General features: G+C 41.8%; 51 protein-coding genes (2 of these 51 cut by a window edge). 34 read left to right on the top strand and 17 right to left on the bottom strand.

Translation table 11 applies throughout. From position 1 onward, the window contains the following. From EGN73_RS07870 to porN, 8 genes are all read left to right on the top strand, one after another. A protein-coding gene (locus tag EGN73_RS07870) for a BamA/TamA family outer membrane protein (RefSeq protein ID WP_246611505.1) crosses the window boundary here: on the top strand, nucleotides 1-96 show its 3' portion. 1,611 nt of this gene lie to the left of the window's left edge; 96 of the gene's 1,707 nt are visible here — the last part of the coding sequence; the start codon falls outside the window, past its left edge; it ends in the stop codon at nucleotides 94-96. A gap of 3 nt (nucleotides 97-99) precedes the next feature. Continuing rightward, nucleotides 100-1,215: a DUF4271 domain-containing protein gene (locus EGN73_RS07875; RefSeq protein WP_219288067.1), complete on the top strand. Its 1,116-nt coding sequence runs from the start codon at nucleotides 100-102 to the stop codon at nucleotides 1,213-1,215. A 37-nt stretch (nucleotides 1,216-1,252) separates the two neighbouring features. Then, nucleotides 1,253-2,032: a uroporphyrinogen-III synthase gene (locus EGN73_RS07880; RefSeq protein WP_219288069.1), complete on the top strand. Its 780-nt coding sequence runs from the start codon at nucleotides 1,253-1,255 to the stop codon at nucleotides 2,030-2,032. A gap of 66 nt (nucleotides 2,033-2,098) precedes the next feature. After that, a complete protein-coding gene (locus EGN73_RS07885) occupies nucleotides 2,099-3,076 on the top strand; it encodes a PorP/SprF family type IX secretion system membrane protein (protein WP_219288071.1) in 978 nt (325 codons plus the stop codon). Nucleotides 3,077-3,193: 117 nt separating this feature from the next. After that, on the top strand, nucleotides 3,194-4,288 hold the full coding sequence (porK, locus tag EGN73_RS07890) for a T9SS ring complex lipoprotein PorK/GldK (RefSeq protein ID WP_219288073.1): 1,095 nt from the start codon (nucleotides 3,194-3,196) through the stop codon (nucleotides 4,286-4,288). Between the two features lie 51 nt (nucleotides 4,289-4,339). Then, nucleotides 4,340-5,137: a type IX secretion system motor protein PorL/GldL gene (gene porL / locus EGN73_RS07895; protein ID WP_219288075.1), complete on the top strand. Its 798-nt coding sequence runs from the start codon at nucleotides 4,340-4,342 to the stop codon at nucleotides 5,135-5,137. A 39-nt stretch (nucleotides 5,138-5,176) separates the two neighbouring features. Further along, a complete protein-coding gene (porM, locus tag EGN73_RS07900) occupies nucleotides 5,177-6,778 on the top strand; it encodes a type IX secretion system motor protein PorM/GldM (protein WP_219288077.1) in 1,602 nt (533 codons plus the stop codon). A gap of 44 nt (nucleotides 6,779-6,822) precedes the next feature. Further along, a complete protein-coding gene (gene porN / locus EGN73_RS07905; protein ID WP_219288079.1) occupies nucleotides 6,823-7,635 on the top strand; it encodes a type IX secretion system ring subunit PorN/GldN in 813 nt (270 codons plus the stop codon). A gap of 19 nt (nucleotides 7,636-7,654) precedes the next feature. Here porN and uvrC read toward each other — a convergent pair whose 3' ends face one another. The 3 genes from uvrC to porW form a co-directional block, all read right to left on the bottom strand. Next, nucleotides 7,655-9,460: an excinuclease ABC subunit UvrC gene (gene uvrC / locus EGN73_RS07910; protein WP_219288081.1), complete on the bottom strand. Its 1,806-nt coding sequence runs from the start codon at nucleotides 9,458-9,460 to the stop codon at nucleotides 7,655-7,657. A 63-nt stretch (nucleotides 9,461-9,523) separates the two neighbouring features. Further along, nucleotides 9,524-11,800, bottom strand: a complete 2,277-nt coding sequence (locus EGN73_RS07915; protein ID WP_219288083.1) for a penicillin-binding protein 1A — start codon at nucleotides 11,798-11,800, stop codon at nucleotides 9,524-9,526. Between the two features lie 23 nt (nucleotides 11,801-11,823). Continuing rightward, nucleotides 11,824-14,454: a type IX secretion system periplasmic lipoprotein PorW/SprE gene (gene porW / locus EGN73_RS07920; protein WP_219288085.1), complete on the bottom strand. Its 2,631-nt coding sequence runs from the start codon at nucleotides 14,452-14,454 to the stop codon at nucleotides 11,824-11,826. 93 nt (nucleotides 14,455-14,547) lie between these two features. On the opposite strand from porW, the gene EGN73_RS07925 reads away from it, so the two are divergent. From EGN73_RS07925 to atpG, 10 genes are all read left to right on the top strand, one after another. Continuing rightward, nucleotides 14,548-15,420, top strand: coding sequence for a M23 family metallopeptidase (locus tag EGN73_RS07925; protein WP_219288087.1), 873 nt, complete (start codon nucleotides 14,548-14,550; stop codon nucleotides 15,418-15,420). A gap of 2 nt (nucleotides 15,421-15,422) precedes the next feature. Further along, the gene (locus EGN73_RS07930; RefSeq protein WP_219288089.1) at nucleotides 15,423-15,854 is read left to right on the top strand and encodes a bactofilin family protein; all 432 of its coding nucleotides are present in this window, start codon (nucleotides 15,423-15,425) and stop codon (nucleotides 15,852-15,854) included. Nucleotides 15,855-15,856: 2 nt separating this feature from the next. Further along, on the top strand, nucleotides 15,857-16,072 hold the full coding sequence (locus EGN73_RS07935; protein ID WP_281422239.1) for an AtpZ/AtpI family protein: 216 nt from the start codon (nucleotides 15,857-15,859) through the stop codon (nucleotides 16,070-16,072). A gap of 28 nt (nucleotides 16,073-16,100) precedes the next feature. After that, on the top strand, nucleotides 16,101-16,487 hold the full coding sequence (locus EGN73_RS07940; protein ID WP_219288091.1) for a hypothetical protein: 387 nt from the start codon (nucleotides 16,101-16,103) through the stop codon (nucleotides 16,485-16,487). A gap of 18 nt (nucleotides 16,488-16,505) precedes the next feature. Then, nucleotides 16,506-17,531, top strand: a complete 1,026-nt coding sequence (gene atpB, locus EGN73_RS07945; RefSeq protein WP_219288093.1) for a F0F1 ATP synthase subunit A — start codon at nucleotides 16,506-16,508, stop codon at nucleotides 17,529-17,531. Between the two features lie 39 nt (nucleotides 17,532-17,570). Next, entirely contained in the window at nucleotides 17,571-17,825 is a 255-nt protein-coding gene (gene atpE, locus EGN73_RS07950; RefSeq protein ID WP_009032918.1) for an ATP synthase F0 subunit C, read from the top strand. A gap of 84 nt (nucleotides 17,826-17,909) precedes the next feature. Next, the gene (locus tag EGN73_RS07955) at nucleotides 17,910-18,404 is read left to right on the top strand and encodes a F0F1 ATP synthase subunit B (RefSeq protein WP_219288095.1); all 495 of its coding nucleotides are present in this window, start codon (nucleotides 17,910-17,912) and stop codon (nucleotides 18,402-18,404) included. Nucleotides 18,405-18,406: 2 nt separating this feature from the next. Then, nucleotides 18,407-18,967: an ATP synthase F1 subunit delta gene (gene atpH / locus EGN73_RS07960; RefSeq protein WP_219288097.1), complete on the top strand. Its 561-nt coding sequence runs from the start codon at nucleotides 18,407-18,409 to the stop codon at nucleotides 18,965-18,967. Nucleotides 18,968-18,998: 31 nt separating this feature from the next. After that, nucleotides 18,999-20,579 (top strand): F0F1 ATP synthase subunit alpha, encoded by a 1,581-nt coding sequence (gene atpA / locus EGN73_RS07965; RefSeq protein WP_219288099.1) that lies wholly within the window; start codon nucleotides 18,999-19,001, stop codon nucleotides 20,577-20,579. Between the two features lie 73 nt (nucleotides 20,580-20,652). Then, entirely contained in the window at nucleotides 20,653-21,528 is an 876-nt protein-coding gene (gene atpG / locus EGN73_RS07970; RefSeq protein WP_219288101.1) for an ATP synthase F1 subunit gamma, read from the top strand. 93 nt (nucleotides 21,529-21,621) lie between these two features. Here atpG and EGN73_RS07975 read toward each other — a convergent pair whose 3' ends face one another. Then, complete coding sequence (locus EGN73_RS07975) at nucleotides 21,622-22,260, bottom strand: GDSL-type esterase/lipase family protein (protein ID WP_219288103.1); 639 nt, start codon at nucleotides 22,258-22,260, stop codon at nucleotides 21,622-21,624. 94 nt (nucleotides 22,261-22,354) lie between these two features. Between EGN73_RS07975 and EGN73_RS07980 the strand changes: the two genes are divergently transcribed. Next, a complete protein-coding gene (locus EGN73_RS07980; protein WP_219288105.1) occupies nucleotides 22,355-23,197 on the top strand; it encodes a UbiA family prenyltransferase in 843 nt (280 codons plus the stop codon). Here the strand turns inward: EGN73_RS07980 and EGN73_RS07985 are convergent. The 3 genes from EGN73_RS07985 to EGN73_RS07995 all read right to left on the bottom strand — a co-directional run bounded on the left by EGN73_RS07985 (nucleotide 23,194) and on the right by EGN73_RS07995 (nucleotide 27,418). Continuing rightward, a complete protein-coding gene (locus EGN73_RS07985; protein ID WP_219288107.1) occupies nucleotides 23,194-24,552 on the bottom strand; it encodes an acyl-CoA dehydrogenase family protein in 1,359 nt (452 codons plus the stop codon). The genes EGN73_RS07980 and EGN73_RS07985 overlap by 4 nt on opposite strands. Nucleotides 24,553-24,890: 338 nt before the next feature. Continuing rightward, on the bottom strand, nucleotides 24,891-26,237 hold the full coding sequence (locus EGN73_RS07990) for a neutral/alkaline non-lysosomal ceramidase N-terminal domain-containing protein (protein WP_219288109.1): 1,347 nt from the start codon (nucleotides 26,235-26,237) through the stop codon (nucleotides 24,891-24,893). Nucleotides 26,238-26,254: 17 nt separating this feature from the next. Beyond that, nucleotides 26,255-27,418: an AIR synthase related protein gene (locus tag EGN73_RS07995; RefSeq protein ID WP_219288111.1), complete on the bottom strand. Its 1,164-nt coding sequence runs from the start codon at nucleotides 27,416-27,418 to the stop codon at nucleotides 26,255-26,257. A gap of 170 nt (nucleotides 27,419-27,588) precedes the next feature. On the opposite strand from EGN73_RS07995, the gene EGN73_RS08000 reads away from it, so the two are divergent. Next, complete coding sequence (locus EGN73_RS08000) at nucleotides 27,589-28,005, top strand: outer membrane insertion C- signal (RefSeq protein WP_219288113.1); 417 nt, start codon at nucleotides 27,589-27,591, stop codon at nucleotides 28,003-28,005. Between the two features lie 213 nt (nucleotides 28,006-28,218). Beyond that, nucleotides 28,219-29,685, top strand: coding sequence for a glycine--tRNA ligase (locus EGN73_RS08005; RefSeq protein ID WP_219288115.1), 1,467 nt, complete (start codon nucleotides 28,219-28,221; stop codon nucleotides 29,683-29,685). 133 nt (nucleotides 29,686-29,818) lie between these two features. Here the strand turns inward: EGN73_RS08005 and EGN73_RS08010 are convergent, their stop codons facing one another. After that, nucleotides 29,819-31,090 carry a hypothetical protein gene (locus EGN73_RS08010; RefSeq protein WP_219288117.1) on the bottom strand — a complete coding sequence of 424 codons (1,272 nt, stop codon included), beginning with the start codon at nucleotides 31,088-31,090 and terminating at the stop codon, nucleotides 29,819-29,821. A gap of 376 nt (nucleotides 31,091-31,466) precedes the next feature. Here EGN73_RS08010 and crtD point away from each other — a divergent pair, with 376 nt between their 5' ends. Beyond that, complete coding sequence (gene crtD, locus EGN73_RS08015; protein WP_219288119.1) at nucleotides 31,467-32,930, top strand: 1-hydroxycarotenoid 3,4-desaturase CrtD; 1,464 nt, start codon at nucleotides 31,467-31,469, stop codon at nucleotides 32,928-32,930. Here crtD and EGN73_RS08020 read toward each other — a convergent pair. Continuing rightward, a complete protein-coding gene (locus EGN73_RS08020) occupies nucleotides 32,913-33,545 on the bottom strand; it encodes a class I SAM-dependent methyltransferase (protein WP_219288121.1) in 633 nt (210 codons plus the stop codon). The genes crtD and EGN73_RS08020 overlap by 18 nt on opposite strands. Next, the gene (locus EGN73_RS08025) at nucleotides 33,523-34,431 is read right to left on the bottom strand and encodes a patatin-like phospholipase family protein (protein ID WP_219288123.1); all 909 of its coding nucleotides are present in this window, start codon (nucleotides 34,429-34,431) and stop codon (nucleotides 33,523-33,525) included. The genes EGN73_RS08020 and EGN73_RS08025 overlap by 23 nt, the downstream gene beginning before the upstream one ends. Before the next feature lie 63 nt (nucleotides 34,432-34,494). Here EGN73_RS08025 and EGN73_RS08030 point away from each other — a divergent pair, with 63 nt between their 5' ends. From EGN73_RS08030 to EGN73_RS08050, 5 genes are all read left to right on the top strand, one after another. Further along, nucleotides 34,495-34,917, top strand: coding sequence for a VOC family protein (locus EGN73_RS08030; RefSeq protein WP_219288125.1), 423 nt, complete (start codon nucleotides 34,495-34,497; stop codon nucleotides 34,915-34,917). Between the two features lie 361 nt (nucleotides 34,918-35,278). Further along, complete coding sequence (locus tag EGN73_RS08035) at nucleotides 35,279-36,070, top strand: alpha/beta fold hydrolase (protein WP_219288127.1); 792 nt, start codon at nucleotides 35,279-35,281, stop codon at nucleotides 36,068-36,070. Between the two features lie 21 nt (nucleotides 36,071-36,091). Further along, nucleotides 36,092-37,180 carry an efflux RND transporter periplasmic adaptor subunit gene (locus tag EGN73_RS08040; RefSeq protein ID WP_219288129.1) on the top strand — a complete coding sequence of 363 codons (1,089 nt, stop codon included), beginning with the start codon at nucleotides 36,092-36,094 and terminating at the stop codon, nucleotides 37,178-37,180. 2 nt (nucleotides 37,181-37,182) lie between these two features. Beyond that, the gene (locus tag EGN73_RS08045; protein ID WP_219288131.1) at nucleotides 37,183-40,248 is read left to right on the top strand and encodes an efflux RND transporter permease subunit; all 3,066 of its coding nucleotides are present in this window, start codon (nucleotides 37,183-37,185) and stop codon (nucleotides 40,246-40,248) included. Beyond that, entirely contained in the window at nucleotides 40,245-41,591 is a 1,347-nt protein-coding gene (locus EGN73_RS08050; RefSeq protein ID WP_219288133.1) for a TolC family protein, read from the top strand. Before EGN73_RS08045 ends, EGN73_RS08050 begins: the two co-directional genes overlap by 4 nt. Before the next feature lie 81 nt (nucleotides 41,592-41,672). On the opposite strand, the gene EGN73_RS08055 is transcribed toward EGN73_RS08050, so the two are convergent. Then, entirely contained in the window at nucleotides 41,673-41,861 is a 189-nt protein-coding gene (locus tag EGN73_RS08055; RefSeq protein WP_219288135.1) for a hypothetical protein, read from the bottom strand. Nucleotides 41,862-42,233: 372 nt separating this feature from the next. Here EGN73_RS08055 and EGN73_RS08060 point away from each other — a divergent pair, with 372 nt between their 5' ends. After that, a complete protein-coding gene (locus EGN73_RS08060) occupies nucleotides 42,234-43,634 on the top strand; it encodes an MltF family protein (RefSeq protein WP_219288137.1) in 1,401 nt (466 codons plus the stop codon). A 701-nt stretch (nucleotides 43,635-44,335) separates the two neighbouring features. Here the strand turns inward: EGN73_RS08060 and EGN73_RS08065 are convergent. Next, on the bottom strand, nucleotides 44,336-45,043 hold the full coding sequence (locus EGN73_RS08065; protein ID WP_219288139.1) for an SAM-dependent methyltransferase: 708 nt from the start codon (nucleotides 45,041-45,043) through the stop codon (nucleotides 44,336-44,338). A gap of 632 nt (nucleotides 45,044-45,675) precedes the next feature. Here EGN73_RS08065 and bshC point away from each other — a divergent pair. Together bshC and EGN73_RS08075 are read left to right on the top strand one after the other, a co-directional pair. After that, nucleotides 45,676-47,247 (top strand): bacillithiol biosynthesis cysteine-adding enzyme BshC, encoded by a 1,572-nt coding sequence (gene bshC, locus EGN73_RS08070; RefSeq protein ID WP_219288141.1) that lies wholly within the window; start codon nucleotides 45,676-45,678, stop codon nucleotides 47,245-47,247. Next, nucleotides 47,240-47,806: a 5-formyltetrahydrofolate cyclo-ligase gene (locus tag EGN73_RS08075; protein WP_219288143.1), complete on the top strand. Its 567-nt coding sequence runs from the start codon at nucleotides 47,240-47,242 to the stop codon at nucleotides 47,804-47,806. Before bshC ends, EGN73_RS08075 begins: the two co-directional genes overlap by 8 nt. 129 nt (nucleotides 47,807-47,935) lie before the next feature. Here EGN73_RS08075 and EGN73_RS08080 read toward each other — a convergent pair whose 3' ends face one another. Next, nucleotides 47,936-48,193, bottom strand: a complete 258-nt coding sequence (locus EGN73_RS08080) for a hypothetical protein (protein ID WP_219288145.1) — start codon at nucleotides 48,191-48,193, stop codon at nucleotides 47,936-47,938. 49 nt (nucleotides 48,194-48,242) lie between these two features. Further along, nucleotides 48,243-48,518 carry a hypothetical protein gene (locus EGN73_RS08085; RefSeq protein WP_219288147.1) on the bottom strand — a complete coding sequence of 92 codons (276 nt, stop codon included), beginning with the start codon at nucleotides 48,516-48,518 and terminating at the stop codon, nucleotides 48,243-48,245. A 40-nt stretch (nucleotides 48,519-48,558) separates the two neighbouring features. Between EGN73_RS08085 and EGN73_RS08090 the strand changes: the two genes are divergently transcribed. Then, nucleotides 48,559-49,035: a hypothetical protein gene (locus EGN73_RS08090; protein ID WP_219288149.1), complete on the top strand. Its 477-nt coding sequence runs from the start codon at nucleotides 48,559-48,561 to the stop codon at nucleotides 49,033-49,035. Between the two features lie 134 nt (nucleotides 49,036-49,169). Here EGN73_RS08090 and EGN73_RS08095 read toward each other — a convergent pair whose 3' ends face one another. Then, a complete protein-coding gene (locus EGN73_RS08095; protein WP_219288151.1) occupies nucleotides 49,170-49,322 on the bottom strand; it encodes a hypothetical protein in 153 nt (50 codons plus the stop codon). A 518-nt stretch (nucleotides 49,323-49,840) separates the two neighbouring features. Between EGN73_RS08095 and EGN73_RS08100 the strand changes: the two genes are divergently transcribed. From EGN73_RS08100 to EGN73_RS08110, 3 genes are read left to right on the top strand one after another with little or no spacing between them, the layout of a single operon-like run. Then, complete coding sequence (locus tag EGN73_RS08100; protein ID WP_246611506.1) at nucleotides 49,841-53,038, top strand: SusC/RagA family TonB-linked outer membrane protein; 3,198 nt, start codon at nucleotides 49,841-49,843, stop codon at nucleotides 53,036-53,038. 17 nt (nucleotides 53,039-53,055) lie between these two features. Next, nucleotides 53,056-54,717: a SusD/RagB family nutrient-binding outer membrane lipoprotein gene (locus EGN73_RS08105; RefSeq protein WP_246611507.1), complete on the top strand. Its 1,662-nt coding sequence runs from the start codon at nucleotides 53,056-53,058 to the stop codon at nucleotides 54,715-54,717. A gap of 16 nt (nucleotides 54,718-54,733) precedes the next feature. Next, nucleotides 54,734-55,726, top strand: a complete 993-nt coding sequence (locus EGN73_RS08110; RefSeq protein WP_219288155.1) for a hypothetical protein — start codon at nucleotides 54,734-54,736, stop codon at nucleotides 55,724-55,726. Between the two features lie 727 nt (nucleotides 55,727-56,453). Here EGN73_RS08110 and tnpA read toward each other — a convergent pair. Together tnpA and EGN73_RS08120 are read right to left on the bottom strand one after the other, a co-directional pair. Then, the gene (tnpA, locus tag EGN73_RS08115; protein ID WP_219288158.1) at nucleotides 56,454-56,891 is read right to left on the bottom strand and encodes an IS200/IS605 family transposase; all 438 of its coding nucleotides are present in this window, start codon (nucleotides 56,889-56,891) and stop codon (nucleotides 56,454-56,456) included. Between the two features lie 467 nt (nucleotides 56,892-57,358). After that, nucleotides 57,359-57,671, bottom strand: partial view of a DUF4249 family protein gene (locus EGN73_RS08120; RefSeq protein ID WP_219288160.1) — the 3' portion only. Its footprint extends 191 nt past the window's final position; only the last 313 of its 504 coding nucleotides appear in the window; its start codon lies off the right edge, out of view; the stop codon is at nucleotides 57,359-57,361.

A 57,671-nucleotide genomic window follows, 5' to 3' on the forward strand; every position in this document is an offset into this window, starting at 1 on the left:
ATTTTCAATTTTATTTACGCATTAGGCGGATCCAATGCTCAGGATTTTGCGCTCAACCTTTCCAAAATACATTTCGGCTACACCGGTAGATTTTAAATTATGATAAAAAAGTACTCCTTATTAGCAATACTGGTATTTTTCAATTTTTACACTCAGGCTTTTTCCCAAGTCATTGAAAACTATGATTCCAGACTTTTTGAAAATCAGGAGAAAGGTTTGCTGAAACTTAACTATACTTCCCAAGTAACCTTGGATCTAGGTAATTTTCCTCAGAGTAGTATGCGCTTTGCTGTGCCGGGCGGAACTTCTGTCTTCATGAATGACAAGTTGTGGTTTTATGCTGAAGGGGATACAGTGGTAATAGAGCGCGTACAGGATTTGAAGGATTTTTTTGGAATTAAAAGCAATACAGATGTAGAATTTATAGCACTCTCGGCGGTCAACCGCCTTTCGGATCTTTCAGTAAAAAAGGGGTATTTCGATCAGTTGGCTACTGAGGATATACCAAATGACACAGATGTATTGGACCTTGGAAAAAGGAAATCCAGTTCTTTTGGAGATTTTTACCTAAGTGGTTTGGTGATCATTTTGTTTTTGGTGGCTATATTCAAATTGATATTTCCTGTAGTGTTGAAGTTTTTTATTTCACCAAAGACGCTGGTGACCGGGGAGGATTTTTCGGAGGCGGGGATATTCCAGAAGTTTTTTTCCATCGATGTGATATTTTATCTTTTGATGTTGAGCCTTTTGTTGATGTTGAATATTTCATTGGCGGCCTATGTGATGGAAGTTCCTATCTATACAAAAGTTACTGCTGGAGGGCTTAATAGTCTATTTTTTTACTGGATACTCGGTGCGGCTGCCATTGTTTTACTTTTTATATTGAAATTTATTTTTCTAAAAAGTATGGTAGCAGTTTTTGATTTAGGCAAATATGAGTTCAGTCATTTCTTCTATTTATTGAGGCTGCTTTCCTTGTCTTTGTTCATGGTGACTTTGATTGTGACCTATTTTTTTATTAATGACCAATCGCTTATTTTAGAGGTAGTTAGGAGTATGTCATGGGTGTTTTTTTGGGTGTATTTGGTAGGTATAGCATATTTATTTATAATTCTTGTAAATAGGGTTCCCTTTAAAAATTACCATTTATTTGCTTACATTTGCACCGCAGAACTGATTCCATTTCTCGTTATAGCCAAATTGATAATGGGTTGATCAGTGATTAAAAAATTTTAAGGAGAAGATTAAGAACATGAGTAAAGTTACCAAAGACAGACTTAATCCGGTAAAAAGCATTTTGGTTTCCCAGCCAAAGCCTAGCGATCCAAATTCACCCTATTTCCAGTTAGCTGAAAAATACAATCTAAAAATTGACTTCAGGCAATTTATAGAAGTGCAGGCAGTATCGGTTAAGGATTTCAGAAAGCAGAAGATTGATATCCTTAAGCATACTGCAGTTATTTTTACAAGCAGAAATGCTATAGACCACTTCTTTACTATATGCAAAGAATTGAAAATAGAAATGCCTGCTGACATGAAGTATTTCTGTATTTCGGATCAGACAGCCCACTATTTGCAAAAATATATTGTAATCAGAAAAAGGAAGCTTTTTGTGGGTCAAAAAACAGCATCTGATTTATTTGATTATTTCAAGAAGCACAAAGGAGAGAAATACCTTTTTCCGTGTTCAGACATCAGAAAAGATGAAATACCCAATTATCTGACCAAATCCAATATTGAATTTACCGAGGCTATCATTTATCATACTGTTGCTGCGGATCTTTCAGACCTTAGGGATATCAAGTATGATGTTTTGGCTTTTTTTAGTCCATCCGGTATCAAATCCCTGAAGCAGAACTTCCCTGATTTCAAGCAAAATGAAACCAGAATAGCAGCTTTTGGACCAACTACCGCTCAGGAAGTTAGAGATCAGGAATTGATTTTGGACATTGAAGCCCCTATGCCAAACGCTCCCAGTATGACCGGCGCATTGGAACTTTACATAAAAAAGGCAAATAATTTAGGAGATTGATAATCTTTTATGGTCTTTTTCAGTTTTAATGTGTAGAATAGGGTTGTCATTAAGAACTTCATTTGCATGATAGAGCTGAGATTTTCTAAGGTTGTCTTCGTAACATTAGTTTTTTGCGGGATATTTTCGGTTTCAAGGGTATCTGCTCAGCAAGATCCCCAGTTTACCCAATACATGTATAATGGGTTGTTTTACAATCCTGCTTTTGCCGGAAAAGAATCCGGATACAGGTTTGCTGCTTTGCACAGGACCCAATGGATGAACTACCAGGGTACAGGCGGTTCGGCTCCGGTGACCCAATTGATTACAGCAAGTGGCAGATTAGAGGATTATAACCTTGGCTATGGTATTTCCTTTATCAATGACAATATCGGAGCCACCAACAATCAGGAAATAAATTTATCCCTCGCCTATCACAGAAATCTTAGGAGAGGGATTTTAAGTATAGGGGCTTCCGGAGGGGTTTTTTCCAGTACTTTAAAATATGATGAGCTTGTCACTATAATCCCAGATCCTAACCTACCTGCTGATGGTAGGGAAACCCAGATCAATTTTAATGTAGGTTTTGGAGCCATTTACGATCGGGGCAATTATTATGTGGGTTTAAGTAGTAGACACCTTAACCAGCCCAGTTTTGATTTCGGTGTGGATGAGCCTGGGTTTGACAATCAACTCAAAAACCACAGTTATTTGACTTTTGGTTACAGGATCAAGACTTTTGCGATGTGGGAATTTGAGCCAAGTTTTTTATTAAAAACAGTTTCATTTAATAATTTTTCATATGACCTGAGCGTTATAGCGACACATAATCAAAAAATAAGTGGAGGTTTGGCCTTTCGCGGTGAAGAATCGGTATCATTATTGTTAGGCTACAGCATCTTGAGAGACAATTCACTTAGAATAGGTTACGCGTTCGACCTGGTGGTCGGAGGACTGGAAGCCAAATCACCTACGAGTCACGAGTTTATGTTGACTTACAATTTGGTACCGGTCAGTAGGGAATTTGAGAGAGTGATCCAAAGGACGCCAAGATTTAGGTTTTAAAAATATTATAGGAAAAATGACAATTAGCTTGTGTAATTCTTATATTTTCCTTTAAATTTCGCTTTCGTAGACAAACAATTATGTGCAGTTATCTACATAACTTAATAAGTGTATTTTATGTATAATAAAATGAATTCTCGGATTTTCCCCCTTATTACGGCCGTTTTATTGGCTGGTATCTTGCAGGGATGCGGCCTGTTTGGAAAGAGGGGAAGTGCAAGTGAAAAAGACAACAGAAGAGGGGAGGTAACAGGCGTTCCCAAAAGGGCCAACTGGCAACAGAATCTTCCTGTTGATATGGTTGCTATCAAAGCGGGTACTTTTTGGATGGGCCAGGCAGATGAAGATATTGCACATACTCAGTCGTCTTTCAACAAGCAGATTACTATATCTGAATTTTATATGGACAAATACGAGGTGTCCAATAATAAATACAGACAGTTTTTGGAAGCAGTAAGGTTAGGAGAATACGATTATGGTACCCCTACCACTTTGAAAGAGCCACCTTCATTTAACCTTGATGAAGTTTTGCCTGATACTACAGTTTGGTCTACGAGTTTTTCTTATCACTATGGTGATCCGTTAATGGAATTTTACTTTGATCATCCCGCATTTGATAACTATCCTGTAGTCGGAATCAGTTGGGATCAAGCCCAAATGTATTGCGAATGGAGAACCTACCACATGAGGGCCAATGATAGGTCCGACTTTGACATGCCAGCATTTAGACTTCCTTCAGAAGCGGAATGGGAGTATGCTGCCAAAGGTGGTAAAGATGTAGCAAAATATCCTTGGGGAGGCCCATACATCAAAAACAAAAGAGGTTGTCTTATGGCCAATTTCAAGCCAGGTAGAGGTAACTATATAGATGACGGATTTGCCTACACTGCACCGGTCGATGTGTTTGCTCCGAATGGATTTGGACTTTACAACATGTCAGGTAATGTTGCCGAATGGGTTTTGGATGCTTACAATCCTGTAGCGAGTGCTATCACTTGGGATCTGGATCCTGTATATGATGATCCAAACGAAAAGAGAAAAATCATACGTGGAGGTTCTTGGAAAGATATCGCCCATTATCTGGAGACCAGTACCAGGACATACGAATACCAAGATGTAAAAGCTGCACACATTGGCTTTAGGACAGCAATGACGTTTATAGGTAGATCAGGATCTATGGATGTCAACAACAACAGAAGAAGAAGAAGATAAACTAAACACACAATTCAATAATTATCACTTAATCGCTCACGTCTAATTAAAATGGCAAAGAACAATTCATTCAAATACAAATTTTATGGCGATATCATGCCTAAAATTTATGGTATCGGTGCTTCTATCGTAATCTTGGGTGCGATGTTTAAAATTCTTGACTGGCAGGGAGCCAGCTTGATGATTGGAGTCGGCCTTACCACAGAAGCTCTGATTTTTTTCCTTTCTGCATTTGAACCAAAACAAGAAGAAATCGACTGGACGAAAGTATATCCAGAATTGGCTGGTGAGGAACCTACTTTAAAGAAGCCGGCTAAAGCAAATGTCAATGATGGAATTTCCCAAAAATTTGACGAAATGCTGACCAATGCTAAAATTGGCCCTGAACTGTTTGACAGTTTGGGAAAAGGAATTCAAAACCTTGCTTCCTCTGCTGAAAAGATGGGTAAAATCTCTGATGCAGCCCTAGCTACCAATGAATATGCAGATAATGTAAAGTCTGCTTCTAAAACTTTGGTAGACATCAACCAATCTTATGGAAAAACTGCAGCTGCTCTTACTGAACTGTCGTCTGCATCAGAAGATGCGAAAGCATATCATGGCCAAGTGTTGGAAGTAACTAAAAATCTTTCAGCCCTAAATAATGTGTATGAAATGGAGCTTCAGGATGCCCAAAGCCATTTGAAAACATTGAACAAATTCTATTCTAATGTCACTTCTGCTATGGAAGGTCTAGCTGAGGCCGGAAAAGAGACAGAAGCATTCAAGAATGAATTGGCCAAATTGAACCAAAACGTAAGTTCTTTGAATAAAATCTATGGCGGTATGCTAACAGCCATGAAAGGTTAAGCCAAATCAATAAAATGTTTAATCTTTTAGAATTGTAAAATGGCAGGAGCTAAAGAGACACCTAGACAGCGGATGATTGGTATGATGTACCTGGTATTGACAGCGCTGCTGGCCTTACAGGTAAGTAACCAAATCCTTCAGAAGTTTGTATTGTTGAATGATGGACTGGAAAGAACGTCAAGAAACTTTATAGAAAAAAATGAATTTACCGTTTCCTCTATCGCTAACACAGTAGAACAACAAGGAAACAATGAAAGGGATGTGCCTAAAGTGGCGGCAGCCCAAGAAGTAAGAAAAGCGAGTGCGGAAGTTTACAGCTACCTCGAAGGTCTTAAGCAGGAGTTGATCACTGAATCAAATGCTAAGGATGATCAAGGAATGTATAAAACCTCCGCATTGAAAAATGTTGATGTTCCCGGTCAAATCTTTAACAATCAGAGAAAGGGATTTGAAATGCAGGACAGGTTGAATGCTTATCCAGATGAAATTTCAAGTATCCTCGCCTCTATAGGGATAGAGCTGCAGTTTGGTGATATTGCCAAAGATGCCAAGGACATAGAGATTTTCAAAAATGATTCGGAAGCCAGAAACAAGAACTTTGTGAATCTTAATTTTGTGAAATCGCCTGTTGGTGCAGTAATGGCTTTGATATCCCAATACCAAAACGAGGTACTTAATATTGAAGGTGAGGCACTTTCAGCCATTACAGGATCCATTGGTACTTTCTACTTCAAATCAGATGTATTTAAAGCGAGTGTTGCTGCAAATTCCAATGTAGTGGCTGCCGGTACCAAGTTTGAAGGTAACCTGTTCATCGCATCTTCATCATCATCTGCACAACCCAAAATGGCAGTAAATGGCCGTGAAGTTCCTGTAGTAGATGGATTCGGTGAAATCAGCTTTACAGTACCTCCGGCAAGTCAATATGATGACAGAGGATTGGCAAGACAGGTATTGAAAGGTGAAATTACCGTAAATATCGCAGGAAAGGATTCTGTATTGAACGTGGACTATGAATACTTCGTAGCACAGCCGGTTATCAGAGTGACTTCAGAAGTAGTGAATCAGCTTTATGCGGATTGCGCCAATGACCTTATGATTGATGTACCTGCGCTAGGTAACAACTATGCTCCTGATTTCTCTATCACGAATGGAAATATCATCAAAGGACAAAGACCAGGACAGGTTACTGTAATACCAGGTGCTTCTGGTAAGGTTACCATTGGTGTAAGTAGTGGTGGAAATAAAATCGGTAACGTGGATTATGATATCAAGCCGGTTCCAGCGCCTACTATAAGAGCTTTCGATGGTAGAGGTCAAATCGATGTCAGCGTTGCATATCCTGCACCAGGTCCAGCTTCATTAGCTGTGAGAGCAGTACCAGAGCCTACTTTCGCCAGAACCATGGCCAGAGATTCCAACTTTGAAGTAACAGGTGGTGAAGTCATCTTACTTAGAAATGAAGTCCCTAGAGAGAGGGTAGCGATATCAGGAGAAAATGTGGCCATAAGGAATTTATTGGCTGCTGCAAGAAGTGGAGATAACTTGGTGATCAGGGTTACGGAAGTGACTAGGACCAACTTCAGGGGCAATAAGATTAGAAATAACCAACCTGAAGTTATCAGGATTGCAATTAAATAAAACCTTTCTCGTTGTTATGACGGGATCACTAAATAGACTTAGCTATGAAACTAAAAGCTAAACTTATCGGGATGTTTACGCTAATCGGAGTTTTCTTCGGTTTGGAGGCCTTTGCTCAAGGTGCCACAAGTGTAAGTCCCTCCAACAATGGAGACAGAAAGTTTCAAATGGATACGGTGTATTCTGCCAGACCTATGCGGGAAGATGATAAAATGTATCAAATTGCCGTCTGGAGAAGAATCGACCTTCGTGAGAAATACAATATTCCTTTGTATGGTTCAGGAGATACCAAAAACAATGGTATCATCAACAACATTTACAAAGCCATTGTTGAGGATAATGCTTTTGAAGTTTTTGCTGATGATGAATTCAAGAACCCGTTGTCAATTGCTGAGTTTCAGGAAAACTTCTGGATTTCAGCTATAGGAGACAGCATCTTTGTAAAGCAGCTTTATTATCTGGATTTCAAAGAAGATTTTATTTTCGATAAACATCATTCTCAAGCTAAGTTTGATATCAAATACATCGAATTGGTGATGCCTTCCCCAACTAATGCCAATGCTGGTCAAAAGACAATAGGCTTTATAAGGTATAAGGACTTCTATAACCATTTCAAGGATCATCCTGATGCAAAGTGGTTGAATTTCCAGAATACCTCAAAAAATCTGACTTATGATCAGGCCTTTGACCTTAGGTTGTTTAGGGCTATAGTCAGGAGATATACCAACTCTGATGAAGCATTGATAGCGGATAAGGTAAATCCTGATAATCCGAATGCGGAACTGCAAGCCTTCCTGGATGCTTTGGAATTTGAGTACAAATTGCTCGAATATGAAAACGGACTCTGGGAGTGGTAAAAAATAAAAAAAGCGGGTATTACCCGCTTTTTTCTTTTTCCAGCCATTCCAGCAATTTTTGCGTTCTTGACTCTCCCAACAATTCCAAAAGTTCCTCCTTGCTGGCTTCCTTAATTTTTTTGATTGATTTAAAGTGCTTCAAAAGTTTTTCAGCTGTTTGTTTACCTATTCCTTCTATTTTTGTCAATTCTGTGCCAAAGGCTTTTTTGCTTCTGACATTTCGGTGAAAGGTAATGGCGAACCTGTGTGCCTCATCCCTTATTCTTTGTAGTAGTCTCAGTGACTCGGATTTTTTGTCTATATGCAAAGGAAATTGATCTTCCGGAAAGTAAATTTCTTCCAGTCGCTTTGCGATTCCTATAATGGGGATCTGACCATAAATATTCAATGTTTTCAAAGCTTCTACAGCAGAGGACAACTGTCCTTTTCCACCATCAATTACTATCAGTTTTGGAAGAGGTTTTTCCTCCTCCAGGAGTCTTGCATACCTTCTTCCTACCACTTCAGTCATACTGGCAAAGTCATTTGGTCCTTCTACCGTTTTGATATGATAATGTCTGTATTCCTTAACTGCAGGCTTGCCATTTAGAAAACAGACCATGCTGGCTACCGGATTGGTTCCTTGTATGTTGGAGTTGTCAAAGCATTCGATATGGTCCGGCATATCCTTAAGGGAAAGGTCAGATTGAAGTTGTTTGAGCACCCTGAATTTCTTGTCTTTTACTTCACCTGATGCCAGGAGTTTTTCCTGCTTGTAGTACTTGGCATTTTTGAGAGAGAGGTCTATGAGTTTCTTTTTGTCTCCGATTTTAGGGACTGTGACGTTGAGTCCCTCAAATTCCTCTTCCAGTTGGATATTAGCAATTACTTCATCCGCATCACTGTGAAATTGATCCCTCAACCGAATGATGGCTGTCAATAACAATTCAGCTTCTGTTTCATCTAATTTCTTTTTGAGCTCTACTGTCTTGGTGATGATCACGGAGCCGTTAATGATTTTAAGGTAATTGACATAGGCACATTTTTCATCGCTCACAATTCCAAAAACATCCAAATCCTTGATATTGGGATTTGCAATCAGCGACTTTGATTGGTACTTCTCTAGAAGATCAAGTTTTAGTTTGAAGTAATGGGCCCGCTCAAAGGCCAGGTTTTCTGCTGATTCCTGCATCTTTTCCTTAAAAAAGTTTTTGGCCATAGCGAGATTGCCTTTGAGGATATGTTTGGCCTGTTCGATATCTTTGAGATACTCCTCCTCCTTTTGAAGACCTTCACAAGGTCCGAGGCAATTGCCGATATGGTACTCCAGACACACTTTATACTTACCTTCTGCTACTTTTTCAGGGCTAAGATCCAACCTACAAGTCCTTACTGTGAACACCGATCTGATCAATTCCAAAACATTGTTCATAGCCTTTACGGAGGCAAAAGGTCCATAGTAAGTACCTTTTCCGGGCAGCATTTTTCTGGTAGGATATATTTGAGGGAAATGCTCGTCAGTGAGCAAAAGGTAAGGGTAGGTTTTGTCATCCCTCAAGAGGATGTTGTACTTGGGCTGATTTTGTTTGATCAGGTTATTTTCCAGTAGCAGCGCATCAAATTCCGAATTGACTATGGCAATCTCAATGTTGTTGATTTCTTTGACCATTCTTCTGGTCTTGTGATTGAGCCCCGTTGCCTTCACAAAATAAGAAGCAACACGTTTTTTTAGGCTTTTTGCTTTGCCTACGTATATCAATTCTGAACTGCTGTTATAATATTTGTATACTCCCGGAAGATCGGGTAGGTTGTGATATTCATCGAGGGTGTAAAACGAAGCCTGCATAAGACAAAAATATAAAAAAAGAGCCCCTAAAGTAGGGGCTGTCCAATAAGCTAATGGTTAATTTTAGAAATCATCCCTTCTGGGATCAAAGTCAAAGTCACTAAAACGGTTGCTTTCCATTTCGTATCTGTCACAATCTATCTCAATGCTTAATGGCCTTTCGGGTCTAGGGAAAGGACCTTTGGTAATACCAAGGCTCTGATCAGCATATACTTTTGCCATATACTTTACCCATATAGGCCTTGCCGTCTGTCCACCCTGACCACTGATCCAGCTTCTGAAGTGGATGGCACGGTCATCTCCACCGACCCATACTCCTGAAACAAGGTCTTTACTCATTCCCATATACCATCCATCAGAGGCATTTTGTGTGGTTCCCGTTTTACCGCCCAGCTCATTGCCTTCGTCTCTTAGGGCCCAAGGTACCCCCTGGCTGGTTCCTCTTGATTCTTCAAAGCCCCCCCTCATCATGTAAAGCATAAGATAGGCATGCTCTTCACTCATCGCAGGTTTTTTCTTTGGTGTAAATTGCTGAAGCACATTGCCATTCTTGTCTTCAATTCTATCAATGTAGAAAGGAACAATATGTTCACCTTTATTGACAAAAGTCCCCATGGCACCGACCAGTTCATATATAGAAACATCGCTGGTACCTAGAGCCAGGGCCGGAACCTCTTCCAGATCACTTGTGATGCCTATTCTGTGGGCTGTTTCCACCACCACCCTTGGACTTAGCTTTTTCATCATATAAGCAGTCACAGAGTTGATGGATTGTGCCATAGCCCTTCTGATAGTCATTTTTTCGTAAGAAAATTTGCCGTCAGCATTCTTAGGAGTCCAAGAAGGCTGACCAGGTATATTTACTTCAATAGGCTGATCTATTACGGTGTAGCATGGGCTGTATCCGTTTTCTATGGCAGCAGCATACACAAATGGCTTGAATGTAGATCCAGGCTGTCTTCTTCCCTGTTTTACATGGTCATACTTAAAATGCTTATGGTTGACACCTCCCACCCAAGCCTTGATGTGGCCAGTATGAGGGTCCATAGACATAAATCCTGTCTGCAAATGTTTCTTATAATGCCTTAGAGAGTCCATCGTGCTCATTAGGGTGTCTATTTCACCCTTTTCCCACGAGAATACTTTCATTCTTTTCTTTTCTTCCAGCTTAATGTTGATAGAATCGGAGTCTGCACCATATCTCCGGACCAAGTTCCTATATGCTTCGGTTCTTTTGACAGCAGTTTGGAGGAAATTAGGAATCACCCTTCCGGTATTGTCTATCCAGGGATCTCTACTGCCCATTTCGGCCTCAAATTTTTTCTGAAGCTCTTTCATATGTTCAGCTACAGCTTCTTCAGCATAGCGTTGCATACGGCTGTCAATGGTTGTGAAAATCCGTAGTCCATCACCGAATAGGTCATAACTGGTACCGTCAGGTTTGAGGTTTTCTTTGGTCCATTTGATCAGATCGGCTTTGAGAGCTTCTCGGAAATAGGTTGCCAAACCCTGATTTTGGTTTTCTACCTTGTAGTCCAGTTCGATCGGAAGCTGCACAAGGGAATCTCTTTCAGATTTGCTGATGAAATCGTACTTCTCCATCTGATAAAGCACCGTATTTCTCCTTCTGAGTGAGTTTTCCGGATTAAACACCGGGCTGTAGTAGGTAGGTGCTTTAAATAGGCCTACCAATGTGGCAGATTCCTGCACATTCAGTTCGTTGGGAGACTTGTTGAAGAATGTTTTGGAAGCAGTTTTTATACCGTATGCATTGCTTCCAAATTCAGAAGTATTGAGGTACATGGTGAGGATTTCATTTTTGGTGTAGGACCTCTCCAATTTGGCAGCTACTATCCATTCTTTGGTTTTGATCACCAACATTCTCAGGCCGGGAACTCTGCTAAGCACTCCCTGTGATTCCAGGTTTCTGGTTTTGAAAAGGTTTTTGGCAGTCTGCTGGCTCAGGGTACTTCCTCCACCGGCAGATTGTCTTAAGATCAGGGATTTGAACAATACCCTTCCCATACTCTGAAGGTCGATACCGGAGTGCTCTTCAAATCGAACATCTTCTGTTGCGACTAAGGCTTTTACCAGATTAGGAGAAAGCTCATTGTAGGTTACAGGGCTCCTGTTTTCTCTAAAGTAATTGCCCAAGAGTACCCCATCAGCGGAATACAACTCCGAAGCAAGTTCTGACTGAGGGTTTTCTAAGGCTTTGAAATCGGGGAGTTCCCCAAATAGTCCAAGGAAATTGACACTGACTCCCCAGATGAATAGAATGAACCCAATGAAACCGGCAGCGAAGCCGATCCAAATGATTCTGATAATTTTCTTGGTCATTACTGAATTACTGATAAAGCGTTTTAATAAGCCTTTTTATAAAATTGGCGGTATTCGTTAAGATTTTTTCGTTTGTTCAATTCCTGGAAGTTTTCAATCGAAATCAGGAATGCTTTCTCTTTGTCATCCTGATCAAGGGAACTTGACTTGAAATCTTCCATGAACTTGTCCCTATAGGCCAATGCCCTTTCGGCATTGTTGAACGGACTAATGATGAAAATGGATTCTTCCCTGCTCAAATTCATGTTTCCTGTCCTGAGCCTTGATCCGCTAAAGTTTGCTGAGTGGAATGATTCCAGGTCACCTAGCAGATTTTTGGCATTTTTTGCCTTGTCAGGATCCAAAGCGATGACAAATATATGGGTTTGGTTAGGATTTTCTCGGTAAGGTGAATCTTCTTCTCCCTCATCACTGTCCTCTTCTGATTCTTTATCTTCGGAGGACTCACTTTCGGAATCCTCTGTATCCTTTTCCGTTTGGGCCTCTGCCAGACTTTGCTCTCCGGTCAATGCTTTCAGCATATTTCTTGCCATTTTTACCAACGCCGCATCTTCTGTGGTCTGTATGTAATTTTCCAGCCGGGATTTATACCTTTCTGTGTCGTCTATTTTGCCGGAAACCATGATGTCTAGGAGCATCAGCTTCTCTGTATTTTTGGTAAGAGGGTAATTTTCAAGTGTATTGCGTACCCTATTACGGGCTTCTTGGTACTGACGGTTATAGTACAGATCATAAGCTTCTTTGTAATTTCTGGAGGATTCCAAAAAAGCCTGATTTCCTGTCATGGCCCCGGGATTATTCACAGAATAAGTATATGGAGAGTCTGGAAATTCCCTATTGAGTCTTTGGGTATATAAGGCTTCATTACCACCAAGTTCTTTTGTGGTCAAATAGAGTATATAATAGGCTTCTGCTTTTTTGTTTGAATTTGGGTAGGAAGTAATCAGGTTTTCCAGATAATCTTTGGCTATCAATGGTTCTTTGAAATCGAAAAACATCAATTTGCCCAGTTCAAAATAAGCTTCTTCCAGTTGTAGCTTTAGGCCATTTATCTGTTCTTCTGTTTTGGGAATCTTGGCAAGAAGAGATTCTTTATCAGGAAGGTCTGCAAATATATTGACTTCTTCTTCAGTTCCTTCTTCAGCGATCGGCTCCTCCTCCATTTCGTCTACCCCTGCACCAGATTGGAAACTCTGCACATTTCTTCTCCAGTTGTCCTCCAAAGGCCGTCCTCCCCAGTTCCTATAAAAATCTATATTGCCCTGCTGCATGGCTACAGCATTGTCAAAGTAAAATGACTGTCCTGATCCCCTACCACCAAAGGCAAGAAGGTTGTCAAAAATACTGCTGCTGGCTTTTTGGTTTTCCTTTGCCTCAGCTTCGCGGATCAACCTGGCCTCCTCTTGAGCGATAAACTGTTCCGCTACCAATTCCTGTTCCTCAGGACTCAATTGAGCAAGTCTGATCAAACTGTCATTGTTGTTGATGATGTCATAATGAGTGACATAATCATCAAAAATGGGTTTTTTGGCCATGATTTCCACATAAGATTTATGAGAAGGCCTGAAGTTGGCAATAGCAGAGTCCAAATAAAATTTAGTAGCCCTGAAGTCCTTTTTGATGTCAAAGCTTATTTCTGAAAGTTTTTGGTAGATATAGCCTTTTTGAATCTCATTCTGACCTTCTTCCTTGGCAGCTCTGATCAGTAATGTTTCTGCTTCCTCCAGTTCATCCTGCTTGAGTTCGAATAGGGCTTTTTCAAAAAGGATCACATCCCTCAAATCTCTGTTTTTACTGTCCTTGTATAAGTCATCATAGAAGCTTCTTACTCTTTTGACATCTTTACTTTTGTTGATTTCTGCCACTTGCTGTGCAAAGAGCTGGGAGAAAAAGCTTCTTTCGTAAGGAGGGTTGCCTTTGTTGGCTTCCAGATAGTAGCTATATGCGAGGGCGTCCAGTTCTTCTCTTTGATAAAGCTGGGCCAAAATAAAATTCAACCTGGACCGCTCATCCCGATCTTTGGTATAATCAAGGGCTTTATCCAATGCACCTATTTTGCCATTGACATCCTCTCTGGTTTCATAGTAATAAGCCAAAGTTTTATAAAGCAAAAACCTGTTTTCCTTATTAATTCGGGATTCTTTGGACAAGAAGTCTATCACATAGGTTGCATCATCATAATTTCTCAGGTCGATGAATTGCTTCAACAGCTGAATCAAAGCCCTATGACGGATATTTCTTTTTTTACTGTTTACATTTAGGTATCTAAAAGTATTGGAAGCATCGTCAAATTTGGCTTCATAGTAATCTGCCATTCCCAGAAGAAGGTAATTATCATCCACCCATTTGGATATCCTGTGCCATTCGATGGCTTTGGAAGAAAAATCCCTCACCTCGGTCAGTAACTCCTCGTTTTGCTCAATGGTGGCACTGTCTATGGGGAAGAAAACCGGCAAGACCTGAGAGTAATCTTCTTTGTGGTTTTTTTCGATTTCTTCTTCCAGCTTCAGAATATTGTTGTAGGCATAAAAATAAGCGTTGTACCTTGAGGTAGTATTGTGGTACATCCTGTTGGTAAAGGTGTTTTTAGTAGATGAACAGGCCAATGTCAAGAGGACAATTACTAAAAGATATAAGTGTTGTGATTTATTCATTTGGAAGATAAAGATCCAAAATAAGGGATTTGCTTACAAAATAATAAACGCTTTCAGTTATTATTATATTTTCGTTGTCCTTAAATACATGTAATGAAGTACAAACTCCAAAAAATCTTCAGATCAAAATTTCTTTTTGTCGTAAGAAAAGAGGAAGATTTTTCCGTGCTTACTTCTTTCAGTATTACAGCCTCCAAGGCCTTGTCGATTCTAGTTTTGTTTTTAATCCTGAGTTTTGGATTTTCTCTAATTCTCTCCAAAACAGTACTTAGTGCTTGGTTTGACCCCTCTTATTCTGCCAGTGAGAGTTCGGAATTGTTTGTACAGTTGTCGGACAGGGTAGATTCAATGGCTTTGGAACTTGCCCGGCGTGATGCCTATGTGCAGAATATCAGGAGAGTAATATCGGGTGATGATTTGGATGAGGAGAATGTAGAAAGCCGAATTGATACTCTCGCAGGGGAGCCAGGCCGTCAGAGACCAGAATCGGAAAGGTTTCAGCCAAGTACCGGGACCCAGTCCATTATTGATGAAATGATAGGGTTACCATTGGAGGGGAACCTTCCTGGCCGCAATACTGCCACTTTTATGACAAGTACCTATTTTTTCACACCGATAAAAGGTGTGGTGATTTCAGGATTTGATCCTCAGCAGGATCATTTTGGTGTGGATATTGTGTCAAAGGAAAATGAGGCAGTAAAATCTATTTTGGATGGAACAGTGATTTTCAATTCATGGACACTCGAAACCGGTCATGTAGTGGCAGTTCAGCATTCAAACGAGTTGATTTCCATTTATAAACATAATTCGGTAATATTGAAAAAGGTTGGAGATGTAGTACGTAGCGGAGAGATCATTTCCATTATCGGAAATACCGGAGAACTCAGCACGGGTCCACATCTTCACTTTGAGCTTTGGTTTCAGGGCTCACCGCTCAATCCTCAAGAATTTATTTCCTTTGATTAGTTATGTTCAGTAAACCAGAAGAAAAAAAATCAGTGGTAGACATGGTAAATTCCAGCAATGTGATTTCTAGTGAAACACACATCACAGGTGATATTAAAGCCAAGGGCAATATCAGAATAGAAGGTACGGTAGAAGGAATGGTAAATTCCACCGCCAAGGTCGAGATAGGTAGCGCTTCCACTATCAAGGGGAATATCAATTCCGTAGAAGCCGAAATCTCAGGAAAAGTGGAAGGAGAGGTCATTTGCAAGGAATTGCTTTTCCTCAAAAGAACTGCGGTTATCAATGGCAATATCACCACGCAAAAGCTGGTTGTGGAAAACGGCGCTGTATTCAACGGGAAATGTCAGATGACTTCCAACTCCCTTACAGTTTCCAAATCAGACGACAAGGAAGGGTCGGGCTTGGATAAGAAACAATTTGCAGCGAGCTGATCTTGCATACTTTTCTTAAATATGTAGGACTTTCCTTTCAGATGTGTGCTGTCATCGGACTAGGGACCTATTTGGGCTGGTATGTACAGCAGCAGAGCCAGATGAAATTCCCTCTTTGGCTTCTTCTATTTTCATTTCTTTCTGTTCTGGCTTCATTTTATCACCTGTACTCTATGATGAAAAAGGACGAAAAAAACGAGGAGCCAAAGAAAAAGTGATAGCTTTGCAGGCTTATAATTAATCAGCATGCAGGCAATCAAAATCCTAACATTCAGGCTATTCCTATTATCACTGCTTTTGGCAGGTTTGATTTATGTATTGGAGTACTTTCTAGATCCCGTTTGGATCCATGAAAAAGTCTGGATCATTCTTTCGTTTTTTGTAGTTTTGACCTGGCTTACAGGAATTTTTTCTCATTATTTATTGAGCATTAGCAAAGAAAATTCCGTTAATATTTTATTGGGTGCTATAGGTATCCGTTTATTGGCAAGTATAGGTTTTGTAGCGATCATGCTTGCCTTGAAAGTCGAAAATATTATTTGGTTTGTAGTCAATTTCTTTATCATTTATTTCTTTTACTTATTGTTTGATATATACGGGGTAATAGCTAATTTGCGCCCGAATTCGAAATAGGTTCTAAAAAATCATTTAATGGTCCGTAAATTTCTTTACCTAAGTGTTTTATTATCAGTCTTTTGGATTGGATTTTCAAATGTGGCTGTAGCATCAGGAGATGAAGATGATAAAACAGGGTTTATCATGCACCACGTAAAGGACTCCCATGAATGGCACTTTGCGACTTTTGGGCATACCCATGTGACACTTCCTTTGCCTGTGATCATTTATTCTTCTGACAGAGGTTTGGAAATTTACAAATCTTCGCAGTTTCAGAATCCCGAAACCCATCTTTTTGGAGAGGATTATGCGCACAATGGATATTTCATTGATGAACATGACCATTTGCAATCCGTAGACGGTAGGTCATTTGTGGACTTGTCCATCACCAAAAATGTAGCCATGCTTTTTATTGTTTTGGCAGTTGTATTGTGGATAATTTTGTCTGCGGCAAGTCACTATAAGAAAAGCCCAGGTACAGCTCCTAAAGGCGCGGCTTCTTTTATTGAGCCAATTGTAGTTTTTGTAAGGGATGAAATCGCCCTCCCAAATATCGGTCACCATAAATACAAGAATTTTACGCCGTATTTGCTGACGATCTTCTTTTTCATCTGGTTTGGTAATTTGCTTGGTTTGTTTCCAGGTGCTGCCAACCTTACAGGGAATATTGCTGTGACTGCTGTTTTAGCGATTTTCACACTGTTCGTTACCAATCTGAATGGCAATAAAGACTATTGGAAGCATATATTTGCAACACCAGGTGTGCCTAAGGCATTGTTGCCAATACTTGTCCCTGTAGAAATTTTAGGAGCTTTTATTACGAAGCCTGCAGCTCTTATGATTCGTCTCTTCGTGGCGATTACGGCGGGTCACATTGTGATTTTGAGTTTCATCGGATTGATATTCGTATTTGAATCTTATGCTGTAGGATTGGCAAGTACGATCATGGTAGTGTTTATCAATGTTATTGAGTTATTGGTAGCTACCATCCAGGCTTATGTATTTACGCTTTTCTCTGCCATGTATATTGGTCAGGCGGTAGCGGAGCATGAGCACCATTAATTAGTAATTTCTTTGTTCAATTTATAAAACCTAACAAGTATGTTAACTTCAATCTTATTAACTGCCGGTTTCGCACTAATGGGTGCTGGTATCGGTGCCGGAATTGTAGCGATAGGCGCAGGTCTGGGTATCGGTAGAATCGGTGGTCAAGCAATGGAGGGCATCGCTCGTCAGCCAGAAGCAGCTGGAAAAATCCAAACTGCTATGTTGATCATCGCTGCTCTTATTGAGGTGGTTTCCCTATTTGCGGTAGTAGTATGTCTACTTATTGCATTGGGCGATTACACTTTCTAAGACAAAGAACTGGGATTGGCGCTAGGCCAATCCCTTTTATTACAATTGGACAAATATTGATACTAAGTTAAATAACACATCTCTATGGATCTTATAATTCCCGGTTCAGGCTTGATCGTTTGGCAAATCATCGGATTTTCCATTCTTCTCTTTATCCTGGCAAAGTTTGCTTGGAAGCCGATTTTATCTGCTTTGGATGAGCGCGAAAAAAGCATTGAGGATGCCCTGAAGTCAGCCGAAATTGCCAGAAATGAAATGGCTAACCTCAAAGCTGAAAACGAGAAAATTATTCATGAAGCCAAGCTTGAAAGAGATGAGATGCTTTTGAAAGCCACTGAAACTGCCAAGCAAATTGTGGAAAATGCAAGGGAAGCTGCTCAGGTAGAGGGTGCTAAAATGATTGAGGCTGCCAAAAAGGCCATCGATACCGAAAAGCAAGCCGCTATGGAAGAAGTGAAAGTACAGGTTGCTGCACTTTCCTTGAGCATTGCCGAAAAAGTATTGAGAAAAAATCTTGCTGATGACACCAAGCAAAAAGCATTGGTAGAAGAATTGATCAAAGATCTTAAGCTTAACTGATTATGTCAGATATAAAAGTAGCATCCAGATACGCCAAAGCCCTTCTTGAACTTGCTGTAGAAAAAGGTGCCTTGGAAGATGTCATAAAGGATGTACGCCTGTTGCTTTCTTTGGCTTCTGAAAACAGAGAGCTTGTCCTTATGCTCAATAGTCCGATTATCAATTCGGATAAAAAGTACAAGGTGCTTGAGACTTTGTTTGGCAAAACTGCCAATAAAATCACCATGAGCTTTTTCGAAATTGTAACCAGGAAAAACAGAGCAAATGTACTTGTTTCTACGGCTAAGGAGTTTCAGAGACAATACAACCTTCACATAGGAATCCAAGTGGCTGAAATCACCACTACTGTTGAGCTGGATGATCAGTTGAGAAAAGAAGTGGTTTCTATTGTAAAAGAAATCTCCGGTTTGGATAAAGTGGAACTGGTAGAGAAAATCAATCCCGAAATCATTGGTGGCTTTGTTCTTAAAGTCAACGATAAACTTTTGGATGATTCAATCAGCAAAAAACTGAGAGACCTAAGGCTTAATTTTGCCCAAAGGTATTTCGTCAAATTATACTAAAATATTCGCATAACATTTAATAGAAAATATAATGGCACAAGTTAGACCTGATGAAGTTTCGGCGATATTGAGAGAGCAGCTTTCCAATGTCAAAACCGAAGCTCAACTTGAAGAAGTGGGAACCGTTCTCCAAGTCGGTGATGGGGTTGCCCGTATCTATGGACTTACCAAAGCACAGGCTGGTGAATTGCTTGAATTTGACAATGGTCTTAGAGCGATGGTTCTTAACCTTGAAGAAGACAATGTGGGTGCCGTATTGTTCGGTGATTCCAAATTGGTCAAAGAAGGGGACAATGTCAAAAGAACCAAAAGTATTGCTTCCATTAAAGTAGGTGAAGGAATGCTTGGCAGGGTAGTAGATACCTTGGGTAATCCTATCGATGGTAAGGGTCCTATTGAAGGTGATCTGTATGAAATGCCTATAGAGCGTAAAGCTCCTGGTGTAATCTACCGTCAACCTGTAAACGAACCACTTCAGACAGGTATCAAAGCGATTGACTCTATGATTCCAATCGGAAGAGGTCAGCGTGAATTGATCATCGGTGACCGTCAGACCGGTAAAACCGCTGTAGCCATTGATACCATTCTTAACCAAAAGGAATTCTATGAAAGAGGCGAGCCTGTTTTCTGTATCTATGTAGCCATTGGCCAAAAAGCATCCACTGTTGCTGGTATTGTAGCGGCATTGGAAAAAGGCGGTGCCCTTCCTTATTCAGTGGTAGTTTCTGCAGCTGCTTCTGATCCAGCTCCAATGCAGTTCTTTGCTCCATTTACAGGTGCTTGTATCGGTGAGTTTTTCAGAGATACAGGTCGTCCGGCATTGGTAATTTATGATGACTTGTCCAAGCAGGCTGTTGCTTACCGTGAAGTGTCCCTACTTCTTAGAAGACCTCCGGGACGTGAAGCATATCCAGGAGATGTATTCTACCTTCACTCCAGACTATTGGAAAGAGCTGCCAAAATCAATGCTTCTGATGCGATTGCAAAAGAAATGAATGACCTTCCTGAATCTTTGAAAGGTATAGTAAAAGGTGGTGGTTCATTGACAGCACTTCCTATTATCGAAACTCAGGCAGGTGACGTTTCTGCTTATATCCCGACCAACGTGATCTCCATTACTGATGGTCAGATTTTCTTGGAAACCAACCTCTTCAACTCCGGAATTCGTCCTGCGATCAACGTGGGTATCTCGGTATCAAGGGTAGGAGGTAGTGCACAGATCAAGGCCATGAAGAAAGTGGCCGGTACACTTAAGCTTGACCAGGCTCAGTTCCGTGAACTGGAAGCATTTGCCAAATTTGGTTCTGACCTTGATGCTTCTACCAAAAGGACTATCGAAAGAGGTAGAAGAAACCAGGAGATCCTAAAGCAACCTCAGTATTCTCCGGTAGCAGTAGAACTTCAAGTAGCGATCATTTACGTTTCTACTAAAGGCTTTATGGATACTATTCCAGTAGAAAAAGCCAGACAATTTGAGCAGGAATTCTACAACTTGTTGAAGTCTAACTATCCTGAGGCATTGCAGATGATCCTTAAGAGTGATCTGGATGGTGCTGGAAAGATTCTTGAGCAGGCAGCCAAAGACCTATCTGCTAAATACGCAAAACAATAATCAACTTATGACCGGGGAGGTGCTTTGCTGCCTCCCACTTGGTCTTATCAATATTTTCTGAAAAGAAATCCCTATGGCGAACCTAAAGGAAGTAAAGCAGCGGATTACCTCAGTGTCTTCTACACAACAGATCACCAAAGCCATGAAAATGGTGGCAGCGGCGAAGTTGAGAAAGGCACAGGACAAAATCCTCAAAATGCGTCCATATTCCCAGAAACTTACCACTATCCTGGATGATGTAGTGTCTTCTATGGGTGGAGACTTGGATATTGTCTATGGTGAACAAAGACCTGTAGAAAATGTGCTCATTGTAGCCATGACTTCTGATAAGGGACTTTGCGGTGCTTTCAATGCCAACGTGATCAAAGCTTCCAGCTATATCATAGAAAATACCTACAAAGATGTGAATGTAACTGTCATGCCTTTGGGTAAGAAAGCTTTGGATTTTTATGGCAAAAAGGGCTTTAAAATAATAGCTGACTTTTCCGATGTTTTCTTCGATGTCAATTATGACAATGTAAGGGCAATATCTGAATACGCCATGGAAGCTTTTGTATCTAAAAGATTTGACAAAGTAGTTTTGGTGTACAATCACTTCAAAAATGTTGCTACTCAGGAAATCACTGTAGAACAATTCCTTCCTATGGGTGGGGATCTGTTGGCAGAGAAAGAAGATAAAAAGGAATCTGATTATATCCTTGAGCCATCTAAGGAGTATGTTATAGAAGAGCTTGTTCCTAAGGCTTTGAAGACACAATTTTATAAAGCAGTGTTAGAAAGCAATGCTTCTGAACACGGTGCCAGGATGACTTCTATGGACAAAGCAACCGAAAATGCCAATGACCTTTTGAAGGAATTGAAACTTCAGTACAACAGGACCAGACAAGCTGCGATTACCAACGAGATTTTGGAAATTGTAGCAGGTGCCAATGCACTTGGTGGAGCATAAAACATTTATTGACAATAAGACCCAAAAGCTACCCTCACCGGGTAGCTTTTTTTCTTTTTACCCTAGTCTTTTGGGTGGGCAATTCAATTGGTTTTATTGGCTTATTTTACTTGCCAGAGCTTCAGCCATCAATGTCAGGCCTTCCGGATTAGGATGTATCCCATCAGGGAATAAATCAGCATAAGGTAATAAAGGAGCATAGAAATCCATTATTTCGATGCCAGCTTCTTCAGCGATTTCAATGAGCAGTGGTCTTAACTCCTCATCCATAACTCTTGCGCTTATGTTGAAATTATCCTGGAAAACAGGGACAGGGTTTACAATGTATATTTTCCCGTTTTTGGACATGGAACTCTTCATTTCTTGGATCAGATCAAGGTAATCCTTTTTGAAATCATCTTTGAATTTCCAGTTTTGTGGTTTGGTGTCATTGGTGCCCAGCTTGATCAGCACAATGTCAGCAGCAAAGGCTTTGGCTTCTTCAAATTGTGGCTCTTCCCAAAAAGGAAAATCTCCTTTTTTAAGCAAGGTCCTTCCACTGACACCGAAATTTTTGACTTCATAAGTGCTTCCCAATATTTCGTCCAACTGTAAAGGAAAACTGGCAGGGTTTTCTCTTCCCGGTCCTTCGGTGATGCTGTCTCCAATACAGGCAATTTTGGTTTTTGATTGGGAATAGCTTGCCGTTCCCAATAGAAAACTTAAGAAGAGGGTAAATATCAATTTTTCCATTTTATAAAGGTGTTTTAAGTTTGTATGAATTTAGAATTCTAAGCTATTTGTTTTTTATGCATTTTTGAGGATAACAGCTTTTATATTTGCCTTCATGGAATATTTTCGAGCTATTTTTTCAAAATTAAACCTGTTGTCGGTTGATGTGGTACTGGGTGCTATGGCCGGAATGTTGTTTTTTTCTGATTTGCTGGATGTGTATATAGGGCCTGCGGTGTATTTGCTTTTGGGTATTGCGGTTTGGGTTGTGTATAGCATTGATCATCTCCTGGACAGTAAAAAGCTTAAGAAAGGAAACACTTACTTGCCCAGACATCAATTTCATCAGAAGAACTTCAAAAGGATTTTTTCAGCAGTTGCGATATTTGCTTTGCTTGGGTTGATTGTGCTTTTGTTTTTTGAATCCAGTAAGATCCTGATTGTTCCGGGTGCTGTATTGATGAGTGTGGTAGCCCTCTGGTTTTTTATTCTACACCTAACAGGCTTGAGGGCAAGTTGGCTAAAGGAGGTATCCACAGCAGTGGTGTATGTCGCAGGGATCTGCTTGGCCCCTTTTGCAATGGCTGAAGCCGAAAAGCTGAATCATTATTTCTGGACTTTTGCCGTTTTATATTTTTTCCTGGCCTGTTTGAACCTGTTGATCCTTTCTTTTCAGGATGCTGAGGAAGACAGAGATGCGGGTTTTGGTTCTATTCTGACAGTAATGTCCAAAATGCAGCTCAAAAATGTAATTGTTGTTCTTGGGATATTGGTATCACTGGTTTCTTTTCTGCTGATTTTTATCTTTCCGTCCTATTATAGCCTTCATGCTGCCATTTTAGCCTTGATAGGAATGTACCATTTGTTGGAGTTTTTCAAAAAGGGTCAAAAAAAAGAGACCACCCGCGCAAAGCTGGAAGCCTCTTTTTTACTGCCTTTTGTCCTGTTGGTATTTTAAACAAAAGCACTGTGGCCTGTGATGGCCCTTCCTACAATTAGGGAATTGATTTCTTTGGTGCCTTCATAAGAATAGATGGCTTCTGCATCTGCTACAAATCTGGCGATGTCATATTCCAGCAAAATCCCGTTTCCTCCAAACAATTCTCTGGCATGGTCTACGATATCCCGCATCCTTAAGGTACAGAAAACCTTGGCCAATGAAGCATGCTCATCTAGCAGTTCTCCTTTATCCTGCATTTGTGAAAGCCTGAAAACCATACTTTGCATGGCTGTCAAGTCTCCTAGCATGGTGACGAGCATATCTTGAACCAACTGAAATGAAGCGATAGGCCTGCCGAATTGTTTTCTTTCATTGGTGTACTTCAATGCTGCCTCGTAGGCTCCCCTAGCACAGCCCACTGCCTGCCAGGCAACCCCCGCCCTTGTCATCCGCAATACCTCGGCGGTATCCTTGAAGGAATTGGCATTCTGTAGCCTGTCGCTTTCCGGTACCTCACACTTTTCCATGGTGATGAGGGCATTTTGCACCGTGCGCAAGGCCATTTTGTTTTCTATTTTCTCGGCTTTGAAACCTGGGTTGTCTTTCCTTACTATAAAACCTTTGACCTGCTGATCATCTAAGTCTCTGGCCCAGATGACTGTAATGTCAGAGAAAGTGGCATTGCCAATCCATTTCTTCTGACCATTAAGAATCCATTCGTCCCCTTCTCTTTTGCAGGTGGTGGTCAGGCCTCCTGCCACTGCGGAACCTACTTCAGGTTCGGTAAGACCAAAAGCCCCAATTGTTTCGAGTTTCTGCATTTTGGGCAGCCAATGCTGCTTTTGTTCCTCAGAGCCACACAGGTAGATAGATCCCATGGCCAGACCACTCTGCACCCCAAAGAATGTGGACATAGAAGTATCCACCCTTGCCATCTCCATAGCAATAAAGCCTTCCAACAAAGCTGAATGCCCCGGACAACCATACCCGTTGTAGGTAAGTCCTGCAATATTCAGTTCAGCCATCTTAGGGATGATATCCATGGGGAATTTGGCTTTGTTCCAATACTCATTGGCTATGGGCCTGATTTCCCTTTCCATAAATTCACGTACGCGGAGCTGTATTTCCCTTTCATTGGGAGGAAGGGTTTTGCCCAGTTCATAAAAATCTCCATTTATAGGGGGGATCTCTTTTTTCTTTCCACCGCCTTTCATCATTTTCATCATCTTGGACAGGTCTTCTTCGCTCATTTTAGAAACTATTCCCATCATTTCGTTGAGATCTACTTTCTGGGCCAAAGCATTGACCTTTTCAATATCCAGGTTTTGGAGCAGTGATTTTATTCCTGAAAATGTCTTAAAAATCTTTTTCATGGTTATTTGGATTTTAGTGGCATACTTAGGGCGTTCTGAAAAACGCCAACTGAAGAATAAATTCTTTAAATTTTGATGAATACCCCGTTTGTCAGGTATTTTCTTTTTAAGCAGGTGCACGTTTATTCAATGTTATAGCTTGATTTCCGTGCTCCTTAAAATTTCGAATTTTGAAATTTTAAGGCTAGTCTCAGGCATACCATCTTCTTCATTGGGCTCACTCGAAGTATAAGCATACATCTTCATTCGCCCGCTTTGAATCTGGCATACCTGAGACTTTTTCAGCAAGCCCTACTTAAAATACGTATTAAGCTAACGAAAAATAATGCCTAAGTTCTTTATTCCGAAGCTTTTTTGATGATCACCTTCATGATTTCGTCAAAGAAAGCTCCATTGTAAGGGCCGAACCAGTTCATGTCCTTCACTTCGTAATGCCCAATATCATAATATTTATCGGGAGTGATGTAGCCAATGTATCCGCCATTGAAGCAGGTCAAAATCACTTGGAGTCCGTATGAATTCGCATATTCCTCCCATTCTTTCATGAAAACCCCTGATACTTCCCCGCTACTACTGATCAACAATACGTCTCCCAGTTGAAGTACATCAAAATGGGCATTGGTATTCCCGAACAGGGCATTGAATATATAGGGTCGCAAGCGTACATTCTCGCCAATTCTATAATGTGGTTTTCGTAAGAAAAGAGGAAAACTATAAAAAGAAATTTTGGGTTTTACCTCGAATTCTGCTACATGTATTTCCTGGGTCATTTGTTCTTTTAACTGACCTGAGAAGGATTGGACATTTTCCAGGGTATTTCCTCCTGCTAGAGGTTTATGGCTTCCTACAGCGCCGGCAGCAAAAAAAGCGAAATCAAAGCCAGAGGATTCAAGCTCCATCATTAGGTAATTGGGATAGTCTCCCGAAAGCCTCATGTATTTGGAATGAAAGATGGTGGAGTGCGCCGCAAAACTTAGAAAAACAGCTTTTTCTCCAGTATTTCTTTCCAAAATCATCTTCCTGAGATAAGGATCCACCGGATCTCCTTCCACCAAGCGGTTCGCTACCAGCCCACTGGTCTCGATGGCAGAATAGCTCAGTTGCACCGTATCCTTTTGGGCCAAAGAGCGTTCTATGGCTTCAATGGTTTTTTTCTCCATCAATTCCATGACATTTTGATCATAACCTCCGAAAGCCAACCGGCCGGCCAAGCCGGGCATGTATCCTCCCATTCCCGAATGGGTATGAGTAGCAGTAAAATACAGCATATCAATAGGCAGACCTTTGCTTTTTACAGCATTGGTGATCTTTTCGTATAGGGTGGGATGAATGATCATCAATTCGTAGCTGAGTAGCGTAACCGTATTTTCCCCATTGCCAATGCTGAGGGCACGTACGTAGCTGCTGTCCTGGACAAAAGTAAAAGGGCCTCTGGGCTTGTATCCGACAAGGTTGACGGGTTCTGGGGGAGTCATGTTTACTTTAGACCAACCCGCCAGCCAAGCTTCTCCATAGGAGTGAATAGCGGATGCTGAATCCAATGCGGCCATTGTTTGATGGTAGTATTCCATCTCGTGCAGAGGTCTTCTGTCTACCCGGGTAAAAATGGCAAGTACCAAAAAAAGCAACACTCCAAGAATCCAGGCTATTACCCTTAGAAATTTTTGGAGTGTTGGTTGGTTCATGTTATTTGAAAGGCTTCTCAATATTCAAAAATACCATGCTCGCTTTGGATCGTTACTTTCTTGCCATCATGGGGCAAGACCCGACCAATAATTTTTGCATCTACACCCAAAGTCTCTGCAATATCGATTACTTCTTCGGCGTATTTTTCTTCCATATAAATTTCCATACGGTGGCCCATATTGAAAACTTTATACATTTCTTTCCAGTCTGTTCCGCTTTCTTCCTGAATCAGTCTAAAAAGCGTCGGAGTTTCAAAAAGGTTGTCTTTTACTACATGGACATTTTCTACAAAATGCAGGACCTTGGTCTGTGCCCCACCACTACAATGTACTATGCCGTGGATTCTGCCCCTAAGGTATTTGAGTACATCTATCAACACGGGCGCATAGGTTCTCGTGGGAGAAAGCACCAATTTTCCGATGTCGAGCGGAAGTCCGGGTGCAGGGTCAGTGAGCTTGTATTTGCCTGAATAAACCAATTCTTCAGGTACAGCAGGATCAAAACTTTCCGGATATTTGGTTTTCAGAAGTTTATTGAAAACATCATGACGGGCTGAGGTAAGCCCATTGCTGCCCATGCCTCCATTATAAAAATCCTCGTAAGTAGCTTGACCAAAAGAAGCCAGACCTACCACTACATCTCCAGGGCGGATGTTGTCATTGGAAATGACCTCATCTCTGCGCATCCTGCATGTAACGGTGCTATCTACGATAACGGTCCTTACAAGATCTCCAACATCAGCGGTTTCCCCACCTGTAAGTACGATATTGACTCCGTGATCCCTGAGCATCTGAAGGACTTCTTCAGTTCCATTGATGATGGCAGACACTACCTCACCTGGGATAAGGTTTTTGTTCCTTCCTATAGTAGAGGAAACAAGAATATTGTTGACCGCACCTACACAAAGCAGGTCATCTGTGTTCATGATGATGGCATCCTGGGCTATACCTTTCCAAACGCTCAGATCACCGGTCTCTTTCCAATACATGTAGGCCAAAGAGGACTTGGTGCCAGCCCCGTCAGCATGCATGATGTTGCAGTATTCGGGATCATTGCCTAGGGTGTCAGCTACTATTTTGCAAAATGCCTTGGGGAAAAGTCCCTTGTCCAATTTGGAAATGGCCTGGTGAACATCTTCTTTGGAGGCAGATACACCTCTCTGCATATACCGTTCGTTCATGGGTACTGTTTGGGCTTGTTTTAGGTCTGACAAAGTTAATGATTATATCAGGATGTGAAGGGCTAATCTGCTATAATTCCTTCAAGCAAAGAGATTGGCTAAAATTACTTTCGAGGTACAGTTTGGCAAAATCTTTGTAAAACCTAGCCCAAACCAACTATTTAACTCAAATGAAAAAGATTATTTTATCTTCGATGACCTTGTTTTTTGTGGTCATTTTAGAATCTCAAGCACAGATCTCAGCAGGGGTTTACCGACTTTCCTCCGCCACATTTGCCAGCATTGGTACTGATCCGGACAATCAGATGTTTGGAGAAGCTAGGGTGTCCACAGGACGAAATGTGGGTATAGAAGGTACTTTTGGGTATAACTTCGTGAGAAGGGACGAAGTGAATTTTTACTCTGGATTCCACTTAGGGACTGATGGAGGAGACCCTGGGTTTTATTTAGGGGTGCCATTGGGTGTTTTGGTCAAGCCTTTTGCTTCCAAAAATTTTGGATTTTTGATGGAGGCCAGCCCCATTTTCCCTACCGAAAGAAGGAATTTCTTTAGAGCAGGGATTGGATTGAAGTATACATTTAGGTAAAGTTTAAATTCAAATTGCGGATAACCATTGATCAATAAATTCAGCCCTGACATAATTGACTGTCAGGGCTGTTTTGGTTTTATGGCAAAATCCAAGTAAAACAACCTGAGAATGGAACTGCCATGGCAATCATCTTTTCAAGAAAAGAAAGAATAGGCTTAGTTTTCAGGATTATCACTTGCTATTCCCTCATTTTATTTAATTTTGCGGGCTATGGCAAAAAATGAACAGACTGCGGAAAACGCGCAATTGAAAGATATTATTGCACATGCCAAGGAATATGGTTTTGTGTACCCTTCATCGGAAATATATGACGGCCTTCAGGCGGTGTACGATTATGGAGCTTATGGGGTAGAGCTTAAAAACAACCTCAAAAGATTGTGGTGGGAAACCATGACCCGTCTCAATGACAACATTGTCGGAATAGATGCGGCAATATTTATGCACCCCACCACTTGGAAGGCTTCCGGTCACGTGGACAGTTTTAATGACCCTATGATCGACAACAAAGATTCCAAAAAGAGATATAGGGCAGACGTATTGATTGAAGATAAAGCGGCTGCTTACGAAAATGCAGGAGATAAGGAAAGGGCCCAGCAATTGCTGAGTGCCATGGGGAGACTTTTGGAAGCAGAAGACTTGGCGGGTGTCAGAGATTTGATTGTCAATGAAGAAATCAAATGTCCTATTTCCGGAACAAGCAATTGGACGGATGTCCGTCAGTTTAACCTGATGTTTTCTACCCAGGTCGGTTCTGTGGCGGAGGATGCCTCTACCATATACCTCAGACCTGAGACTGCTCAGGGTATTTTTGTCAATTTCCTCAATGTACAGAAGACAGCCAGGATGAAAGTTCCTTTCGGAATCGCCCAAATTGGAAAGGCTTTCCGAAATGAAATTGTGGCCCGTCAGTTTATTTTCAGGATGAGGGAGTTCGAACAGATGGAGATGCAGTTTTTTGTGCGCCCAGGCACTGAGCTGGATTGGTACAAACAATGGGCTGAAACCAGAATGAAATGGCACAAGGCACTGGGTATCCCTGAGGAAAAGCTCAGAAGACATGACCATGAAAAGTTGGCCCATTATGCCAATGCTGCTATGGACATTGAGTACCAGTTTCCATTTGGGTTCAAAGAAGTAGAGGGTATACATTCCCGTACGGACTTTGACTTGAAAAGCCACCAGGAGTATTCCAAAAAGAAGCAACAGTACTTCGATCCAGAAATCAATCAAAACTATATCCCTTATGTCATCGAGACTTCGATTGGAGCGGACAGGCTGTTTTTGATGACGCTGTGTAATGCTTATGTAGATGAGGAAGTGGATGGCAAGCAAAGGACTTATCTGAAGTTTCATCCTGCCGTAGCTCCTGTGAAAGCAGCGATTTTGCCATTGACCAAAAAGGATGGTTTGCCAGAAAAAGCTCATGAAATCGTTGAGGCCTTGAAGTATGATTTCAACATCATCTATGAAGAAGCGGCTTCCATCGGGAAAAGATATACCAGGCAGGATTTGATCGGTACGCCATTCTGTATTGCAGTAGACCATCAGACTTTGGAAGACAATACAGTGACCATCAGGCACAGAGATACGACCGAGCAAGAGCGGGTTGCCATTGCGGATTTGCATGGTAGGCTGGCCGAGGCTTGCAGTTTTAGAAGGGTGTTTGAGAGGGTGTAATTAAAAAAACCTTCAGGATTTCCTGAAGGTTTTTTTATGATCAATTTTTTAATAATTGTCCTTATTTTTCTTAATACAAGCAACAAAAGGCATCCATGTGTGAAATATGAAATCTGGAGCCAATTTCTGTGCATTAGTCTTCTTCATCAGGACATTCTACTTCTACCCATACTCCCACATCGAGGTGAATGCCATAGAAGTTGTTTTTGGTTGCAGTGATGGTGGCGGACTTCTTATCTGCACTGATGGTGGCATTTTTATGAGCAAATAGACCAGGAGCTGGATTTCCAGATGGAGCTTTGGCATAGCTTTGAACTTTGACCACTTCCCCATCTCCAAACTCAAAGTCTCCGGAGAGCTGAATGCTTATGGTAACTGTGCCATTATTTTCAGAAATTGAGGCTGTTCCTGCAAATTTGTCCTGTCCTGCATAGATGTTTACTCCTGCGAGTCCTTGGCTATGGGAAATGTATGTAGCCCAGTTTCCCCTGTTGGTATACCTTTGATTACCAGGTGCTGTAGCTGCCCATGCGGTATCGCCTTCCCAGTCGTAGCAATCCTCTTCATCGCCACAGTCTTCAAGAGTAAGAGTGATAGGAGTTCTGCTGCTGCTTACGCAGTTGCCTTTATAAGCCTCAGCCCATAGTGTTACAGGAGTGTCAAGATCTGTTACAATAGGATTTGCTAACTCGTCACCGTCTACAGTCGTGAACCATTTTACTGGATCAGATGAGGTGATATAATCATTTGCATTCAAGGATTCGGTTACTCCTTCCTCATAACATTCCTCAACAGAGTCAACTGATACGGTTGGGGCATCAGGCCTGGTCGTGACAGTGAAGCAAATGGTTAAGTTGCTCAATCCTGCTGAACCGTCTGATGCGTTTGGCGGAGAAGCTAATCCGCTATCTGTAGTAAAACCTCCACCATAAACATATACGTTTGCGGCATTACCACCTTTTACGATAAATGCAACTTCATCCAAGCATTGGTCTTCACTTCCATTGAAGGTCCATTCAATAAAAGTCCCATTTGTCATTTTTATGGTGAATGGGCCTAAATCATACTGGGCTTCTTTACCATAATCATCTTTATCCGTTGAGGATTCAAATGAAACACCGAAAGCACTCGAGACTTCGGTGCAGGTTCTATTACCACCTGGATTCGCTCCAGCAATGATATACGGCATGACGCCACCGGCGGACGTGGGAGAGGACGCTTCGCCTGGTGCTTCAGAACCGAAAATCAATCCGTTGGGCCCATCCTGTCCCAAACGTTCCGCAGCTGCAGCAACTTCGTCAGCTGTCATATCAGGTACCTCAAGTTCCTGACAAGAAAATAAAATCATAAAAGTCGCCAATATCCACGCTCCGGCAGATCTTTTGGCATAAGGGCTTATCCTCATAATTGAATTGTTTTGGTTGATATAAGTTAAATAGTGATACCAATGTAATAAAAATAACATGAAAATGTATTTTACATAGAAAAAAAATATTTTTATTTAAATATTTTATAAAATCCTGTTAATAATCGAATGCTAATTTTTTACTTTGAATTTTTTGGAAGTATTCTTTTTTGTTGATTTTTATCAGTTTTAAATATTAAATAATAGCCAAGAAAAAAAAATGAAAAACATGATATAAATCACTGCAAATCAATTGAATAAATAGTGAGTTTTGTGACGAATAATGAAGTTTGAATAAATGTGGGCTGTAATTTACCTGATTCTTGACTTATCTTTCCCTTCGAAACCATCTTTCATCTAAGTGGGTTAATCAGAAATGACAAAAAAGGCCATTATCATTGGGGCAGGAATTGCCGGTATTGCTTCCGCTATCAGACTTAAAGTAAAAGGCTATCAGGTGGAGGTATTTGAGGCCAATAATTATCCTGGTGGAAAGCTTTCCGAATTCCAATTGGGAAATTACAGGTTTGATGCAGGGCCCTCTCTTTTTACCCTTCCCGAACAGGTTGAAGAGCTTTTCCGTATCTGTGGCAAAAATCCCAAAGACCATTTTGAATATGTCAAACTGCCCGTTACCTGTCATTACTTTTGGGAAGATGGTAAGACCATTGATGCGTATTCAGACACCTACAAGTTTGCAGAAGAAGTGGAGACCAAGCTTGGGGAACCTTCCCAAAATATTGTCAAAGCCTTAAAACAGTCAGATTATATCTACCGTCACCTTTCACCTCTTTTTATGCACAGGTCTCTGCATAAATGGAGCACATGGACCAATCCCCAAGCCTTAAAATCTTATCTGAAAATGGGCAAACTGGGGATTTTCAACACCATGAATGCAGCCAATAAAAAGTCTTTCAAACATCCCAAATTGGTTCAATTGTTCAATAGGTATGCTACTTACAATGGCTCCGACCCTTATCAGACTCCTGCAACACTCAATATTATTCCTCACCTGGAATTCAATATTGGAGCATTTTTCCCTAAAAAAGGAATGCATGACATTACCCTTTCTCTTTACAGGCTAGCCCTTGAAATGGGGGTAGAATTCCTTTTTGAACAAAAAGTTGAAGAAGTTTTGGTGGAAAATGGCATAGCAAGCGGAGTACAGGTAGGAGAAAATATCCATTCAGCTGATATTGTAGTCAACAATATGGATATGGTGAATGCTTATAAATCCATTCTCAAAAAACAGAAACAGCCCACAAAATTGCTCAATCAGCCCAAATCAAGTTCAGCATTGATTTTTTATTGGGGAATCAAGAAAGAGTTCAAACAATTGGGCCTTCACAATATTCTTTTTTCAGAAGATTATAAAAAGGAGTTTGATCACATTTTCAATCAAAAGGTCATCTTTGACGACCCTACAGTGTACATCAACATCACATCAGTTTATAAGCCGGACGATGCGCCAAAGGGATGTATGAATTGGTTTACCATGATCAATGTGCCCAACAATCAGGGGCAGGACTGGGACAGCTTGATCACTGAGGCCAGAAAAAATATCATTGACAAAATCAACAGAACGCTGCATACCGATATCGAACCCTTGATCGAAGTGGAGGAAATTTTGGAGCCAAGAACCATTGAATCCAGGACTTCAAGTGCGCAGGGAGCCTTGTATGGGAACAGTTCCAACAACCGGTATGCTGCATTTCTCCGTCACGCCAATTACAGCAGTGACATCCAAAACCTGTATTTCTGTGGGGGAAGCGTGCATCCAGGTGGCGGAATCCCACTCTGCCTTCTTTCGGCAAAAATCATGTCAGAGATGATTGAATAGATTCTTCCTAAAAACAAATACTCCCATACTCCTCTGTCCGTGAACTAACACGCTTTTTGGAGGTTCCAAATATTCCAGCCCGTACTTTTGTACCAGTTGTTTTTCAAGTTCTTCGGTAAATACAAACCTCTCACTCCCATCTGGCAATAAATATACGCCATGTCCCAAAGAAGGGGAGTTTGCAAGGATATTGTCCCTGTCAGTGCATGTTCTCAAAAAGAAAGTTCCTCCCGGTTTTAACACCCGGAGCATTTCTGCCCACATTTTTTCGAAGTCTTCCGTACTCTTTGCAAAGTGCAGGACAGCAGAAGAGATGACTGCATCAAAAGCAGCATAATGAAATGGAATGTCCTGTACTGATGCTTTCTGAAACCTTAAAGTGTCATAAGACTTATCAATGGTTTTGGCATAGACTCTGGCCATTTGTATGGCACTCAAATCCGAATCTATCCCAAAAATTCTGTACCCCCCATTTAAAAAGTAAATGCTATTTCTGCCTTCTCCACAGCCTGCATCGAGAATGTTCATCTCCTGGTGGAACCTTCCTTTAAGTATCTGGTCCAAAAGGTAAATGTCTATGTTTCCCAATAAGTTATTTAGAGATTTTATGTCCACTTTCGAATTTTTTGATGGTTTTTTTCATTTTCTTTTTCCCGATTTCAATCAGTTCGGCAGAGCGGTGAAACTCCAATGTCCCGGCCTGTTCTCTGGATATTTCCACCAACATGTCGACCTGATGCTGTCTGATGACCATTTCGGAAAGTTTGTCCTGTATCAGGTCAAAGGAATAGTTCAGCAGCTCTACCGAACTCAGGCCTTTTGGTTTTTCTTCCTTCTCTTCTGTATAGAAGTAATTGGAAAATTTCTTCTGATAATCCGATAGCCATAGTGGCAGCTTGAGAGCGCTTTCCTTTTTTTCTTTTGGAGGAGGAGGTACAAATGCCGACTTAGGGCCGTTCAAGTCTACTGCCACGAGTAAATTCCCCCGAGAAGTAGGGCTGATCAGATTAAAGGGGATTGGATTGGTAATGCCACCGTCTATAAACTCTGAATCTCCAATCCTGGCAGGAGTAAGAACCGTGGGAATGGAAACAGAAGCACGTATGGCTTCATAAAGACTGCCCGAAGTGAAAACTTTCTCTTCTCCGGACGGAATCATGACGGCATTGCAGGCAAAAGGCACCTTTAGCTGCTCAATATCACAATCCTCGACCAATGCTTTGAGGGCCTGGAACACCTTTTCTCCTTTGATAAATCCTTTGCGGGAAAGGGTGAAGTCCATCAGCGAAAATACGTCAATTTTGTCCAGGTTGCAGATCCAGTTTTTGAAGATATCCAACTGCCCGGTAGCGTAGATGCCTCCTATCAGTGCACCTGCTGAGCAGCCGGCAATGGATACAATCTCATAGCCGGCTTCTTCAAGTGCCTCAATGGCACCGATATGCGCCATGCCTCTTGCACCACCACTGGATAATACCAATGAAACAGTTTTCTTGCCCATGTGTAAAAATGCTTTTATTTAACCGAAAATTCCCTGCAAATTTACTGAACTAAAATCATTATTATGAGCCAATTTAAACCTTTTCATTTAGCTTTTCCTATCAGGGACATAGAAGAAACCAGGGCTTTTTATGGAGGACTGTTGGGATGCGAAATCGGTAGGTCTACTGAGAAGTGGATAGATTTCAATTTCTTTGGGCATCAACTCTCTGCCCATGTGAAGCCAGAGGAACTGAATCAGGCACAGGCCAATCAAGTGGATGGGAAAAATGTTCCCGTAAGACATTTCGGTGCAATTCTTCCATGGGACGAATGGCATGCTTTGGCCGATAAGCTGAAGGCTGAAGAAACTGAATTTATCATAGAGCCTTATATCAGGTTTCAGGGTGAGGTAGGAGAGCAGGCTACCATGTTTTTTCTGGATCCTTCCGGCAATGCTTTGGAATTTAAATCCTTTCAGGATGAATCCCAGATATTTGCAAAGTAGCAGATAGGGAATAAGGTAGTAGGTATATGCGGATCTTTGCCAATATTGAAATTAAGCCTGGATTTTCAGGTTAAATCGATCCCGAATCTTCAGGATTAGATACTAGTGGATATTGTTTTGGAACACCCATTTGTATCAGAAATTGAGGCTTCTGGTAAAGAAGCATATAATTATGTCGTATGTAAAAAATACATGATAGAAATATTTTCCCAGCTTAGAATCTTTCTAAATTGACCGCTAAAAGTCAAGTAATGCCACCTGTGTTTATTTCTTTTCAATGCCGAACGAAAGCCCGTAGCTTTCGGTTGAATAACCATCGATAACCCTAACCAGTTATATGCTCAGCACCAATCATAAAGGCATGTTGTACTATAAAACATACAAGCATTCTTCTAGCGAAGACTGGGTAGTGTTTATCCATGGGGCAGGTGGTTCCTCTTCTATCTGGCATAAGCAGATCAGGGAATTCAGAGAAGAATTCAACCTTTTGCTGATAGACCTACGAGGGCATGGCAGATCGGCCAGTTCAATCAAAAATATCTGGAAGGAGGAGTATACTTTCCCCGCTGTGACCAAAGACATCATAGAGGTACTGGACCACCTCGGGATTCCACCTGCACATTTTATGGGAGTTTCTCTTGGAACCATTTTGATCAGGCAACTGGCAGAAATGGAGCCTGAAAGAGTGAAATCCATGGTCATGGCTGGAGCAATCACAAGGCTGAATTTTACTTCCAGGGTTTTGGTTTTGCTGGGCAATACGTTCAAAAGTGTGGTTCCCTACATGTGGCTGTACAGTCTTTTTGCCTGGATAATCATGCCAAGAAGGCACCATTCGGAATCCAGAAACCTTTTTATCAGAGAGGCAAAGAGGCTATGCCAGAAAGAATTTATCCGCTGGTTTAAAATGACCAAAGATGTCAATCCACTCTTAAGGTATTTTAAGGAAAGAGAAATGCCTATTCCCACACTTTATGTTATGGGAGACGAGGACATCATGTTTTTGGAGCCGGTAAAGAAAATTGTAAAAGAACATAAACTTTCCTTTCTGAAAATTGTCAAAGACTGCGGACATGTCGTCAATGTAGAGCAGCCTGAGGCATTCAACCAATTGTCATTAAGCTTTCTTAAAAACCATATTCAAACACACTAATTCTCTTTTTATCACCCTAGGATGAAAAAACAAACCAAAATATTGCTTACTGTGGCCATCATTGCGGTGGTTGCTGTTATTTTTATTTATCCCAGAAAGGATCAGATTTTTGGAAATACTTCTGAGGGGTCATCTTCCAGTAGCTCAGGGGGCCAGGGAGGCAATCAGCCCCTTCCTGTAAATGTGGTGGAAGTCAGACCTGAAAGGTTGGAAAACAACCTCAGCGTCACAGGTACTGTTCTCCCCAATGAAACGGTGAACCTGCGTCCTGAAATATCCGGACTGGTCACCAAAATCGCTTTTAGAGAGGGGGAATTTGTAAAAAAAGGTACGCCATTGCTGTATCTCAATGATGATGAGCTGCGTGCCCAATTCCAAAGACTGGAATACACCAAAAAACTTTTTGAAAGCCAGGAAAACAGACAGAAGCAGCTTTTGGAAAAGGAAGCCATTTCCCAGGAAGAGTATGACATTGTCCTCAATCAGTTCAATACCAATCTTTCTGACATTCAATTGGTAGAAGCACAATTGAACAAAACCATTGTTCGGGCTCCTTTTGATGGTATTTTGGGTCTGAGGCTGGTGTCGGAAGGAAGTGTGATAGGTACAGCTGATATCATTGCCAGTATAGTGAATATTGATCCCATCAAAATTGAATTTTCCATTCCTGAGAGGTATGCCCCGATGGTGGAGTTAGGGTCCAAGATATTCTTCTCAAGTGAAACGGGGGGTACAGAGGTAGAAGGAACGGTATATGCTTATGAGCCTACCATAGATGCAGGAACAAGAACACTCAGGCTGCGTGCCACCAGCCCGAATAGGGATAGGAAGTTTTTGCCAGGCATGTTTGTAAGGATCAAATTTGTGCTGGGAGTGGAAGAAAATGCCATGTTGGTACCTGCGGAAGCAGTCATTCCTGAACTGAGCGGCTATAAGGTATTTGTGACAAATCAGGAAGGTGTAGTAGAAGAAAAACAGGTATCCATCGGTACCCGGACCGAACGTCAGGTTCAGATAGTGGATGGATTGAGGGAAGGTGATCTGGTATTGACCACTGGAGTGCTGCAAGTAAGGACAGGAATGACTGTCGAGTACAATAAAATCAACTGATCATGGCGAGTTTATCAACCATCAGTATACGAAGACCGGTATTGGCCATAGTAATGTCTTTGGTCATTATCTTGTTTGGTGCCATCGGCATCAGTCTTTTGGGGGTGAGGGAATTCCCGAGCGTGGATCCTCCCATCATCAATGTAAGGACCACTTATGTAGGAGCCAATGCAGATGTCATTGAGGCACAGATTACAGAACCCCTTGAAGAGGCCATCAATGGTATTGCAGGGATCCGTTCACTGACCTCTACCAGTAATGATGGTACCAGTAACATCACCGTGGAGTTTGATGTAGGAGCTGATCTGGAGGCCGCTGCCAATGATGTAAGGGACAAAGTGTCCGGAGCAGTAAGGAGGCTCCCACCGGATACAGAGCCTCCCGTGGTATCCAAAGCCGATGCCGATTCCCAGCCCATCGTATTTCTCAATGTCCAAAGTGATAGAAGAAGCCTGTTGGAGCTTTCCGATGTGGCCAATAATATTTTCAAAGAAAGGCTACAGACGATCCCGGGTGTCAGTACGGTTCAGATCTGGGGGGAAAAACAGTATGCCATCAGGCTGAGGATAGACCCGCTCAAAATGGCCTCTTATGGGATTACGCCTCTGGATGTGCTCACAAAAGTGCAGACTGAAAACGTGGAACTGCCCTCAGGAAGGATTGAAGGATCTACCATTGAACTATCTGTGCGGACCAAAAGCCGCCTCAATACGCCTCAGGAGTTCAATAACCTAATTATCAAAGAAGACCAAAACAATATAGTACGCTTTCAGGATATTGGCCGGGCAGAGATGGCTGCTTTGAATGAAAGAACTGTACTCAAAAGAGATGGTGTGCCCATGGTAGGGGTGGTTTTGGTGCCATTGCCCGGCTCCAACAATATTGAAATTGTCGATGAGTTTTACAAAAGACTGGAGACCATCAAAAAGGACATTCCGGCGGACATACAATTGGGGATTGGTTTTGACTCGACCAAGTTTATCCGTAATTCCATTTCAGAGGTTCAGGAAACCATTCTTATAGCTTTCTTACTTGTAGTAACCATCATTTTCCTCTTTTTGAGAGATTGGAGGACTACTTTTATTCCTGTACTTACCATTCCGATTTCATTGGTAGGGGTGTTTTTCATCATGTACCTGATGGATTTCTCTATCAATGTACTTACCCTCCTGGGGATAGTGCTTTCTATCGGTCTGGTAGTGGATGATGCCATTGTGGTATTGGAAAATATCTATACCCGGATCGAAAAAGGTGAAAATCCGGATAAAGCCGCTGAGAAAGGTGCCGAAGAGATATTTTTTGCTGTAATCGCTACTACTGTGGCATTGGCAGCAGTATTCCTTCCGGTGATATTTCTGACAGGTACTACAGGAAGGCTCTTCCGGGAGTTTGGAATAGTGGTAGCAGGAGCGGTCATTATCTCCTCTTTTGTGGCTTTGACGATGACTCCTATGCTAAGCTCCAAGCTACTCAAAAGAAGAGAAAAGCAAAATGCATTTTATAATTTCACAGAGCCCATATTTGTGTGGCTCAATGAAAAATACAACATCCTTCTGGGCAAATTCATGAAAATCCGTTGGGTGGCTTTTGTCATCATTGCATTGATGGGTTTTGGGATTTATCAGTTTTTCAACATTATCCCAACAGAGCTTTCTCCCATAGAAGATAGGGGGGAAATGAGGGTGAATCTCACCGGTCCCGAGGGTGCTACTTTTGGGTACATGGACAGGGTGTTGGACGAAATGACCCAGGATTTTATGGAGATTATCCCAGAAGAAGAAAGGGAAGGGATCATCACCGTGACCTCTCCAGGCTTTGGGACAGCCAGCACCAACTCTGGCTTTCTAAGGCTTATCCTTAAGGAAGCAACTGAAAGAGAAAGGTCACAGCAGGAGATCTTTGATCAGGTGCAGGGCATGTTGAGAAAGTACACCGCCGTCAGGGCGTTCGTTACTCAACCACCTTCCATAGGGGACAGAAGAGCAGGGTTGCCCGTGCAATATGTGCTTCAGGCGCCTACCATTGACAAGCTCAAAGAAGTCATTCCAACATTTATGGAAAAAGCCAATGCCAGTGAGGTGTTCGGTTATGCTGACATCAATCTGAAGTTTACCAAACCTGAAATCGAGGTGGAAATTGACAGGGAAAAGGCCAGAAATATCGGTGTTTCCGTTCAGGAAATTGCAAGGACTTTGCAGCTTTCTTATTCCGGTCAGCGCTTCGGCTATTTTATCATGAACGGCAAGCAGTATGAAGTGATCGGTGAAATGCAGCTTCAGGACAGGAATGAACCGATCAACCTAAGGATGCTGTATGTTCGGGCGGAAAACGGTCAGTTGATACAATTGGACAACTTGGTCAATATCCGTGAAAACAGTACTCCTCCGCAGCTGTACAGGTTCAATAGATTTGTCAGTGCCACGGTTACTGCTTCCCTTGCACCCGGCTACACCATTGGGGCTGGTTTGGATGAGATGGATAGGATTGCGGCGGAGGTTTTGGATGATTCCTTCAGTACAGATCTGGCTGGGTTATCCAAAGAATTCAGGGACAGTTCCAACTCACTGATTTTTGCCTTCTTGTTTGCGCTTATACTGATATACTTGGTGCTTTCTGCCCAGTTTGAAAGTTTTCTTGATCCATTGACCATTATGTTTACAGTGCCATTGGCATTGTTTGGCGCCTTGTTCTCACTTTGGCTCTTTGACTTTACCCTGAATATTTTCTCCCAGATCGGGATCATCATGCTCATAGGATTGGTGACTAAAAACGGTATCCTGATCGTAGAATTTGCCAATCAGCGCAAAGCCCAGGGAATGAGTATTGATGAAGCCATAGAGGGAGCAGCCGCTGCGAGGTTCAGACCTATCCTGATGACAAGTTTGTCCACTATTCTTGGTATCCTTCCTATTGCCTTGGCTTTAGGAGCAGGTGCTGAAAGCCGTGTTCCGATGGGGGTTGCGGTGATAGGTGGTCTGGCATTCTCCACTATCCTGACTTTATTTGTAATCCCATCCGTTTACACCTTCTTAACTTCTAAAAAAGGAAGACTAGCGCGCGCACAATGAGAAAACTGATTTGTTTATTAGCCCTGACATTTTTTGGTCAGCATATTTCACTTGCCCAGGATTCTACCAGTATTGATCTGGAAGAAGCCATATTGATTGGTCTTGACAATAATTTTGGTGTCAAGATTGCGAAAAATGAGCAATTGATCGCTGAAAAAGAAGCGCAGATTACAAGAGGTAGTTTGCTGTTTCCAGTTATTGATGCGACTTTTCAGAGGACATTTACAATTGTTGATGCAGTTCAACAGTTTGTGAATCAAACGGACCTCACCAGAATAGATAATGCTGAGTCTAACATTGAAAATTATTCGATTGTCGCGGGTTATGGTTTAAGGCCGGAAGCCATTTACACTATGAGAATTATGGGGAAATTGGCCGAGGTAAGTGAATTGGAAGCCAAGGTGATGGTGGAAAATACTGTTGCGGGAATTGCTACTGCTTATTATCGCTTGGTTTTGGAGATACAGAGACAAAAAGTTTTGGAAACGACCCTTGAATTGTCCCAATCAAGGCTTGACATCGCCAAAGCAAGGTATGAATTGGGTGGAGCTGGGAAAAGAGATTTCCTTACGGCACAGGTAGATTATAATGCGGATAAGTCGCTTTTAGTCAATCAACAGTTGGCGATAAAAAATTCCCGGATCAATCTAAATGAATTTTTGGCTTTATCTCCTGATACCAAGTTGGATGTAAATGATACCATAATTGTTGAAAACAATTTGTTATTGGAAAACCTTGTGGAGAATGCTTATATGAACAACAAGCAGTTTTTGGTCACCCAAAGAAACGAAAATGTTGCCTATTTAGCTTTGAGAGAAACACAGGCTGCTAGGCTACCTTTCATTAATTTGGTAGGTTCATACAATAATAATACATCTGTCGCTGAAGCTGGCTTTGCGCTTTTCAGTCAAAATGTTGGTTTCAATTATGGCTTTACAGCTGGGATTAATCTTTTCAATGGTTTTGCCTTGAACCGAAGAATTCAAAATGCCAAGGTTCAAAGGTTAAATGCGGAAATCGCTGTTTCTCAAATGGAAATCCAACTGGTTTCTGACATTCAAAGGGCATACAATATTTATCAAACGAATATAGAACTGTTGGATATAGAATATGCGAATTATCAGGTAGCTACCGAAAGCGCTGATATTGCTTTGGAAAGGTTTAGACTAGGGATAGCTGATTACTTGCAGTTTAGAGATGCCCAAGTGAACTTGCTTACCGCTCAAGACAGATTGATTACAGCCCTTTATAATATCAAAGAAATGGAAATTGAACTGATGAGGTTGTCCGGCAGGATTTTTTATCAAAACGGGACTGAGCAGTTTTCTATGACTTTAAAGTGATTGTGTTCACGCTAAGAGGCCAAGGCTCGCTAAGGGGATTTGATGCTTCTCTGCTGCGGAGAAGCATGATGTGGTTTTGCGTCATGCTGAGATTTTAACATTTAGGGAATGTTCAGAAAGGGTAATGACAAAATTACGCGTCATGCTGAGCGGAGCTTGCGGAGTCGAAGCATCTCCTAAACAATGGGAGACTCTTCCTTCGTCAGAGTGACGTACGTTTCTGTCAATGGTAACCGGAGCTTGCGGAGGTGAAAGCCTGTCCCGCAGCATTGCGGGAGATCTCCTTCCCTTAATGGTGGGAGATTCTTCACTGCGTTCAGAATGACGGGTAGCGGTTCGTCATGCTGAGCGGAGCTTGCGGAGTCGAAGCATCTCCTAAACAATGGGAGACTCTTCCTTCGTCAGAGTGACGTATATTTCTGTCAATGGTAGTGAGGAACGAACGAAGAATCTCCTGCACTCAAGTCAAAGAGACCCTTCGCTTCACTAAGAATGACGATCCCTACCTATTATCAGGACAAATTCTGCGCAGATTCAAATCCCTCTTATTTTTATTTAAATCTGCTTCCGTAAGACTTTGGTATATAATTTGTTAAAGGAGTCCCTTGGTTTACCATGTCCAAGTTTTTGGACCTGAAATAAATGAAGCAAACCCTTTATACCATATCCCTGATTTTAATTTTCACGCTGTTTGGAGTGCAATGCACTTTTTTTGAGCGAGAGAAAAAGCAGGAGAACTTCTGGGAAAATCCCGTACCGCTTGACCTTGAGGAAATCGTCAAAAGAGGTTTTATCAGGGCGGTAGTGGACAATTCATCGACCAGCTACTACATCTACAGAGGCAGAAGAATGGGCTATGAATTTGAAATGCTCAGAAATCTGGCCAATCACCTGGGTGTGCGGCTGCACTTGATCGTCAAATCCGATATCAATGAAGCTTTTTACCTGCTCAATAGAGGACAGGCGGATATTATTGCCATGAACCTTGAGATAAATGAGGAAAGGCAGAAGTATGCTTCATTTACGGAGCCTTTGGGTCAGATGGGAACAGTCCTGGTTCAAAAGCAAAGAAACAGTAAGGTCAATAAAGTGGAGGACCTGCATAACAAAATCATCCATATCCGAAAAGACGCTGTGTATAAAGAGCAGCTTTGCGCTCTGCAAAAAGAGCATGGCATTTCTTTGGCCATTATTGAAGAAAAGGGAGACAGTGACTCTTTTGTCAACAAGGTGGTCAAAAACCAGATCGACTTTACAGTAGTAGACCGTGTGGTAGGTTTGGTCAATGCGACCTACTATGATGACCTTGACGTATCATTGGAGATCAGCCCCAAATCTGACGTGGCTTGGGCTGTCAGGCACAATGCCCCCGATTTGAAATCCTCCATCAACGACTGGCTTTCCCAAAAACAAAAAACAGGCTACACCAATATGATGTATGCCAAATATTTTCAAAACTCAAAAAACAGTTACTTCAGAAGCAATAGTCCTTTTTCCTCATTGGCGGGAAACAGTATTTCTCCCTTTGATGGGTTGATCCAGGAAGGCGCCGAATCCCTGGGATGGGACTGGAGACTCTTGGCGTCCCTAGTTTACAAGGAGTCCCGCTTCGATACTACAGCTACTTCTTATGCAGGAGCCGTGGGCTTGCTGCAACTGATGCCTGTGACATTGGAAAGGTTTGGGGTAGAGGATCCCAATGATCCTTTTCAGAGCTTGATGGGAGGAGTGAACTACCTCAGGTATTTGGATAGGTTTTGGCGTGAACGGATTCCCGAAACCAATGAACGTATCAAAGTGATCCTGGCTTCTTACAATATTGGGCATGGCCATGTGGAAGATGCCTGGAAGCTTGCCATTAAGTATGGGAAAAATCCGCAGAATTGGGAGAGTATCGCCCATTTCCTGAGTCTTAAAACCGACCCTGAGTATTACAAAGATCCTGTAGTAAACCTTGGCTTTGCCAAAGGGCATCTGGCTGTCAATTACGTAGATGATATCATGATCCTGTATGATTCTTATAGGGTGTTGATTGAGCCGTGATATAATTGATATACAATGGAAATATACGGTTGGTGAAATATAATTGAGATAGATATTAGTGGATATTCACTTTGTGATATTGGTGGATATTTGATTGAAATACAGTAGAAATATTATTGAAACCGGAGCTTTAGCGAAGGTCCCGTGAGCAGAGCGATTCGGGATAAATAGAAATAGAGTAGGGACGGGAGCATAAATGTAGGTTCCAAGGGTGAAGTGGTTTGAGAGAATTATAGAAATACAATATGAGTATACGCTTCATTGCACGTAGCCATAGATTGTTTTGAACCAGTTCTTTCTGCTTAATTCTAATCAAAATTTGATTATGAAGCTACTTTTTCTCCCGATTTTCGGGACAGGCTTTGATGAAAAAGTAGCCAAAAAATCAAGAATTTCGAATCCTATCCACGCTCAAGGCCTGCGCTGGCCCGGTCGAAATTCCTCCCACCCTCCAATACCCAAATTTACTGTTAAAAGTAAAGTTGGCGGTTTGGCTCTTAAGGTTTAACGTGCAAGGATCCGGATACTCATAAAATACGATTGAAATATTGTTGTATTTGAGGCTTTCATAAGGAGCTAGGTCAGGTTCTCAGGAAAGATCATCATCAATTCGTGCTAATTGGTGTCATTCGTGGCCAAACTAATCCTTATACTTTTTCTTTAATCCATTTGAGCTCCCCTGTGATTAGGGGAGTTTTTTTTTACGCCGAATACAATACAAAAACTGTAGGGATCTTATGCAAATCGATTTTTACCCTTTTCCAATCCTTTACTGATTTGGTTTTGATCATTTCATCGGAACCGGTTAGGTTTTTGGCAATGCACAATTGGGTATCCGGTCTTAGATTGGCCAATAAATCTTCCAGTAAATGATTGTTGCGAAAAGGCGTCTCCATAAAAATCTGGGTCGTACGGTTTTTCAGAGATTCAGCCTCTAGGGTTTTGATCGCCTGTATCCTTTCTTTTTTCTGGATGGGCAAGTAACCGTGAAATGCAAATGACTGCCCATTGAAACCCGATCCCATCAAGGCCAGAAACATGGAACTCGGTCCGCTCAGCGGCACTACCTGAATGTCATGTTGATGTGCAAATGTTACTGCTAGGGCACCTGGATCTGCAATACCGGGGCAACCTGCCTCTGAAATCACTCCTATATCTTTTCCTTCAAAAATGGGCTGCATGATTTTTTCCAGTTCCACTCCTTTGGTATTTTTATCCAAAACTTCAAAGTGTAAATCTTCTATGGTAAGCCCAAGCTTCAGACTGCTGATGTATCTCCTGGCTGTGCGGATATTTTCAACCAAAAAATACCGGGTTTTGGAAATGACTTCTTTTACCTGAGGGCTGATTACCGCATGGGTGTTTTCTGCAAGAATATTGGGGATAAGGTAGAGTTTTCCTTTGTTCATGTTTTCATGGATAAGGTACAAAGATGCTTATTTTTATTTTTTTGTCTTTGTGGGTATTAAGTAAAAATGAGATGCTTCACTACGTTACCATTGATATAATCATATTCCTGATTTAGTTCAACCCCTTTAGGGTTGGATCTTAACTCAATTCCATGAATTCCCCGGGTTGCTACCCGGGGCTATTCATGGTTTAACCCCTTCGGGGTTTTAATCAATAGTCAAACGCTGTCTGTAAATATAGATTTTAATAACTCTTCTCCCCTGCGTCGGAGATGCATGACATAGCGAAGCTGAGAGCACGATTGGTGTTTTTTAATGATCAAGACTTGACAAGGCTTTCACTTTGTCACGCTGACGAAGGAAGGGTCTGTTACATACACGCTAACACAGATTTTTCACTTCGTTCAAAATGACAAGGTGAAGCCATCTTGGTGTCTTAGTGCCTTTGTGGCATTAAAGGTTCACAAAGCAGACAAGACTTCCACTCAGCGGGAAATAAGCAGAAATCAATTACCTTGCTCCAAATGAACCACAGACCACTCTTGTAAATACAAAAAATATACGAACTTTATTATTTGTGGAGTAGTTAGAAAGCTTTGTACATTCAATACCTCTATTGAACCCAATTATCCATGAACAAGACCACCGTCGAACCTGCCTGTACAGGACAATTTTCACAACTTTTTTTGGATTATATAGGTGATAAACCTGAATTAAGACAGTTTTATAACCTTCACCCTTCACTTGAAAATCTGGGTAAACTCGCAAAAGGACGGAATTTTCCCCAAGAAAACAGAGAAATCCTTTCGTCTGTACTGAAGCAACAATACCAGGGAATTGAGCATGGGGCATTGACCGCAAAACAGATCGATAGTCTCAAGCAGGAAAATACTTTTACGGTCACCACAGGACATCAGCTCAATCTCTTTACAGGGCCATTGTATTTTATCTACAAGATCGTATCCACTGTAAGGCTGGCCGAAAGGCTCAATGAGCAATATCCCGATATGCACTTCGTCCCGGTATACTGGATGGCCACCGAAGACCATGACTTTGAGGAAATCAATTACTTCAAGTTGGACGGGAAAAAATACCAATGGAACAGTTCCCAAAAAGGGCCTGTTGGGGAGTTTCTTTTGGATGAGAGTTTCAAAGATTTTTTTAAAACAGTGCAGCATTTTGTCCCTGATTTTTTCAGAGAGGCTTACCTTAATTCAAAAACACTTTCAGAAGCTGTTAGGAAGTATGTCCACGCCATTTTTGGGTCAAAGGGCCTATTGATCCTAGATGGTCATTCGGAAGATTTGAAACGGGTGTTTGGGCCAGTGATGAAGGATGATCTTTTGCAGCATCAGGCCAACAGCCTTTGCGAAAAGCAAACAAAAGCATTGGATGAGCTGGGTTACAAGAGTCAGGTGTATCCCCGTCAGATCAACCTGTTTTACATGGGGAGTGGGAGCAGGGAAAGGCTGGAAAAAAGCGGTACTATATATAAGGTGTTGCAGACTGACCTTTCCTTCACTGAGGAAGAGCTATTGGAGGAGCTTGAAAAACACCCTGAGCGCTTCAGCCCTAATGTGGTGTTGCGTCCTTTGTACCAGGAAATGGTATTGCCCAATATAGCGTATTTAGGTGGTCCCGCAGAAGTGGCTTATTGGCTACAGTTGAAAAGGGTCTTTGATTGCTATAAGGTCCCCCTTCCGGCAATCATGCCAAGAAATTTCGCTGTGGTACTGAATAAATATGCCCAGCGAAAAGCTGAAAAGCTCGGACTGAAGGAAAAGGACTTATTTGAGGATTTTCTCGAGTGGAAACGGGCTTTTGTTGTATCAAATGCCCAGACTGATATACACCTCACTGAAGAAAAGGAGGCTTTGGAAAAATTGTTTGCCCAGGTGAAGCCCAAAATCTCAGGATTGGAAAAGAGTTTGGTCAACGCTTTTGAAGCTGGGGAGGTGCGTGCACAAAAAATCCTCGATCAATTGGCCAATAAGGTGCGAAAGGCAGAAGAAAGGAAACTGCAGACTGGAATCCGTCAAAGGGTGGAACTTTTGGACTACATGAATCCAGGTGGAAGTCCTCAGGAAAGGGTTGAAAATTTCATGAAGTTTTATCTGGAGGATGATGGTTTTGTAGAAAAACTCTTTGGCTTGTTTGATCCTTTGGATTTTGGATATATGATATTGAGAACCGAAAATGAATAAGCAGGAGCTGAGAAAGGAGTTTAAAGAAAAAAGGAAGTCATTGTCTTTGGAAGAAGCGGGGAGATTATCTGAGCTGATAGCAGGGCATGCGATTGATTTTTTGGAAAAACATCCTGAGTTTCGGCATATCCATGTTTTTTTGCCCATTAAAAAGAACAGGGAAGTGGATACCTTTCCTATTTTGGAATTTTTGGAAAAAAATGGCTACACCATATATACTTCAGGTATTGATGCGGAAAGAGAGGAAATGTTGACCTTGGACATTACCGGGATTCGTGAATTTGAAGTAAATGACATGGGGATTCCCGATCCGGTATCAAAGGTATTGGTTGATCCGGGAAAAGTTCAGTTGGTATTGGTTCCTCTTTTGGTAGTGGACAGCTCAGGTCATCGATTGGGTTATGGCAAGGGTTTTTATGATAAGTTTTTTGAGCGCATAGGCAGAGATGTATTTAAGTTGGGAGTGAGTTTTTTTGCACCAGTGGATCAGGTTGGGAGTGAGGAGCATGATGTGGCATTGGATGCCTGTGTTTTTCCCGAGGGTGTGGTGGTGTTTTGAAAGGGCTGTAGGCACATCCCGTAGGTAGGAATGATGTTTAGATCCGGGGTACCGTCCTGTGGGGACGGCCTGTATGTTTGTTGGGCAAGCCCTACAGGCTTGTTGGGCTTTTTGATGCTATTTTCCTCTCTACCAATAGGAAGTCCCCCTGGGACTTTTGTGGTTTGAGGGCAAATCATGGCATTTGGAATTTGATAGGTTAAGCTGAATGTGCTGTAGGCACATCCTGTTGGTAGGAATGATGTTTAGATCCGGGATACCGTCCTGTAGGGACGGCCTGTATGTTTGTTGGGCAAGCCCTACAGGCTTGTTGGGCTTTTTGATGCTATTTTCCTCTCTACCAATAGGAAGTCCCTCTGGGACTTTTGTGGTTTGAGGGCGCATCATGGTATTTGGAATTTGATAGGTTAAGCTGAATGTGCTGTAGGCACATCCCTTAGGTGGGAAAAATGTTTAGATCAGGGGTACCGTCCTGTGGGGACGGTCTGTTTATTTGTTGGGCAAGCCCTACAAGCTTGTTGGGCTTTATGATGGTATTTTCCTCTCTACCAATAGGAAGTCTCTCTGGGACTTTTGTGGTTTCAAGGCACATCATGGCATTTGGAATTTGATAGGTTAAGCTTAATGTGCTGTAGGCACATGTAATGCATTCCCCTCTCCCAAATACCCCCCCCCCACATTGCAAATCCGCCTGAAACACGTAATTTGGCACGATTTTAAAAGCATATCATCTATTCTTAAAAAGCTATACTATGAAAAAACTTCTCTTTTTATCAGCCATCGTCTTCTGTATGGCTGTCGGAAACCAATCTTATGCACAGTACACCACAGGTATCGGTCTAAGGGCCGGTGTCAGTAATGGTCTGACCGTAAAACATTTCATTTCCCAAGACGCCGCACTTGAGGGTATATTGCACTCAAGATGGGGAGGATTTGTCATAACAGGCCTCTATGAAGTCCATAAAGACATCTCTGATGTCAAAGGCCTCATGTGGTTTTTTGGAGGTGGTGCGCACGTGGGAACCTGGAATGCCAGAAGAAGCAACAGGCCATGGGGTGATAATAGGGTGTCCGCTACAGTGGTAGGACTTGATGGAATCATAGGCCTGGACTATAAATTTGATAACGCCCCAATCAACCTCTCGCTGGACTGGAAACCTGTTATAAATTTTGGAGACGCAGGCTTTTGGGGAGACGAAGTAGCCCTCTCCATACGCTTTACATTCTGATATTTTCAAAATAAAAAATCAAAAAAGGCCATGTTCACAAGAGCATGGCCTTATCTTTTTGTAAAAGATACATTTTACAAATGGTTGAAATTTATAAATCGGAATAATATTTTGTTTTTGACTTGCGGAAAGAACTACGATTCTGTAATTCCCCTTACTACTTGTACTACCCTTACTTCCGGAATTTTACCTAAAATTTTTACCAAACCTCCAAAAACCCACCCTATTTTTAAAATAGGCCCGATTTTTCTCCCAAGCTTTTCTGGAATTGGAACCTGATTTTTCATTTCTTAAATTTTTTTTTCAGATAAAGCGAACAAATTCTATATCATTTGAGAAATTTGAGGGTTGGAATAGTAAATATCAAAAAATATGACCTCAATTTTGTAAAATAGAGAAAATTGAATCTAAATAATTTGTAAAAATTATATTTTTGGCAAAAAAATATAGATTTTATTCATTCCTGCTTTTATTGTGTTACCAAATATTATTTTGTATACTTCCAGAATTAGGCTCCTTTCCTGAATAATTCATGTAGCATATTTGTGATTGCCAAATAATCACCTCTAGGTGCCGTTAGAATGGTTTTTAGGCCTTTGAAATCAATTTTTATGTCAAAATGTAACAATCAAAAGATGTTATAAAAATATGTTAAGACCAACCTTGTTAAAATTGGTTAAAAGTTTAATATTTTATGGAATTACAGAGCGCTTAAAGAATATAGGGCCTATTTTGAAAATTGCGATAAATAATTTTTCTTTACACATCAACTAAACTAAATACCTTATGAGAAAAGCTTTACTCTTTGTTATTGCGCTTTTCACCATGGCACTTTCCAATGGAAGTGTCGGCGCAACAACGGGTAATTACCGGAACGGTAATTTCCGATGAAGACGGACTGGGCTTGCCAGGCGCATCCGTTCTCGTAAAGGGTACTACTGTAGGGACTACCACCGATCTGGATGGTAATTTCTCTATTAATGTACCTGACGGATCCAACGTTCTGATTTTCTCTTTTGTGGGATTGAAATCCCAGGAAGAGGCGATCGGAAACAGATCCGTAATCAATGTAACCCTCACTACAGACGCGTCTCAACTATCAGAAGTGGTAGTAACGGCGATCGGTATTGAGAAGGATAAGAAGGCCCTTGGATACGCAGTGTCTACTGTGGGTGACGAACTCATCCAAAACAGACCAGAAGCTGACGTTTCCAGAGTACTTCAAGGAAAAGTAGCAGGTGTTAACATCACTGCTACCAATGGTCTATCAGGCTCCGGTACCAACATCATCATCAGAGGTTACTCCTCTGCTACCGGTTCCAATCAGCCCCTATTCGTAGTAGATGGTGTGCCATTTAGCTCCGGAACCAATGCCGCGGCCAACTTTGCCAATGGTGGTGCGACCACTTCTTCCCGTTTCTTGGACATCGACCCTAACAACATCGAAAATGTTTCCGTGTTGAAAGGTCTTTCTGCTACTGTACTTTACGGTGATCAGGGTAGAAATGGTGTGGTTTTGATCACTACTAAGTCAGGCGCCAGCAAAAGAAGACAGGCTGAGGTGACCATCAACCAGTCTGTATTCGGAAACAGGGCGGCATCTTTGCCGACTTTCGGTCAGATCTACGGTAACGGTTTCCAGCAGCAGCCTGGATTCTTCTTTTCCAACTTCGGTCCTAGAATGGATCAGGGTTTGCAGATCGGTCACCCGATTTCATCTTCTGGAGTTGCTTCTATCAGAAATGCATTTCCTGAGTTCTTTGAAGCTGATGGAGTAACTCCAATCAGGTACGATTACAGGGCTTATGAAGATGTATCTACTGCATTCTTCAGAACTGGGATTGTATCCAATACCTCCATTCAGATCGCAGGGGCTTCTGAGAGGACTTCCTACTCTGCTTCCTTTGGCTACACCGATGATGAAGGCTTTACGCCAGGCAACAACCTGCAGAAGTATAACTTCGGCTTGGGCATCAAGTCTTCTGTAACGGACAAACTGACCGTGAATTCATCTTTCACTTTTGCCATTACAGATTTGGTATCTCCTCCAGTAAATGCGGCTTTTGGTTCCGGTCCTAATGCCGGTATCCCTTCTGTATTTGCCAACACCCTTTACACACCTCGTTCTGTTGATTTGGCAGGTCTTCCTTTTGAAAATCCTGTAGACAGGTCCAATGTGTTTTTCAGGGGTAACAATGATCAGGTAAACCCTTACTGGTTGGTAAGAAACTTCGTAGATGCTTCTACAGTAAACCGTTTCTTCAACTCCACTTCATTGAACTATGACATCAATGACAATTTCTCTGTGACATACAGATTTGGTTTGGATACTTATTCTGAAAACAGACAAGCCAGATACAACCGCGGTGGCGGTGGTGGTGTAAGTACCTTGATCAACACCGGGTATATGAGATCCCTTGATGTGAACAACACTATTTACAATCAGGATTTGATCATCAATTGGAGAAAGGACATCTCTGAGAAGATCTCCATGTCTGCTTTGATCGGTGGTAACTCCCGATATGATGTTTATGAGCAGGATGGTATAGTATCTACCGGTCAGTTGGCTTTTGACCTTTTCAGACATTCCAACTTCCTTCAGGCATCTTCCAGAGATCCTTTGACTGGTAGAGTTTTGAACTTTACTGAAGAAGAAAGAAGAATGGGGGTTTATGCCAACGTGACCTTGGACTATGACAACTACCTTTTCCTGAACCTTTCTGCAAGAAATGACTGGACTTCCACCGTGGAGCCTGAAAACAGAAGGATATTGTATCCAGGTGCTTCCGTATCCTTCCTTCCTACGGATGCTTTCAACTGGAACTCTACCACTGTTAATGACCTTAAATTTAGGTTGGGTTTTGGTACTTCAGCGGGTTTCCCAAGTCCCTATTCTACGAGAAATGTATTGGTACAGAATGCAAGGGCTTTCCAGAATGCAGCAGGTACTTTGTTCCAAACCCAGGCTTTGAGCAACCAACTGGGTAATGCCAACCTGAGACCGGAATTGCACGAAGAGCTTGAATTCGGTATAGAAGCCGGTATGTTCAACAATAAATTGAGATTTGACCTTTCTGTTTATCAAAAGAATACCAATGACCTGATCACATTTGCTCCTATTGATCCATCTACAGGATTTACCAATACGGCCATCAATATCGGTAAAATCAGAAACAGGGGTATAGAATTCCAGGCAACTGCGAATCCTGTGACTACTGCTTCAGGATTTAACTGGGAGTCTATCGTGAACTTTACGCTATACAGAACTGTAACTATGGAATTGGGTGAAGGTTTGGATGAAATCGTGGTGTCGGGCTTTACCAATTTGGGTAACTTCGCCGTACCGGGAAGACCGTTCAACATCATCAAAGGTACAGGTTTTGCCAGGGATGAGCAGACCGGACAGCCAATTGTATTGCCGAATGGAGATTACCAAACAGCTTCTGATTTGGTGGAACTGGGAGACCCTAACCCAGCTTGGACAGGATCCTGGATCAATACTTTCCGATACAAGGGCTTCTTTGCCAATGTCATGATGGAATACAGGCACAAAGGAGCTATTTTCTCCAATACGGTGACAGCTACTCTGGCAAGGGGTGTGACCAAGGATCCCGTGGTGGACAGAGAGTATACCTTTATCCTTCCGGGTGTAAAGCAAGATGGAACACCGAATGACATTCAGGTAACCGCTTCCAATTATTTCTTCAACCAGTACCATACCGGTGCAGATGAGTCCAACGTATTTGACGGCTCTGCAGTAAGGTTGAGAGAGCTTTCTTTTGGTTATGATTTGCCGACCTCTTTGCTTTCTAGAACTCCTTTCAAAAGGGCTTCCGTTGCCTTGAGTGGAACCAACCTTTGGTTCTTGGCCTTGAACTTCCCTCCAAATATGAACTTTGATCCAGATGTATTGGGTCTAGGTGTGGGCAATGGTTTGGGCTTCGATTTTGTAACTGGTCCTAGCTCCAGAAGATTTGGCGGTACAGTAACCCTAACCTTCTAATCCCAAACATGAAGATTATGAAAAAAATATATAGCTTACTTATCGCACTAAGTTTGGTGTTGGTAAGTTCATGCGACCTGGATCTTCAACAAGATCCAAACAACGTGGCTCCTGAAACGGCCAGCTTAAACCTGGTTTTGAATAGAATTCAAGTTGATTTTGCTACCTTTTTCAACCAGACCGGTGATACCGGAATGAGATTGACTAGGATGATTAACCAAGGTAACAACCTTTATGAGCAAACCCATCAACCAGTGTCTTTGGATGCCAGATGGACAAACGCTTATGCCAATATCCTAAACAATGTCAAATTTATGCTTCCATTAGCTGAAGAGGCTAACTTCAGAAGACATATGGGTATGGCCAGGGTAATCCAGGCCTATACATTGATGACCTTGGTAGATTATTTCAACGATGTACCTTGGTCTGAGGCTTTGGATCCAAACAATCCTGCTATCGATGGATTAAATCCTAACTATGACGATGCTGCATCAGTATATGCAGTAGCTTTGGCTAGCTTGCAGGCTGCCAGAGAGGACTTTGCGGCTACTTCAATCGGTACTCCGCAGGACCTGTACTACAATGGTACCTGGGCCAACTGGGTAAGGTTGATCAATACCTTGGAATTGAAATACCACTTGAACAGAAAGCTTGTAGATCCTTCCGGTTCAGCTTCTGCCATCAATGCTTTGATTTCCGCGAACAATTTTATTGAGCCTGGACAGGAGTTTATCTTCAGGTTCGGTGTAAACTTGACAGATCCTGATTCACGTCACCCTAGGTTTGGCGGTCAGTACACTCCAGGTGGTGGCGGTGACTATCAGTCTACTTGGTACATGTGGAAAATGACAGAAGAGAAAAACCCTGTTGTAGATCCAAGAGCCAGGTTCTATTTCTACAGACAAAGAACTACCAATCCAACTGATCCAGATCAATTAAGGTGCTTGGGAGAAATTGCTCCTGGACATTATTTGGCAGGAGGATGGCCTTTCTGTCTCCCAGGAACCAGAGGTTACTGGGGTAGGGATCACCTGAATGCTGAAGGTATTCCACCGGATGGTTTGGGTAGAACTGCTTGGGGTGTTTATCCTGCCGGTGGTAGATTTGATGACAATGCAGGTGCTCCTGTAAGTCCAACAGCTGGAGCCTTGGGTCAGGGTATACATCCAATCATGTTGCCGGCATTTGCTGACTTTATGATTGCAGAAGCCATACATACTATGGATGGGGTAAATGGAGATGCTAAAGCGTTTGTAACCTCCGGTATTACCAAATCCATGAATTTCGTACGGGCTTACTCTGTAAGTACCAACCAAGCCGGTGCCATCAACACTTTCCAGTCTCAGGCTGCTTTCACTACCCAGGTAGAAGAGTATCTAGACCTGATTTCCAGACAGTGGGATGCTGCCAATGCTGACAGAAGGATGAACCTTATTGCCAGAGAGTACTGGTTGGCGCTTTTCGGAAACGGAAACGAATCTTACAACCTGTACAGAAGAACCGGTCAGCCGGACAACATGCAGCCTGGACTGTTGGAGAACTTTGGTTCTTTCCCAAGAACCATGTTCTACCCACAAAATCATGCGGTAACCAATAGAAATGCCAATCAGCGTGATGAGGCAAGAAGAGATCGTGTGTTCTGGGATACCAATCCTGAAGGAAACGGTTGGGTGTATTAATCTCTAAATGACAGAAATGATGAAAATTAAAAAAATAAGTCTTGGGATATTTGTGGTGCTCTTGGCCTTTGTTTCCTCCTGTAGGGACTTTGTAGAGCCTAATGTTCCTTACTCAGAATTTGATACCGCCTTGTACCTGCGTACAATTAGGGCTGCTTCTACCAACAGCCTTTCCTTTAACTTCTTTAATTTGGCTAATTCACGGTTTAATGTAACCGTGGAGTCTGTGGATGCAGAAGAGGGAACTACTGTAGAAACGGTGGAAGTCAGGATCAGGCACAGAAGGCTGATCCCAGGTGTGGGATTAGAGTATAGACCTGCGCCATCAGGAGGTCAAAGACAGGAAGTTACTGTTGCGACACTTTCTGGATCTGACTTTACCCAAAGTCCTGAAAACAGGTTCAAAAGAGCGGTAATCGATATTTCTGCGGCAGCGATGATTCAAGCAGTAGGATTGACCGCTGATGAGATCGAAGGTGGAGACTTCTTTGAGGTAAGGCTATATGCTACTGACCGCTTTGGAAGGACTTTCGGTCCTGACAACAGGTCTTCTGATGTAGCGGGTGGTATTTTCTATGATTCTCCATTCCTTTACAATGTAGAGGTGATCTGTCCTTTGACTTCTGGCTATGCCTTAGGTCAATACCAGTTGGAGCAGTCTGCAGGCCCATCTGATCCTTTCTTTGGGAATCCTACCAGGTTCGTAGAAGAGGTAGTAACCTTAACAGAAGGTGCTACATCAGTAGGAAGAGTGTTTACGGTTAATTATCTGGGTGGTTTTACTACAAGACCGTTTAGAATCACTTTCTCCTGCGGTGTAGTGTTGAAGCCTGAGGATTCTGCAGGTGCTGGTTGTGGTGGTCCAGGTATCCTTTGGGAGTCTGACAATGATGACCTTGCGGAGTACGACATCAATGATGACAGCGTAATCATTGTCAAGTTTATTGATGATACTGAATCTAGCTGTGGTATCACAGATCCGATTGAATTTACCCTGACGAAGATTTAAGGTCCAAATCAGGTTAAGAATATAAAGCCAGTTCCTTTTGGGGCTGGCTTTTTTTTGCTTCTGCCTGAGCCGCCGTTCGTGTCTTCACGAACGGCCTTTGGACTAAAGTTGGATGGTCCTTGGTTTTCGGCAAGGCCACAACTTAAAAATATTGGTGAATATGCCTTTAGACACTCATGACGCCAACAATTTTTAACCACAGATTTCCACAGATTTCCACAGATAGCTTCGCTGCGCAAGTGGTAGAATCCTTTCTTATACCATTTTCATTCCAGAGAATTCGTGTTCATCCGTGCCTTCGTGGCATTTCTTTTTACCGCCACCGTTCGTGTCCTCACGAACGGACATATCCTTCACCATCTATCACCTTAACCGCCTACGTTTGTGCCTTCACAAACGTAAATTTCCATTACTATCAATCACCAACCCATGTTCTCTGTCTTCACAGAACATCATACAAGCCAAAACTTAACAATCCAATTTTCGGTGTCTTTACAGAATATTGTACTAGGATCAAAACAAGTGTTATTTCGGTCTGTGAGGACACAGACCGAGGCAGTGGCTGGGTTTGCAGCTATGGCCACTATCTGAAGGTAGTGGAAATTATTTTGAGTTAGTCCTCCTAGGAAGGTTGGATTAACCAACCAGGGTCACCATTAATTTCCATCGCATTTATGCGGTGGTTTAAGCTTGGTGCTCAGGGTTATAGGCTTTAGCCGAAAATCATTTAGTCATCTAATTTTTTGAATCCGTACTTTCTTATGAAATTCTCGTACTCTTCGCTAAATGTTTTTTTCCTGTGATGCTCATCTTGGTTTTTTATATACTCCATCACTCTCTCCTTATGAGATAAGGAAACCGAAACAGCATAGTACTCTTTCTGCCACTCGAACTTGTGAGCTAATAACTGTTCAGAATTCAGCCAACGGGATGATTCACCTTTTAAAAGCTGGACTATTTTGGATATGTTTTGATCATGAGAAAGAGATAAAAGGCAGTGACAATGATCCTTTTGAATAGCTAGTTGGTTTATAAATATACTTTTTGATTTGGCGTTAGTCAAAATATGATGTTTGAGCTTTTCCCTTGAGATTTTGTCTGGAAGTAGTGGGGTAAAGTTTTTTGTTGTCCAAACAATATGAATGTAAATACTTAGAAACGGCATGTTGCTTTTTTGTAAAAAAATTACGGAAATGTTGAGTTAAGTCATAAAGATTGGAACAACTTATCCGTTTATTTTCGACTGAAGTCGGGGTTGTTCGGTTTGCAGCTATGGCCACTATCTGAAGGTAGTGGAAATTATTTTGAGTTAGTCCTCCTAGGAAGGTTGGATTAACCAAACAGGTTCACTTTTAATTTCCATCGCATTTATGCGGTGGTTAAAGCTTGGTGCTCAGTGTTATAGGCTTTAGCCGAAATGATTTTCGACTGAAGTCGGAGGCAGGGCTTCGGTTTGAGATGAACCCACTACTTAAAAGTAGTGGAAATTGGTTTGGGCTTATTGTACTTTGAAGGTGAGGGTTTCATTGAAAGGTTTTTTCGAGTCGATTTGCACTTGGGTTTGTCACCCTGATTATTTCATTCTTTGTACCTTCGGCCATGCTACAGTTTCCATCGCATTTATGCGGTGGTTTAATCCTGGAACCAATCCTCTGATTCTACCGAGTTTGGCAATTCACGGCAATCATCATTAAAAGCTCTCTGGATTTGCAGGAGGTTTAACTTTGCACCTTCCAGCGTAACCTGTTTGGAAGATACCCCCGCTGCGAAGAAATGACCCAAGACAGTTTCTTCAGGATTGGAAATATTGACAATATTTCCCCTGATATTGGCAGGGGGAAGGTCAAATACCCCTCCGGTTTCATTTTCTCTTATCGCTACATTTGCCTGAGTTTCCGGTCTGATAAAATCCCGAAATACATCACCATAAGTGGCGGTTCGGGTC

Origin of the sequence: Arthrospiribacter ruber (genome assembly GCF_019343195.1) — a bacterium.
Lineage (GTDB): Bacteria > Bacteroidota > Bacteroidia > Cytophagales > Cyclobacteriaceae > Arthrospiribacter > Arthrospiribacter ruber.

What these genes read in the sequence shown, in the direction of transcription:
- EGN73_RS07875 (WP_219288067.1), top strand. Translation starts at nt 100, where the DNA reads ATGATAAAAAAGTACTCCTTATTAGCAATACTGGTATTTTTCAATTTT.
- EGN73_RS07880 (WP_219288069.1), top strand. Translation starts at nt 1,253, where the DNA reads ATGAGTAAAGTTACCAAAGACAGACTTAATCCGGTAAAAAGCATTTTG.
- EGN73_RS07885 (WP_219288071.1), top strand. Translation starts at nt 2,099, where the DNA reads ATGATAGAGCTGAGATTTTCTAAGGTTGTCTTCGTAACATTAGTTTTT.
- porK (WP_219288073.1), top strand. Translation starts at nt 3,194, where the DNA reads ATGTATAATAAAATGAATTCTCGGATTTTCCCCCTTATTACGGCCGTT.
- porL (WP_219288075.1), top strand. Translation starts at nt 4,340, where the DNA reads ATGGCAAAGAACAATTCATTCAAATACAAATTTTATGGCGATATCATG.
- porM (WP_219288077.1), top strand. Translation starts at nt 5,177, where the DNA reads ATGGCAGGAGCTAAAGAGACACCTAGACAGCGGATGATTGGTATGATG.
- porN (WP_219288079.1), top strand. Translation starts at nt 6,823, where the DNA reads ATGAAACTAAAAGCTAAACTTATCGGGATGTTTACGCTAATCGGAGTT.
- uvrC (WP_219288081.1), bottom strand. Translation starts at nt 9,460, where the DNA reads ATGCAGGCTTCGTTTTACACCCTCGATGAATATCACAACCTACCCGAT.
- EGN73_RS07915 (WP_219288083.1), bottom strand. Translation starts at nt 11,800, where the DNA reads ATGACCAAGAAAATTATCAGAATCATTTGGATCGGCTTCGCTGCCGGT.
- porW (WP_219288085.1), bottom strand. Translation starts at nt 14,454, where the DNA reads ATGAATAAATCACAACACTTATATCTTTTAGTAATTGTCCTCTTGACA.
- EGN73_RS07925 (WP_219288087.1), top strand. Translation starts at nt 14,548, where the DNA reads ATGAAGTACAAACTCCAAAAAATCTTCAGATCAAAATTTCTTTTTGTC.
- EGN73_RS07930 (WP_219288089.1), top strand. Translation starts at nt 15,423, where the DNA reads ATGTTCAGTAAACCAGAAGAAAAAAAATCAGTGGTAGACATGGTAAAT.
- EGN73_RS07940 (WP_219288091.1), top strand. Translation starts at nt 16,101, where the DNA reads ATGCAGGCAATCAAAATCCTAACATTCAGGCTATTCCTATTATCACTG.
- atpB (WP_219288093.1), top strand. Translation starts at nt 16,506, where the DNA reads ATGGTCCGTAAATTTCTTTACCTAAGTGTTTTATTATCAGTCTTTTGG.
- atpE (WP_009032918.1), top strand. Translation starts at nt 17,571, where the DNA reads ATGTTAACTTCAATCTTATTAACTGCCGGTTTCGCACTAATGGGTGCT.
- EGN73_RS07955 (WP_219288095.1), top strand. Translation starts at nt 17,910, where the DNA reads ATGGATCTTATAATTCCCGGTTCAGGCTTGATCGTTTGGCAAATCATC.
- atpH (WP_219288097.1), top strand. Translation starts at nt 18,407, where the DNA reads ATGTCAGATATAAAAGTAGCATCCAGATACGCCAAAGCCCTTCTTGAA.
- atpA (WP_219288099.1), top strand. Translation starts at nt 18,999, where the DNA reads ATGGCACAAGTTAGACCTGATGAAGTTTCGGCGATATTGAGAGAGCAG.
- atpG (WP_219288101.1), top strand. Translation starts at nt 20,653, where the DNA reads ATGGCGAACCTAAAGGAAGTAAAGCAGCGGATTACCTCAGTGTCTTCT.
- EGN73_RS07975 (WP_219288103.1), bottom strand. Translation starts at nt 22,260, where the DNA reads ATGGAAAAATTGATATTTACCCTCTTCTTAAGTTTTCTATTGGGAACG.
- EGN73_RS07980 (WP_219288105.1), top strand. Translation starts at nt 22,355, where the DNA reads ATGGAATATTTTCGAGCTATTTTTTCAAAATTAAACCTGTTGTCGGTT.
- EGN73_RS07985 (WP_219288107.1), bottom strand. Translation starts at nt 24,552, where the DNA reads ATGAAAAAGATTTTTAAGACATTTTCAGGAATAAAATCACTGCTCCAA.
- EGN73_RS07990 (WP_219288109.1), bottom strand. Translation starts at nt 26,237, where the DNA reads ATGAACCAACCAACACTCCAAAAATTTCTAAGGGTAATAGCCTGGATT.
- EGN73_RS07995 (WP_219288111.1), bottom strand. Translation starts at nt 27,418, where the DNA reads ATGAACGAACGGTATATGCAGAGAGGTGTATCTGCCTCCAAAGAAGAT.
- EGN73_RS08000 (WP_219288113.1), top strand. Translation starts at nt 27,589, where the DNA reads ATGAAAAAGATTATTTTATCTTCGATGACCTTGTTTTTTGTGGTCATT.
- EGN73_RS08005 (WP_219288115.1), top strand. Translation starts at nt 28,219, where the DNA reads ATGGCAAAAAATGAACAGACTGCGGAAAACGCGCAATTGAAAGATATT.
- EGN73_RS08010 (WP_219288117.1), bottom strand. Translation starts at nt 31,090, where the DNA reads ATGAGGATAAGCCCTTATGCCAAAAGATCTGCCGGAGCGTGGATATTG.
- crtD (WP_219288119.1), top strand. Translation starts at nt 31,467, where the DNA reads ATGACAAAAAAGGCCATTATCATTGGGGCAGGAATTGCCGGTATTGCT.
- EGN73_RS08025 (WP_219288123.1), bottom strand. Translation starts at nt 34,431, where the DNA reads ATGGGCAAGAAAACTGTTTCATTGGTATTATCCAGTGGTGGTGCAAGA.
- EGN73_RS08030 (WP_219288125.1), top strand. Translation starts at nt 34,495, where the DNA reads ATGAGCCAATTTAAACCTTTTCATTTAGCTTTTCCTATCAGGGACATA.
- EGN73_RS08035 (WP_219288127.1), top strand. Translation starts at nt 35,279, where the DNA reads ATGTTGTACTATAAAACATACAAGCATTCTTCTAGCGAAGACTGGGTA.
- EGN73_RS08040 (WP_219288129.1), top strand. Translation starts at nt 36,092, where the DNA reads ATGAAAAAACAAACCAAAATATTGCTTACTGTGGCCATCATTGCGGTG.
- EGN73_RS08045 (WP_219288131.1), top strand. Translation starts at nt 37,183, where the DNA reads ATGGCGAGTTTATCAACCATCAGTATACGAAGACCGGTATTGGCCATA.
- EGN73_RS08050 (WP_219288133.1), top strand. Translation starts at nt 40,245, where the DNA reads ATGAGAAAACTGATTTGTTTATTAGCCCTGACATTTTTTGGTCAGCAT.
- EGN73_RS08055 (WP_219288135.1), bottom strand. Translation starts at nt 41,861, where the DNA reads ATGCTGCGGGACAGGCTTTCACCTCCGCAAGCTCCGGTTACCATTGAC.
- EGN73_RS08060 (WP_219288137.1), top strand. Translation starts at nt 42,234, where the DNA reads ATGAAGCAAACCCTTTATACCATATCCCTGATTTTAATTTTCACGCTG.
- EGN73_RS08065 (WP_219288139.1), bottom strand. Translation starts at nt 45,043, where the DNA reads ATGAACAAAGGAAAACTCTACCTTATCCCCAATATTCTTGCAGAAAAC.
- bshC (WP_219288141.1), top strand. Translation starts at nt 45,676, where the DNA reads ATGAACAAGACCACCGTCGAACCTGCCTGTACAGGACAATTTTCACAA.
- EGN73_RS08075 (WP_219288143.1), top strand. Translation starts at nt 47,240, where the DNA reads ATGAATAAGCAGGAGCTGAGAAAGGAGTTTAAAGAAAAAAGGAAGTCA.
- EGN73_RS08080 (WP_219288145.1), bottom strand. Translation starts at nt 48,193, where the DNA reads ATGATGCGCCCTCAAACCACAAAAGTCCCAGAGGGACTTCCTATTGGT.
- EGN73_RS08090 (WP_219288149.1), top strand. Translation starts at nt 48,559, where the DNA reads ATGAAAAAACTTCTCTTTTTATCAGCCATCGTCTTCTGTATGGCTGTC.
- EGN73_RS08095 (WP_219288151.1), bottom strand. Translation starts at nt 49,322, where the DNA reads ATGAAAAATCAGGTTCCAATTCCAGAAAAGCTTGGGAGAAAAATCGGG.
- EGN73_RS08105 (WP_246611507.1), top strand. Translation starts at nt 53,056, where the DNA reads ATGAAAAAAATATATAGCTTACTTATCGCACTAAGTTTGGTGTTGGTA.
- EGN73_RS08110 (WP_219288155.1), top strand. Translation starts at nt 54,734, where the DNA reads ATGATGAAAATTAAAAAAATAAGTCTTGGGATATTTGTGGTGCTCTTG.
- tnpA (WP_219288158.1), bottom strand. Translation starts at nt 56,891, where the DNA reads ATGCCGTTTCTAAGTATTTACATTCATATTGTTTGGACAACAAAAAAC.